Origin of the sequence: Veillonella sp. VA137 (assembly GCF_003992015.1) — a bacterium.
Classification (GTDB): domain Bacteria; phylum Bacillota; class Negativicutes; order Veillonellales; family Veillonellaceae; genus F0422.
Genome location: NZ_RQVK01000014.1, coordinates 1 through 51,323 on the forward strand (window position 1 = coordinate 1; position 51,323 = coordinate 51,323).

General features: G+C 40.7%; 38 protein-coding genes and 5 tRNA genes. 7 read left to right on the plus strand and 36 right to left on the minus strand.

The genetic code is table 11. The features are described 5' to 3' along the window. From EO116_RS06975 to EO116_RS07045, 15 genes are all read right to left on the minus strand, one after another. Positions 1 to 75: transfer RNA gene (locus EO116_RS06975), tRNA-Glu, on the minus strand. A 12-nt stretch (positions 76 to 87) separates the two neighbouring features. Beyond that, positions 88 to 163, minus strand: a tRNA-Lys gene (locus EO116_RS06980). Positions 164 to 168: 5 nt separating this feature from the next. After that, positions 169 to 243, minus strand: a tRNA-Gln gene (locus EO116_RS06985). A 6-nt stretch (positions 244 to 249) separates the two neighbouring features. After that, positions 250 to 325: transfer RNA gene (locus EO116_RS06990), tRNA-His, on the minus strand. A gap of 355 nt (positions 326 to 680) precedes the next feature. Further along, positions 681 to 2,006 (minus strand): FAD-containing oxidoreductase, encoded by a 1,326-nt coding sequence (locus EO116_RS06995; RefSeq protein WP_127161210.1) that lies wholly within the window; start codon positions 2,004 to 2,006, stop codon positions 681 to 683. 340 nt (positions 2,007 to 2,346) lie between these two features. Continuing rightward, a complete protein-coding gene (gene speE / locus EO116_RS07000) occupies positions 2,347 to 3,195 on the minus strand; it encodes a polyamine aminopropyltransferase (RefSeq protein WP_127161211.1) in 849 nt (282 codons plus the stop codon). 3 nt (positions 3,196 to 3,198) lie between these two features. Beyond that, positions 3,199 to 3,843, minus strand: a complete 645-nt coding sequence (locus EO116_RS07005; RefSeq protein WP_127161212.1) for a hypothetical protein — start codon at positions 3,841 to 3,843, stop codon at positions 3,199 to 3,201. Beyond that, a complete protein-coding gene (locus EO116_RS07010; RefSeq protein WP_127161213.1) occupies positions 3,843 to 4,274 on the minus strand; it encodes a peptidylprolyl isomerase in 432 nt (143 codons plus the stop codon). The genes EO116_RS07005 and EO116_RS07010 overlap by 1 nt, the downstream gene beginning before the upstream one ends. Then, positions 4,274 to 5,017, minus strand: a complete 744-nt coding sequence (locus EO116_RS07015; RefSeq protein ID WP_240629146.1) for a ThiF family adenylyltransferase — start codon at positions 5,015 to 5,017, stop codon at positions 4,274 to 4,276. The genes EO116_RS07010 and EO116_RS07015 overlap by 1 nt, the downstream gene beginning before the upstream one ends. Further along, positions 4,977 to 5,351 (minus strand): VOC family protein, encoded by a 375-nt coding sequence (locus EO116_RS07020; protein ID WP_127161214.1) that lies wholly within the window; start codon positions 5,349 to 5,351, stop codon positions 4,977 to 4,979. Before EO116_RS07020 ends, EO116_RS07015 begins: the two co-directional genes overlap by 41 nt. Positions 5,352 to 5,414: 63 nt before the next feature. Then, entirely contained in the window at positions 5,415 to 8,579 is a 3,165-nt protein-coding gene (locus EO116_RS07025) for an AAA family ATPase (RefSeq protein WP_127161215.1), read from the minus strand. Further along, a complete protein-coding gene (locus tag EO116_RS07030) occupies positions 8,576 to 9,934 on the minus strand; it encodes an exonuclease SbcCD subunit D (RefSeq protein WP_127161216.1) in 1,359 nt (452 codons plus the stop codon). Before EO116_RS07030 ends, EO116_RS07025 begins: the two co-directional genes overlap by 4 nt. 2 nt (positions 9,935 to 9,936) lie before the next feature. Then, positions 9,937 to 10,782: a deoxyribonuclease IV gene (locus EO116_RS07035; protein WP_126941317.1), complete on the minus strand. Its 846-nt coding sequence runs from the start codon at positions 10,780 to 10,782 to the stop codon at positions 9,937 to 9,939. Between the two features lie 134 nt (positions 10,783 to 10,916). Beyond that, positions 10,917 to 11,336 carry a Fur family transcriptional regulator gene (locus EO116_RS07040; RefSeq protein WP_127161217.1) on the minus strand — a complete coding sequence of 140 codons (420 nt, stop codon included), beginning with the start codon at positions 11,334 to 11,336 and terminating at the stop codon, positions 10,917 to 10,919. A 133-nt stretch (positions 11,337 to 11,469) separates the two neighbouring features. Then, positions 11,470 to 13,011 (minus strand): DEAD/DEAH box helicase, encoded by a 1,542-nt coding sequence (locus EO116_RS07045; protein ID WP_062401790.1) that lies wholly within the window; start codon positions 13,009 to 13,011, stop codon positions 11,470 to 11,472. A 178-nt stretch (positions 13,012 to 13,189) separates the two neighbouring features. Between EO116_RS07045 and EO116_RS07050 the strand changes: the two genes are divergently transcribed. Next, a tRNA-Arg gene (locus EO116_RS07050) sits at positions 13,190 to 13,264 on the plus strand. Between the two features lie 134 nt (positions 13,265 to 13,398). On the opposite strand, the gene EO116_RS07055 is transcribed toward EO116_RS07050, so the two are convergent. Together EO116_RS07055 and EO116_RS07060 are read right to left on the minus strand one after the other, a co-directional pair. After that, positions 13,399 to 13,863, minus strand: coding sequence for a low molecular weight protein-tyrosine-phosphatase (locus tag EO116_RS07055; RefSeq protein WP_127135966.1), 465 nt, complete (start codon positions 13,861 to 13,863; stop codon positions 13,399 to 13,401). Between the two features lie 67 nt (positions 13,864 to 13,930). Further along, positions 13,931 to 16,186 carry an autotransporter outer membrane beta-barrel domain-containing protein gene (locus EO116_RS07060; protein ID WP_127161218.1) on the minus strand — a complete coding sequence of 752 codons (2,256 nt, stop codon included), beginning with the start codon at positions 16,184 to 16,186 and terminating at the stop codon, positions 13,931 to 13,933. A 560-nt stretch (positions 16,187 to 16,746) separates the two neighbouring features. Between EO116_RS07060 and aroF the strand changes: the two genes are divergently transcribed. The 6 genes from aroF (at position 16,747) to EO116_RS07090 (ending at position 24,381) form a co-directional block, all read left to right on the plus strand. Next, entirely contained in the window at positions 16,747 to 17,754 is a 1,008-nt protein-coding gene (aroF, locus tag EO116_RS07065) for a 3-deoxy-7-phosphoheptulonate synthase (RefSeq protein WP_127161219.1), read from the plus strand. 9 nt (positions 17,755 to 17,763) lie between these two features. Beyond that, a complete protein-coding gene (gene aroB, locus EO116_RS07070) occupies positions 17,764 to 18,819 on the plus strand; it encodes a 3-dehydroquinate synthase (RefSeq protein WP_127161220.1) in 1,056 nt (351 codons plus the stop codon). 165 nt (positions 18,820 to 18,984) lie between these two features. Continuing rightward, entirely contained in the window at positions 18,985 to 20,250 is a 1,266-nt protein-coding gene (aroA, locus tag EO116_RS07075) for a 3-phosphoshikimate 1-carboxyvinyltransferase (RefSeq protein ID WP_127161221.1), read from the plus strand. Between the two features lie 26 nt (positions 20,251 to 20,276). Further along, positions 20,277 to 21,401 carry a chorismate synthase gene (gene aroC / locus EO116_RS07080; RefSeq protein ID WP_127161222.1) on the plus strand — a complete coding sequence of 375 codons (1,125 nt, stop codon included), beginning with the start codon at positions 20,277 to 20,279 and terminating at the stop codon, positions 21,399 to 21,401. Beyond that, positions 21,402 to 22,637 (plus strand): shikimate kinase, encoded by a 1,236-nt coding sequence (locus EO116_RS07085; protein WP_127161223.1) that lies wholly within the window; start codon positions 21,402 to 21,404, stop codon positions 22,635 to 22,637. Between the two features lie 373 nt (positions 22,638 to 23,010). Beyond that, positions 23,011 to 24,381: an amino acid permease gene (locus EO116_RS07090; protein WP_127161224.1), complete on the plus strand. Its 1,371-nt coding sequence runs from the start codon at positions 23,011 to 23,013 to the stop codon at positions 24,379 to 24,381. An 860-nt stretch (positions 24,382 to 25,241) separates the two neighbouring features. On the opposite strand, the gene uvrC is transcribed toward EO116_RS07090, so the two are convergent. The 19 genes from uvrC to EO116_RS07185 form a co-directional block, all read right to left on the minus strand. Then, positions 25,242 to 27,059 (minus strand): excinuclease ABC subunit UvrC, encoded by a 1,818-nt coding sequence (gene uvrC / locus EO116_RS07095; RefSeq protein ID WP_127161240.1) that lies wholly within the window; start codon positions 27,057 to 27,059, stop codon positions 25,242 to 25,244. A 68-nt stretch (positions 27,060 to 27,127) separates the two neighbouring features. Then, entirely contained in the window at positions 27,128 to 29,992 is a 2,865-nt protein-coding gene (gene uvrA / locus EO116_RS07100; RefSeq protein WP_127161225.1) for an excinuclease ABC subunit UvrA, read from the minus strand. A gap of 8 nt (positions 29,993 to 30,000) precedes the next feature. Further along, complete coding sequence (gene uvrB / locus EO116_RS07105; RefSeq protein ID WP_127161226.1) at positions 30,001 to 32,109, minus strand: excinuclease ABC subunit UvrB; 2,109 nt, start codon at positions 32,107 to 32,109, stop codon at positions 30,001 to 30,003. A 396-nt stretch (positions 32,110 to 32,505) separates the two neighbouring features. Next, positions 32,506 to 32,904 carry a hypothetical protein gene (locus EO116_RS07110; RefSeq protein ID WP_127161227.1) on the minus strand — a complete coding sequence of 133 codons (399 nt, stop codon included), beginning with the start codon at positions 32,902 to 32,904 and terminating at the stop codon, positions 32,506 to 32,508. Positions 32,905 to 32,910: 6 nt separating this feature from the next. Then, complete coding sequence (gene ftsY, locus EO116_RS07115; protein ID WP_127161228.1) at positions 32,911 to 33,831, minus strand: signal recognition particle-docking protein FtsY; 921 nt, start codon at positions 33,829 to 33,831, stop codon at positions 32,911 to 32,913. Further along, entirely contained in the window at positions 33,821 to 37,384 is a 3,564-nt protein-coding gene (smc, locus tag EO116_RS07120; RefSeq protein ID WP_127161229.1) for a chromosome segregation protein SMC, read from the minus strand. The genes ftsY and smc overlap by 11 nt, the downstream gene beginning before the upstream one ends. A gap of 162 nt (positions 37,385 to 37,546) precedes the next feature. Further along, positions 37,547 to 38,614 (minus strand): elongator complex protein 3, encoded by a 1,068-nt coding sequence (locus EO116_RS07125; protein ID WP_127161230.1) that lies wholly within the window; start codon positions 38,612 to 38,614, stop codon positions 37,547 to 37,549. Between the two features lie 207 nt (positions 38,615 to 38,821). Continuing rightward, positions 38,822 to 39,559: a ribonuclease III gene (rnc, locus tag EO116_RS07130; protein WP_370447274.1), complete on the minus strand. Its 738-nt coding sequence runs from the start codon at positions 39,557 to 39,559 to the stop codon at positions 38,822 to 38,824. Next, complete coding sequence (gene fabF, locus EO116_RS07135; RefSeq protein WP_127161232.1) at positions 39,556 to 40,800, minus strand: beta-ketoacyl-ACP synthase II; 1,245 nt, start codon at positions 40,798 to 40,800, stop codon at positions 39,556 to 39,558. The genes rnc and fabF overlap by 4 nt, the downstream gene beginning before the upstream one ends. A gap of 24 nt (positions 40,801 to 40,824) precedes the next feature. Continuing rightward, positions 40,825 to 41,781: a nitronate monooxygenase family protein gene (locus EO116_RS07140; RefSeq protein WP_127161233.1), complete on the minus strand. Its 957-nt coding sequence runs from the start codon at positions 41,779 to 41,781 to the stop codon at positions 40,825 to 40,827. A 70-nt stretch (positions 41,782 to 41,851) separates the two neighbouring features. Continuing rightward, positions 41,852 to 42,082, minus strand: a complete 231-nt coding sequence (locus tag EO116_RS07145) for an acyl carrier protein (RefSeq protein WP_009353552.1) — start codon at positions 42,080 to 42,082, stop codon at positions 41,852 to 41,854. Between the two features lie 44 nt (positions 42,083 to 42,126). Continuing rightward, the gene (gene fabG, locus EO116_RS07150) at positions 42,127 to 42,870 is read right to left on the minus strand and encodes a 3-oxoacyl-[acyl-carrier-protein] reductase (protein WP_127161234.1); all 744 of its coding nucleotides are present in this window, start codon (positions 42,868 to 42,870) and stop codon (positions 42,127 to 42,129) included. 1 nt (position 42,871) lies between these two features. Next, a complete protein-coding gene (gene fabD, locus EO116_RS07155; protein WP_127161235.1) occupies positions 42,872 to 43,810 on the minus strand; it encodes an ACP S-malonyltransferase in 939 nt (312 codons plus the stop codon). A gap of 15 nt (positions 43,811 to 43,825) precedes the next feature. Then, a complete protein-coding gene (gene fabK / locus EO116_RS07160) occupies positions 43,826 to 44,770 on the minus strand; it encodes an enoyl-[acyl-carrier-protein] reductase FabK (RefSeq protein ID WP_009353568.1) in 945 nt (314 codons plus the stop codon). A gap of 10 nt (positions 44,771 to 44,780) precedes the next feature. Continuing rightward, positions 44,781 to 45,776, minus strand: a complete 996-nt coding sequence (locus EO116_RS07165; protein ID WP_127161236.1) for a beta-ketoacyl-ACP synthase III — start codon at positions 45,774 to 45,776, stop codon at positions 44,781 to 44,783. Continuing rightward, positions 45,760 to 46,788, minus strand: a complete 1,029-nt coding sequence (plsX, locus tag EO116_RS07170; RefSeq protein ID WP_009353579.1) for a phosphate acyltransferase PlsX — start codon at positions 46,786 to 46,788, stop codon at positions 45,760 to 45,762. Before plsX ends, EO116_RS07165 begins: the two co-directional genes overlap by 17 nt. Before the next feature lie 9 nt (positions 46,789 to 46,797). Continuing rightward, positions 46,798 to 47,352: a transcription factor FapR gene (fapR, locus tag EO116_RS07175; RefSeq protein WP_126939208.1), complete on the minus strand. Its 555-nt coding sequence runs from the start codon at positions 47,350 to 47,352 to the stop codon at positions 46,798 to 46,800. A gap of 103 nt (positions 47,353 to 47,455) precedes the next feature. After that, positions 47,456 to 48,604: a hypothetical protein gene (locus EO116_RS07180; RefSeq protein ID WP_127161237.1), complete on the minus strand. Its 1,149-nt coding sequence runs from the start codon at positions 48,602 to 48,604 to the stop codon at positions 47,456 to 47,458. A 273-nt stretch (positions 48,605 to 48,877) separates the two neighbouring features. Beyond that, a complete protein-coding gene (locus EO116_RS07185; protein ID WP_127161238.1) occupies positions 48,878 to 51,139 on the minus strand; it encodes a TonB-dependent receptor in 2,262 nt (753 codons plus the stop codon). Positions 51,140 to 51,323: the final 184 nt, after the last annotated feature.

A 51,323-nucleotide genomic window follows, 5' to 3' on the forward strand; every position in this document is an offset into this window, starting at 1 on the left:
TGGTGACCCGTGGGGGAATCGAACCCCCGATACCGCCGTGAAAGGGCGGTGTCTTAACCGCTTGACCAACGGGCCATGTTGAGTAAATGGTGACCCACCCGCGACTCGAACGCGGGACACCCTGATTAAAAGTCAGGTGCTCTGCCAACTGAGCTAGTGGGTCAAAAATGGCAGGGGTGGATGGGATCGAACCATCGCATGTCGGAGTCAAAGTCCGATGCCTTACCGCTTGGCTACACCCCTGTGTTGTGGGGTGAGTAATGGGGATCGAACCCATGCATAACGGAGCCACAATCCGCCGTGTTAACCGCTTCACCATACCCACCACAGGATATTTATTCTGTTTAGCACTGTCGTGCCTTACAACGATATTTAGTATATCAGTTAATGTTTTTTGTGTCAACCACTTTTTAAAAAACTTTTTTAACTGCTATCATATCTCATCTTTGATACTAAGCAATAAAATTATTGCTCTATCGCTGATGTTTTTAAAGTATATCAAAAAACTTTTTACATGTAAACCCCTTTTTTCATTTTTCTTTCATTTTATAACTAAATAGAGAAAGTTAAGGGTTTCCTAACTTTCTCTATTCTCTATATTCTTTTAAGGTATCATTATCTCTATTAATAGTTTACATCACATATCAGTTGACCTTATTGTGTATATACTATCTGTCTTCTTAAATTAATTTAGCTAAATCATTTAAATTTTCACCCATTGTAGGATGTGTAAAGATTTGGTCACGTAAGTATGTATACTTAATATCGTTGTCCATGGCCATTTTAATTATATTAATTAACTCTTCAGAGTTTTTACCGAATAAAGTAGCTCCCAGGATTAGACCAGTGTCTTTGTTAACTGTTAATTTAAATACACCACGTGGATCTTGGTTGACTGCATGGCGCGGCATATTATTTACCGGTAATACCACTGTCACTGCATTTGGATATTGTGCTTTCGCTTCTTCTTCATGTAAACCTACATGGGATAAAGCAGGTGTAATGAAAGTAGAATATGGCACGTGTGCACGATTGCCTAACTTATAACTTTCATCACCATGCAATACACGATTCACAATGCGGAAGTCATCTAAAGATACATACGTAAATTGTGGACCACCATTCACATCACCTACGGCAAATACATTAGGAACAGATGTCATCAATGTATCATCCGTTACGATGGAGCCATTAGGGCGTACTTGGATGTCTGTGTGCTCTAATCCAAGACCTTCTGTATTCGCTTTGCGACCTGTAGCATGCAGCAAGGCATCGAAGACAAACTCTTCTCCACTTTCAGTCACCACTACTACAGTATCACCAACGTTTTTAATTTCTTTTGTAACAGCATTAAAGTGGAAATGAACACCATCTTCTTCTAAGTATTGTTGCGCTAACGCAGCTACGTCTGTATCTTCACGTTTTAAGATTCTGTCGCCACTTTCAAAAGCAGTCACCTCAGCACCTAAACGTGCATATAGATTAGCGAACTCAATCCCAATGTTACCGCAGCCGATAATACCTAACCGTTTTGGTAATGTAGGCAAAGCTTGCAGTTCAGTGCTGTTGTACACAAATTTTGATGTAGATAGACCTGGAATTGGAAGCACTACATTCGTAGCCCCTGTGTTGATGATGATAGTTTCAGCTGTCAATGTTTCCACACCTTCTGCTGTTGTTACCTCTACTTCTTTATTGGAAATAAATTTACCATGACCAGTATACACGGTTACATTTGGATTGGATGTTAACATGTTTAAGTTTTTTGCATTTAATTTGCCTACTACTGTATCACGAGTTGCTTTCGCTGCTTCGTATGTTTTGCCTTTATCCGCACCAACAATCATCGTTTTTGTAGGGATACATCCGATGTTGATGCATGTACCACCATACATAGCCGGATCTTGTTCAATTAAAGCTACTTGTTTCCCTTCTTTGCCAAATGTAGCAGCTAATGTTTTACCAGCTTTACCAAAACCGATAACGAGTAAATCATATTGTTTCATAATTGTGTCCCCTTTTGTTAATTCACATGAATAGAAGTCTATTATATATATTTCATTAGTAAATACAATATTGTTCTTATTGTATACCTATTTACTAGGAATTTCAATACTATATATCACTAATATTTTTTTCATAATTCTATAGTTATAAAAAGTTACTGTAAAGTAGCTACACTTAACTACTATATTTTATATATCTATACTCCTCAAAATACCATGGATTTACCTATTATTTTTAAACACCAGATCCTATTCGATTATATAACCCATACGCAAAACTAGCACTTTCACAAGGAAAATGCTAGTTCATCAATTACTATAGCACTCCTTGCTAAAAGGATTATTCTGCAATACGAGCTTGTAAATATTGTTTTACAAAGGTTGGCAATACGAATGCAGATTTTTGGATGCCATAGTTATAGTATTTAGTTGTAAAATCTTGAGCACGGTTTGGATCCCACTCTAATGGATCATGTTTCTTAGATCCCATCGTAAAGCAATGCATACCTGTTGGATATAATGGAATGAATGCTGTATATAGACGAGTCACAGGGAAATGTTTATTCACATAATAGAACACGTCAGATACTAATTGTTGGTGCATCACTGGAGATTCTGTTTGTTGTACAAACAAACCATCTTCCTTCAAGGCACGATAGGTATTTTGGTAGAATTCTTCTGTAAATAAACCTTCGCCAGGGCCAATTGGGTCAGAGCAATCTACGATGATCACATCATAGAAGTTTTCTTTTTCCGCTACATGACCAATACCGTCACCAATGGTTACTGTTAATTTTGGATCTTGACGAATCATAGCGTCAGCAATAGAAGGCAAGTATTGTTTCGCCAATTCCACTACTTTACCATCGATTTCCACCATTGTCACTGTTTCTACACAGCTATGGCGTACACATTCTCTAGCCACACCGCCATCACCGCCACCGATGATCAATACATGCTTAGGGTTTGGGTGCAAGAATAACGGAATGTGGCTCATCATTTCATGATACACAAATTCTTCTCGTTCCGATGTTTGAAACACTCCATCTAACACAAGCATATTACCGTATTCTAAGCTATGAGCGACTTCTATGGTTTGAAAGTCAGATTTTCCAGAATATAAAATTTCATCCACTTCTGCGCATAACGCAAGATGAGGGGATTGCAGTTCTTTAATCCATTGTGTCATATCTTACTCCTCACATTGTGACTGGATGTATAAAAAAGCTCCACCCAGCAAATTATCTCGTAACCAACGGCGTAGGGAAAACGTTCGCTCCATGCCTTCATCATAGACGACACATCGCGTATCATCGTTGTTGACCTGCATAGATACGATAGGAACCCAATGCCATGTAGATAGACCTTCTTCTTGTCCACGATGACGATTTAAAAAGGCAACAGGGCAATTCTGTTCCAATCCTGCACGAATAAAATCCGTCACTTCTTCCACGCTATAAGGGCTTCCTTTCAAAGGGAAAATAGGTAGACGTTGCACCGTATAGGATAGATTGTGATCCTCCATATATTGGTTCACTCCTTGTTCCCACCAAGTACTTTTATAGAGTCCACCTCCATAGCGAGGGCGCACATATTCCCATACTTGGTTCATGCGCACCAAGGCTTGATCACCATCTACAGCAGTCTCAACAGGTAAATATCCATCGCGGAAAAGCACATAGGAAATAACCTGCGTCGCTGTGGTTGGACCACAACCTGCTAAGCGTTTCCACGCATCTTCGTACCATTCTTGGTCATAGCCGTAGGAAAAATTCCCATCCTTTTTTACTTGTAACCATTCTGGGTGCTCTAAGCGATAGCGTTTAATACCTGCCATTACGCTTCTACTACCTCAACAGTTTGCATGCGGTCGCCTTGTTGAATTTTATCCACTACATCCATGCCTTCGATAACTTGTCCGAATACAGTATGAACGCCATCTAAATGAGGTTGTGGTTCATATACGATAAAGAATTGGCTACCACCTGTGTTAGGTCCACGATGTGCCATGGACAAAGCACCACGCACGTGTTTATGTGGGTTACCTTCTGTTTCACAAGGAATTGTATAACCAGGGCCACCTACGCCAGTTCCCATTGGGCAACCACCTTGCGCTACGAAACCAGGGATAACACGATGGAATTTCAAAGTATCGTAGAAACCTTCTTTAATTAATTTTTCAAAGTTAGCAACTGTACCAGGAGCTTCTTTTTCAAATAATTCGATAACAATGTCACCGTATTCCATATGAATAATTGCTTTTTTCATTACTGTACCTCCAAAAAAGTTCTAATCACATAACCCGCTAAATGCAATCCTGCTACAGATGGAACAAATCCACAGGAACCTGGACTTCTTGAATCGTCATCTCGGTTCGGTGTCATAGGCTGCTCCGTAGAGAATAATACAGTTTGCTTTTTAATGCCACGGCGTCTCAATTCTTTTCTCATCACTTTTGCCAATGGACATGTATGGGTCTTACTAATATCAGTAATCTTCAATTGGTCTGGCCACATTTTATTGCCTGTCCCCATAGAAGATATACATGGTATATGACTATTATAACACGTTTCGATGATAGATAGTTTGGCACTTACCATATCGATTGCATCAATCACAAAATCTGGAGCTATATCGGTGATGAAAGTCGGATGACTTTCACCAGTATATACCATATCATAAGCCTCAATGTGCAGATTAGGATTGATGGATAGAGCTCTCTCTTTCGCCACTTCTACCTTGCGTTGACCTACCGTGCTAGGCAAAGCGATAAGCTGACGATTGATATTGCTCACCGTCACTTGGTCACCATCGACGATGATAATGTGCCCCACCCCAGAACGAACTAGCGCTTCTAGGGCGAAGGAACCTACGCCACCACATCCAAAGAGAAGGACTTTCTTGTTTTGCAAGGTTTTAATTTTCTCTTCCCCCACTAGCCATTGTAGGCGCGTCAACATGTGTTCCATCTTAATACGCCCCTGCTGGAATGATTTCTGTCCAGTATCCATCTGGGTCAGCAATGAAATAGATACCCATTGCTTCATTTTCATAAACTACACAATCCATAGCCTTATGTTTTGCCAAAGCACCTTTGTAATCATCTACGTAGAATGCCAAATGGAATTCATTATCCCCTAAATTATAAGGACGATCCCAATCACGTAGCCATGTCAATTCTAATCGATGCGGATTGGTACCATCCCCTAAATAGACGATTTTAAAAGATCCATCTTCTCCATCGATATGACCGACTTCTTCTAACCCTAATGCTTCTTTGTAAAAGGATAAACTCTTATCCAAATCTTTCACATTAATATTATTATGAGCAAAGCTAAATTTCATACTTCCTCCTTAATTCCTAGTAAATAACAGTATTATTCTAACATAGGTACTACGGGAATACAATCATTGCACCTGAAAGTAGGCTCTGCTTCCCTCATCGGTTTTTGTCACCACCAAGTGTGCACCAATTTGTTGTTGTAATTCTGGCACATGGGATATAATGCCTACCAATCGACCTTGGGATTGTAATGCCACCAAAGTTTCCATCGCCACATCTAATGTATCTGGATCTAATGTACCAAATCCTTCATCAATAAACATAGTATCCAAATGAATACCTCCCGCATAGGATTGGATGACATCCGCTAATCCCATAGCAAGCCCTAAGGATGCCAAGAAAGTTTCTCCACCGGACAAAGTGTTCGCAGGCCGACTCGCTCCCGTATATGCATCAAAAACAGAGATGTCCAATCCTCGGGCGCCACGACCACCTTCTTCTACGGACCGTTCCAATCGATAGCGACCACGACTCATATCATGAAGTCGTAAGTTCGCTGCACTCAATACTTCTTCTAGAATAGCGCCTAGTACATAGCGTTCAAAGCTGACACCTTTCATACCTGAATCACCGCCAATGGCTAAATCGGCTAAGCCGAAGATAAAGGCTCGACGATCTGACAATACTTTAGTGGACTCTTCCAACCCAGTAATTTCTTGTATTGCCTTTTCTTTAGCTAGAACTTGAGATTTCAGGGTACCAATAGTTTCCCCCAATTCTTTTAATTCCTGTTCTATTGTTTCCACAGCCCCCTTGGCTATTTCCTCTGGCACTGTAGTATAGTGGGCTAAATCACTTTGCACTTCTTCTAACAGAGAGCTTAGTCGCAATGTTTCGTTGTTATAGACACTAAAGGTTTCTTTCCATGCTGGCAATTTATCAAATGCATGAGATTCCTGTTTAAATGCATCAATGGTAAGAGATTCCGCTGCTAACACTTGCTCGATTTCCTTATCCAAGAATTCTATATCCTGCGCCATGCGATCCTGTTGTTCTTTAATAGTCCCTATTTCTGTGATGAGCGCCACCTTTTGTTCTTGGCTAGCTTGACGCGCGGCTTCTACCTCTTTACGGTCCGCTTCATACCGTTTCAGAGAATCTGCGAGATCTTTCACCTCAGCCGTATACGTTTCCACCGTAAAAGGAGCTATACTCTTTTCAATACGATGCATTTCTGTTGTCATGTGGTGAACATCTTGTTTAATCGTCTCTATCTGACCAGCTAAAGTAGTCAATTCCAGTTGTTTTGTATGAAAGTTAGCTTCTTCTACTTGTATTGCCTTATGTAATGTTTCTAATCTTTCTTCCAATTCTACTTTAGTGGTTTCAGCAACAACTAACTCATTTTGTATCGTTTTAAACGCTTGGTCTATGGTTTCTATATCTGCAGATGCCTTCCACCATTGGAGGCGTTCAGCTACCCTATCTATGTCCTTGACTTGTATAGCCGATTCCAACATATTCCCCAAGTGAATAATAGCTTTTCTTTGCACACCTTCTGTTACATTTGGATAGCTTTCACATAAACGATTCCATTCTTTACTATATCGTTCTACTTCTTCTTCACTGTGGCTTAGCTTGGTTTCTATCGTTGCCACCTGTGTTTGACTAGCTTGGAACTCTCTGCGGAATCTATCTACCGTTTCTCTAACAATGTCTTCCGACGGGGCTTGTGCTAGTTGTGGATGTTCTAAGGAACCACAAACAGGACACGGCGAATCATCTTCCACTTGCAAACTCACTTCATAGGCTTGGTATTGTCGTAATAATTGCTCATTATGATGATATAGACCTTCACGCGTCTTGCAGACCTGTCGTTCTTCCTCCAACTGTTGACTATGAAGATTTCTAGCATCCCAAGCAGTTTGGAGTTTGTTAACAACCCCCTTTAAGGAATCCCACCAACTCCGCAGTTCACTGGTACATAATTTTTCCTCACCTAAGGAAGCATAATTTTGTAACTCTATCTGTATACCTTCTAATGTTTTACGATGCAACTCCAGCTCTGCCTGACTTGTAGTTATCTCCTGTTGTAGAGCCTGTTGTTGCTCCACTTGCTGTGCTTTCGAAGCCTCTATATCAGTCCTTTTTATCACAAGTTCGCCATACCGCTCCACCTCTTGTTGCAAGGCCTGTAATTGGTGGTATTGCTCTTGTTGCTTTGCATACGTTTCCTCTTGAGCTATTAGCTGTTTCCACTTAGACTCTAAGGTTTGTAAACTTCCTTCCACGGACTGCAACGATGTTTTCAAGGCTTCTAATTTTTCTTTGTCCGTTCTGAAAATATCTTGCAATTTCTCATAGTCTTTCATAGACCTCCGAACTTCTTGCAACCGTTCCCAACGGCTAATAGCCTCCCCTAATGCAAGATGCGCCGACTCTCCTTCTTGATGAGTAGCCAAGGCTTGACTGTATTGATCTTTGCGCGATACTAGGTTGGCATAGGTTTCGTACTTAGCATAGGCTGTTTGCAAAACATCGCACTGCTCCTGTTTCTCCTTACGTTCTTTTTCACGAATCCCTAATACAGCACGTTCTTCTTCCGTCAATGCCACTAAGTCCTGTAACGTATCTACTGTGTAAGTATTCAATAAAAACTCAACCTTTTGCAATGTATCTTGAATCCCTACGGTAGATTTAGTCAATTCTTCCTTCAATACATCTTGCATGCGTTTATACACAGAGGTTTTAAAAATCGTATGTAGCAATACTTCCCGTTCTGATGTGGGGGCTACTAACAATTTTCTAAAATCACCTTGCGGTAATAGGACAACTTGCAAAAATTGATCTACACGAAATCCAATGATCTGTTGTACATAGTCACGAATTTCTTGGGCTTTTGTAGCGAGTAATTTCCATTCTTCATCAATCCATTCACTGATAGAAGCAGTTGCTAATACCGTTCTTGTACCAGTGCCTCGTTTTTTCTGTAATTCTTGTTTTGGAGTTCGCTCCATCCTATATCGATGATCACCTACTTGAAACTCAAACACCACTGATGTAGGTGTAGTAGCATCTGCATAATCGCTACGCATATCTGAACCATCACGAAGGCCACCACTGGTTTGACCATATAGGGCATATACAATGGCATCTAATATACTTGTTTTTCCTGCCCCTGTAGGACCTGTAATCAAAAACATGGATTGATTTGCCAATACGGCAAAATCAAGGATTACTTTCTTAGGATACGGGCCAAAGGCAGTCATTTCTAATCGTAAGGGTCTCATGTTTCTTCCTCCCTTAATACACGATGCCACAAACCTTCCATATACTCTAATTCTTTCTGTGAAAGTTCTTCATTACGAGCTTCCTTAGCAAATTGGGCAAATAAATCTTTCTCATTTAATTCCTTGAATCGTTTAGCACCTGTTGTATCTCGCACCACTTCCATACGACCTACTAATTCTAATCGCATACAATATGGAAATACCTTTCGCAAGCGGCGCATTCCGTCCACTACAGGTGCCGTATCTAACAATCGTACTTCCACATAATCATTATGATGCCGTGTATGAAGACTTTCATCTGCTAGCAAATCGTCAAAATATCCCGTCAGGCTCACAAATTGGCGGCGTCCTACAATAGGAATCTCACTGATTGTTGTAGCTCCTTTGCCGTCTATATCAACAATAGTGAAACTTTTACTATACCCTACCTCGTCAAAGGAATAGGTCAACAAAGATCCACTGTAGCGAATATGGTCCACCCCAATCCGTTGTGGTCTATGCAAGTGACCTAAGGCAGTATATGTAAAATCTTTGAATACCGTTGTTGGAACTTGCCCAGAACCTCCTACTAACAGAGGCCGTTCCGACTCACTTTCAGCACCACCTGCCACAAAAGCATGAGCCATACAAAGACTGCGGTGTCCTTTAGAGCAACGCTTCGCATAATATGACCAATGTTCATAGGCATCTGCGATAGTCCAATTATATTTATTTGTATCAACACCTAACGCACATTCCGCAGTACCGACAACAGAAATCTCATCATTACCTTTATACGAAGAGTTGTCTAAATTTACAATATCTTCATTACTTAAAGAGGCAAATAAATCTGCCGATTCGCATTGCGTTCTATGTTTTTTAGATGCCTTAACAGATTCGATATGCTCTGTTATTTCTATCTTTTCATTTCCAACACCTTGCCGATTCAGAGCACTTTGCATATCACGCACCTCTCCGTAGGGCAATGCCCATACATCGAGTTGACCATACGCATCTTGGAAAGAGATGGGATTTATCCCTTGGTGAGCATGGCCTAACAAATGGATACCATGAGTTTCCCAAGCACTGTGACCCATCGCTAAGCGTGGTCCACTATCGTGATTACCTGAAATGGCCACCAAAGGAATATTCTCGCTAAAAGCCAATCGATGGAGCACGGAATCCCATAATTCAATGGCCTCAATAGGTGGCACTGAGCGATCAAAGACGTCCCCACTGAGGAGCACCAGATCAATCTGTTCTTCTTTCAGTAAAGGGAAAAATTGATGATCCAATACATAGGCTTGGTCCGTTGTTAAATGTTCGTTATAAAATAGTCGTCCTAAATGCCAGTCTGCTGTATGTAGTATGCGCATACTTACACCTCGTTTGCGTAAATCTCCCGTAAGATAGAAATTTCTTTCGCATATCCATCTAGTTCATTTGGCGTTTCTAGATAAAATGGTAAATGACGTAATTTTGGATGGGTAATGAAATTAGCAATGGCCTCAATGCCAATATGGCCTTCCCCAATTTTTTCATGCCGATCTTTATGGGCTCCCCTAGGATTTTTGGAATCGTTCAAATGCACCGCATGGATTCTGTCTATGCCTACAAAATGGTCAAACTCCTCCAAAACGCCATCTAAATTTTCAATGATGTCGTAACCACCTTCGTGGATATGGCACGTATCTACACAAACTCCGATATATTCTTTATATTTCACGCCGTCAATGATGCGCGCTAGTTCTTCAAAATTACGACCTACTTCTGTTCCTTTTCCCGCCATAGCTTCTAATAAAACTGTCGTCTTCATACCTGGAAAAATCACTTCATTCAACATATCTACGATGTATTCGATGCCTTGGTCTACGCCTTGTTTCACATGGCTACCAGGGTGAAAGTTATATAAATGGCCTGGTAAATATTCCAGTCGCTCCAAATCTTCTCTCATAGAGTTTTTCGCAAACTCACGCAAGCCTGGATCCGCTGCACATGCATTCAATGTATACGGTGCATGGCCTAGCAATTTGCCAAATTGATGTTCTTTCAGGAACACATCTAAGGCTTTCATATCTGCTTCATCAAAGGCACGTGCCTTGCCGCCACGTGGATTTCTCGTAAAATATTGAAATGTATTGGCACCAATGGATAATGCTTCCTTTCCCATATGTAAATAGCCTTTGCTGATGGATAAATGACATCCGATTGTTAATTGACTCATATATAACTCCTTCTCTTGATGATTCACTATCTTACTTGTAAGTATATCATGTTATGACTATCTCTTTACAGGCATAAAAATAGAGGACAATTGTTTATATAAGCAATTATCCTCTATTTCTTTTACATGACTAATTAATGTGAGCTTTTACGCAAACATTCTGGACAAATGCCTTCAAAAGACACATGAAGTCCTGTAATTTCATATTCACTGTGGCGCGCCACTTCTTCTCTTAGACAGTTTACTTGTACATCATGTAAATCATTAATACGATTACACATTGTACAGCGTACATGCGGATGATTTCTTATATCCCAGTCATAACGGCTACAATCATCGCCCAAGTCTAAGACGCGAACTAAACCAATGCGTTCAAAAATCTCCATCGTTTTATATACAGTCGCCAAGCTCATACTTGGATGGTCTTCCCGCAAACTTTGGTAGATCATTTCCGCAGTGGGATGGTTGTTTTCTGCGTAAAGAACATTATAAATGGCAATACGCTGTGGTGTCACTTTATAACCTTCTTCTCGCAATTTTTGTGCAATATCCATAAAGCACATCCTTTCCACTTGGAAGCTTAACTGTGAGATTAAAATACTATTACTCTATCTATATTATATCAGAAAGTTCATTCCCAAACAATAATCAGAATTGTTTAATTTTAAATATCGTTACTTAACGAAATTATTCTTTAAAATACGGCTTGAAACCGCTACCTTGATGCTTTTGTTGTTTTTGTCCATCACGAGAACGGCGCTCTCCACTATTGGAACGTTGACTACGATCGCGAGAGGAACGTCTTCTATCTCCGTCACGACGATCATCACGACGGCGACCATCTCTACGACGATCATCACGGCGACGGCCATCTCGACGTCCACTGTCACGGCGACGACGTATGCGAAGTGGCGCTTCTTCTGTAATGCTAACAGGAGTTGTATCTGGCTCTTTTGTCAACAATTTCAAAGCAGCTGCTAATAATGTAACAGAATCGATATCATTCAATAATTCTTCTGCACTAGAACGATAGCTTGCTAATTCTTCACGATTATCTGCTAAAGCAATCAATTTCTCTACGGCAATTTTTTGTTGTCCTTCTAATACTTCTCCCAAAGATGGAGCTTTACGACGAGCAATCTTGCGTTTTGTCAAACGTTCAATGGCATGTAAATGCTCAATTTCACGTGGAATAACGAATGTCATTGCCACGCCCGCTTTACCAGCACGACCTGTACGACCGACACGGTGTACATAGCTTTCAGGATCTTGTGGCAAATCGTAATTATACACATGCGTAACGCCACTAATATCTAAACCACGAGCCGCTACGTCTGTAGCTACTAAGATATCGATAGTACCTTCACGGAATTGACGAATCACAGAGTCACGTTTTTGTTGAGACAAGTCACCATGAATACCTTCTGCCATGTAACCACGTTTTTTCAATGCTTCTGTTACTTCGTCTACACGACGTTTTGTACGACCGAACACGATAGCCAATTCTGGCGCTTGGATATCTAGTAAACGGCACAATACATCAAATTTTTGACGATCTTGTACTTCGATATAATATTGTTCGATTAAATCCATTGTTACTTGTGTTGGTTTCATACGGATTAATGTTGGCTCTGTTAAGTATGTTTCTGCCAACTCTTGGATTGCTTTTGGCATTGTAGCAGAGAACAATAATGTTTGACGCTCTTTTGGAACAGCTGTCAAAATTTTATTGATATCATCTACGAAGCCCATGTTTAACATTTCATCCGCTTCATCCAAAATGACAACTTTTACATGGTCAAAAGAAATAGATTTTCTCTCCATGTGATCCATTAAACGACCAGGTGTCGCTACAATCACTTGTGGATGTTTTTTCAACATACGGAATTGACGTCCAATATCTTGTCCACCATAGATTGGTAAGGCTTGAATGTTAGTATGTTGCGCCATTTTATTTAACTCTTCCGCCACTTGAATTGCTAATTCGCGTGTGGGTGAAAGAATCAATACTTGTGGATCTTGGATTGTTGGATCCACTTGCTCTAACGCTGGGATACCGAAGGCAGCTGTTTTACCAGTACCAGTTTGTGCTTGACCAATCATGTCTTGACCGGACTTCGCCGCTGGAATGGCTTCACGTTGAATCGGTGTTGGTTCTTCAAATCCCATGTCATTTAAAGCTCGTAAAATGGGTTCGCTAATTTGTAAATCTTCAAATTTAATTTGCATATATGAAAGGGTCCTCCTTTAAAATCTTGTTATGTATTATGCGAATTAATATATTATATCACACTGGGCATCGGTTTGTATATCAAAGTATGATAGAGCACTATATGTTTCAATCCTTCACCATGAGGTTCCCTATTGTACTGACCATTATTTCATGGTATACTTTAACGGTATACACGCGCCTATAGCTCAGGGGATAGAGCACCGGTCTCCGGAACCGGGTGCGCAGGTTCGATTCCTGCTAGGCGCACCATTGATATAACTGGATTCTCACCGTTTTTGAGAATCCAGTTTTTGCATTTGAGCCCAATTTAAGTTTCCATAAAAAGTACCGCCCCCATGTTATATCTACTTCAGATAACACTGGGGGCTTATTACATTATACTTTTACTTAAATAATTGTTCTTTGATCAACTCTAATAGGGCATCACAGCTACGACTTATATCGTCATAGGTTTCGTCAAAATTTCCCGTATACCAAGGGTCTTTTACATCTCGACTTTCCCCAACAAACATCATAGCCTTATACACCTTATGGTCAACGTCATCATCAATAATGAGGCGCAAGTTTCTTGCATTATTTTCATCCATGATGATGAGGTAATCAAAGTTACGGTAATCATACATCGTTACTTGGCGGGCCTTGCGACGAGTATAAGGAATATCCATTTCATCTAATTTTTGTTTAGTTCCATAATGGGTATCATTTCCTATCTCCTCACGAGATGTAGCTGCGGACTCAATATAAATAGAATCAGTTAAACCCGCCTTGTTAACGATATGCTTCATATAAAACTCTGCCATCGTAGAGCGACAAATGTTACCGTGACAGATGAATAAGACTTTTACCATACTATCCTCCTTAAATACTAATAGTCCTTACAGCATACGCTATAAGGACTATTAGTACAAGATTTAATTAGAAGTTATACCGTACTCCCGCATCAATACGCCATGTAGTGTCTATAGTAGCACCAAAGTTTTTAGTGAATGTACCATATACATATGTACTTGGACGAACGCTCCAGGAGCCTCCAATTTCAGCATCAAGCCATGTATCTTTCAAATCAAGTTCTGTATGTACTGTTGGATTACCTGGCGCGGAATATGTCGTATTGACCTTACTAGAGAATTCATGAGCCAATGCGAGTTTTGCAAAGATGTTGGATGTTTCTGTTTCTCTACCAATGCCAAGACCCAATCGACCTACAGCAGAGTTAACAGCGTCAGCTTTCACATGCATAGAGCCACCACCAACAAGATTAGCATCATAGGATACGCCATTCAAACGACCTATAATAAATTCTACACTAGGATCCATGTAGAAACCATTTTGTTGTTTAATACGTTTACCGTATTCAGCACTTAAAGAGGTACCAAATGTATGATACTCCCCATTCAATTGATGTCCCCCTAGTGAATGAAGTTTGTAAGTATTGGATAAGCGGTTTCCACGAGCGATGATATCTAAGTAACGTCCATCATCATGTTGTTTTGTACCATATAACCCAATACCAACGGTTTTGCTGTCTCCGTTGCCAACGGCATAGGAATTACTAGACGTACTGTAATCTAGAGCGCCACCAAAAATCCAACCATTGGATACCTTATGATCATAACCAACTTGTACACCATTATATGTCATATGAGCATCAGCACCATTTGTCATGTTAGATTTGCCACCAATGTATTTAGCCCATACACCTTGGTTTGTATTAGTCAAACGAAGGTCCCCTAAACGACGTTGTAAATCGTTCGTAGTATTATGCCAAGCTATCGCTGTAGATGTGAGAGCAGATTTCGCACCACTTACCAAGGAAGATTCACTAGCATGTGTTACCGTCGCGGTATCAGTAACGACAAGATTACCTTGTGCATCAAATGCATTTGTACCAAGTTCCGTCATAGCAGCCGGTCTTGTAATACCTTCATTAACTTGAACAGCAGCAGCTAGTTTCTTATCATTCCCAGTATATTGTAATTTAGTGGCTAACGATTTCATTTCTGCACGATAACTTGCATCATCAGTCAAATTCTTAGCACTATCACCTTGTACAGTGATGTGGCTATGATCAGCGGCATGTTGAATTATGATTTGTCCATTGCCAGCTTCGCTCGCTAGCGCACCTGTTTTATAATCAGCATTTACAAAACCACTATAGTTTTGAATCGTAATAGGACGAGCATCGATAGGATGGATAATACCTGCTGAGGTTAGATTTACACCACCTACAAGATTACGAACTTTACTGCCTTTATATAAGTAGGCTGCATCATCTCCTGATGGACGTGGTTTTTTTGGTGTAGGTCGTTCCATACCAATCCATTCATTATTCCAAGTAGCACCATTTTGTAAATAGATATCGGCACCAGAATTATGCGGATTTTTATTACTTTCAGCATATTCATTTAACACAGCACCAGTAAGCTTAGAGTTAGAGGTTGTAAAAGCTAGTCCTATATTTGCTGGCGCTTCATTAGGATTTGGATTATCACCATAATCTTTATTAATTAACCCTACATTACCAATAGCCACTAAATCTTTCGTACCTGGGTGTTTACCATCGGTACCTGCATTCACATATACATCGCCCTCTTCTGCCACAACAGAATAGATATCTGACGTTGTAACAGGATGCGTTATAATACGACCACCGCCATCAACGATAATATGGCCTCGGTGATTAGCTTGTAATCCTACTCCCACAGCGTCAATATCTACATTGCCTTTCACATGAATATTGCTATCACCATAGTCTCTGTTAGGATTATCATTATGATGTGGCACCTTACCACCAAGACCAGAATAGACAGCACTCATATAATAATGTCCCAATTCACGCTTAGATGCTGGCGCATCATTTTTTAATCGTACAATGAGATCTTTATCTATGGTCAATTGAGATCCGTATCCAATAAAAATCCCTGCTACATTTTTACTTTTACTTTTACCGTTCTCCATTTCCATCAAGCTTTTACCATGTACATTGACGGTCAACGTGTCTTCTATATGCTTAACGTCAGGTTCCGTTTGCTTTTGAGAGCCCATCGATAAACCAATTAAGTTTTCTGCTTTATCACTATACATAGTAATATCTGTAGCCATTACGGAATAAGACATTCCTGTTACTACTAATGCAGCCATCACTGCTGATACATGACGTGTAATTTTCATAAAAGCCTCCACAATCAATAATAGATATCAATAAACTACTGTCATTATACATTGTTATTTATACTTCGTACATACTTATATACCTATAAATATGCTATTATGCATACTTTATATAGTAAAGTATTATTATAACAATTAGTTATAATTGATAAAATTATCATATATCTTTTATGCAGATATTATAAGAATATTTAATTCTCACTGCTGTTGATAATCCTTTTTTGCATTTGATCCTAATTTTGATCCCAATTTGAATTTTTTTCTTGCCAAACTTAAATGAATGGAGTATACTAAACGCAATTATTGAAAGAAAGGAGTCACTACAATGATGAAGCAAGCCAATTTAGCTACAACAAATGCAAATACATTTTTTTGGTTCTTTATCCAAACTACGGGTAAAGAACTATTTGAGCTACGCTAATTTAGGTATCATCACTGAGTGGCTTTAAATAGTGGTAAGGGCTACCCGTACTAGGTATAGGCGGGTAGCCCTTTTTATATATCTTCCTATACCACCACTCACAAATGCCTATACATATTAAGATTTTTAGGAGGATCTTATGATTATTCGATTACACACTACAGCAACAGAAGCACAAATTGCAGAACTACGTCAACAATTAGAAGCCACTGGCGTTACATTACATCCAGTACATGGAGAACAACAAGATATCATCGGTTTGATCGGCGATACATCCCGTGTCGATTTACGCACCATTGAATCCCTTCCATACGTTGAAAAGGTTATGCGTATCCAAGAGCCTTTCAAAAAAGCAAATCGTAAATTCCATCCTCAAGATACGGTGGTTACTATAGGTAATGCAAAAATCGGTGGCGGTCACTTTGCTATCATCGCAGGCCCTTGCTCTGTAGAAACACCAGAACAAGTCATCGAAGTAGCGAAGGCTGTAAAAGCTGCTGGTGCTGACATTCTTCGTGGCGGCGCTTTCAAACCTCGTACTTCTCCATACTCTTTCCAAGGTATGGGCCCAAGTGGTTTATCCTTATTAGAAGAAGCTAAAAAAGAAACTGGTCTACCTATTGTGTCAGAAGTCATGGATATTTCTCAATTAGAATATTTCGACAATGTAGATATGTTGCAAATCGGTGCTCGCAATATGCAAAACTTCAACCTTTTAAAAGAAGTCGGTAAATTAAGAAAACCAATCTTATTAAAACGTGGGCTATGTGCTACATACGAAGAATGGTTAATGGCTGCAGAATACATCATGAGCGAAGGTAACGAACAAATCGTTCTTTGCGAACGTGGTATTCGTACATTCGAAACACGCACTCGTAACACATTGGATGTCACTGCCATTCCAATGATGCACGAGTTATCCCACTTGCCAATCATTATGGATCCAAGCCATGCAGCGGGTATGAGCCGTGTGGTTCCATCCTTGTCTTTAGCCTCCGTTGGTGGCGGTGCTGATGGTTTAATGATTGAAGTTCACAACAATCCAGAAAAAGCATTATGCGATGGTCCGCAATCCTTACGCCCAGAGCAATTCGCTACTTTGGCAAACCAAGTATTCACACTTCGTGACGCATTAGGTCATAAATAGGTCACTCCTATGGATACAATTCATATTCAAGCATCCACTTCTTACGATGTGATTATCGAGCGGAATAGCTTGCCTCGCATTGGTAAGTACTTACACGCTATCAAGCCTCCTTGTTCCGTCATGATTGTTACTGATGACAATGTGGGCCCCCTCTATGCTTCCACTGTTTCAGATGCCCTACAACAGGCAGGTTACACCGTTCACACCTACACGTTTCCTCATGGTGAAAGTGAAAAGAATGGCCATCGTCTCATGGACCTAGTAGAAACATTAGGAAATGCAAAATTGGCTCGGAAAGACCTCATTATTGCTTTAGGTGGTGGCGTCGTCGGCGACCTAGCTGGATTCGCTGCTGCTACCTACTTACGGGGTATCGATTATGTACAATTACCTACGTCACTGTTGGCTGCTGTCGATTCCTCTGTAGGCGGTAAAACAGCTGTTAACCTAGAGTGTGGTAAGAATTTATGGGGTGCTTTTAAACAACCTATCCTCGTTCTCTGTGATCCAGAAACACTTTCTACCTTACCTAAAGAGGAATGGATTAATGGATGTGGGGAAATCATCAAATATGGTTTCTTAGACCATCCAGAGTTACTAGATCAACTTCGAGAACGACCACTCTTACAACATCTAGAAGATGTAGATACTGTCATCGCTCAATGTGTGCGCATCAAAGCCCATGTGGTGGAAGTAGATGAAAAGGAAAGCGGCCTTCGTGCGACGTTGAACTTAGGTCATACCTTTGGACATGGTATCGAGCACGGTAGTGCTTTTACCATCCCTCACGGCAATGCCGTTGCTTTGGGGCTCCTCATCATGGCAAAAGGTGCTGTAGCCAACGAAGAGCTAGACCCTACCATCATTTCTAGTATTGAACAGTTGCTAATGGCCCATGAACTACCCACCACAACGACGATTTCAAAAGATGTAATTTTAGAAGAAGCCAGTCATGATAAAAAAGCCTCTGGCTCTTCCATTACCATCGTAGTTCCTACGGATTATGGCGCATCAGTACTAAAGGAAGTGACCTTCCAAGAACTTGCTACCTACTGTCATATATAACTCAATGTGTTATAGTTAGTATACTTAACTAATTATGATATACACCCATTCTAGAGTTACTATGTATGATATACTAAACAAATTACATTTTATGTTTTACCTTTTATAGTTATACTTGTAATTATCACTTATAGTGGTATGGCAACAATAACAGAAAGGATTCCTATGCAACATGTTTCTAATATGCCCTTATGTGGCACAATCCCAGCCATACCGGCTAAGGCCCATGCTCATCGGGCACTTATCTCAGCGGCCCTTGCCACGAGTCCTAGCTCAATTTTAATTTCCCACTCTTCCAAGGACATTGATGCTACCATGGATTCCTTGCGAGCCCTTGGTGCAACGATTACCCATGAAAATGGTGTGGCTCATATTACTCCTGGCCCTTCCCCTTCTATAGGACAGGTATTACCCCACGAATCAGGTACAACCTTACGCTTACTCTTACCTGTGTCCACCTCGATTTGTGACACTGTGAAAGTAGATGCCAAAGGACGTCTACCAGAACGACCACTAGAACCATTGTTGAGCGAAATGAAAGACCACGGCGTATCCTTTTCACAAGATGCACCGCCTTTCACTATGACAGGTCGTCTACAAGGTGGTACCTTCACCATGACAGGTTCCGTCAGTTCCCAGTTTTTCTCTGGACTGTTATTAGCTGCACCACAGCTAGGACGAACAACTGTGAACTGCACAAGTCCACTGCAATCGAAAGACTATGTGACATTAACCATAGAAACGATGAAAGACTTTGGTGTACACGTAACAGAAGCTTCCACGGAGGAAGGATATCCAAGTTTTACTATCGAAGAGAACCAACACTTCCACGGCAATGAACAATATCCAATTGAGGGAGATTGGTCTAATGGTGCCATTTGGCTAGTAGTAGCTGCTATGACAGGGCAATCTATTTCTGTCACAGGTTTACGTCCTAATTCTGTACAAGCAGATAAACGGATTCTTTCCATTTTAGAAAGCGCTGGTGTCACTTGTACGTGGAATGGATCTACTATCACGGTCACTGGCAAAGCACATCAACCAATCCATGTAAATTTAGAACAAATGCCAGATTTATTGCCGATTCTATCTAGCTTAGCTTGCTCCATAGAAGGTGAATCTTCTTTCATCAATGGCACCCGCCTGCGCTTAAAAGAATCAGATCGTTTAGAAGCAGTAGCACAACTTGTTCGTGATTCTGGCGGCATTATTCGCATAGAAGGAGATAATCTATATATCATGGGAACAGGCACTCTTACGGGTGGCACTGTAGACTGTGTGAATGACCATCGTCTCGTCATGGCTGGTGCCTTAAACGCACTCATCGGCACTTCTCCTATGATTTTGAAGGACAGCGAAGCCATCAGTAAGTCGTATCCTCACTTTTTTGAAGATTGGAAACGATTAGGTGGGCAGACATATACTATATAAATGTATTTAACAAGTAAGGAGTAATTATGGCATCCTATTTCGGTCGCACTGTGAAAGTCTCCACCTTTGGATCCTCTCACGGTCAAGCTATTGGCGGAGTTGTAGATGGGCTTCCTTGTGGGTTTCCAGTCAATCTAGAAACCTTGCAAGCCTTCCTAAAACGACGAGCTCCAGGGCAACATCAATTACAAACACAACGAAAAGAAGCAGATATCCCTGAGTTTCAATCAGGCATCGTACAAGGAAGACTGAGCGGTTCTCCTTTGGCTTTCACTATTCAAAATACATCACAACGAAGTGGGGATTACGATAACCTACGAGATGTACCACGCCCATCTCATGCAGATTACACCGCTTGCATGCGCTATGGTGAGTATGTGGATATGCGTGGGGGCGGTCATTTCTCTGCTCGCCTAACAGCCCCTGTTTGCGTAGCTGGTGGCATTGCTATACAACTATTAGAATCCATCGGCATTCATGTGCGTGCACACTTAGCACAAGTTGGCACTGTCCCAGATACATCTATCGATTATACTAACCCACCTATGGACAAGCTCGCTAGTATCAGCACTGAAGCGATTCCTATGTTAGACCCTGTGCAACGTCATACAGCAGAGCAATTTGTATTGGAGTTAAAAACATCTGGCGATTCCACTGGAGGCATCGTAGAGATATTTGCCACAGGCTTACCTGTTGGCATGGGGAATCCCAATTATGATGGTATTGAAAATCGCTTAGGCGCTACGCTGTTCGGTATGCCTGCAGTGAAAGGTATTTCCTTTGGGTCTGGTTTCCCTGGCTGTGCGTCCCGTGGAAGTGAGCAAAACGATCCTTTCATCATCACTGATGAAGGTGTTCGTACCAAGAACAATAACAGCGGTGGCATCCAAGGTGGTATTACCAACGGTATGCCCCTTGTGATGCAAGTAGGGATTAAGCCCACACCGTCCATTTATCATGAGCAAAACTCAGTATCCCTCAGTAACCATAGTGCTGAAGTATTACAAATTCAAGGTCGCCATGACCCTTGCGTAGCGCTACGTGCCGTTCCTGTAGTAGAAGCTCTAACGGCTCTTGTCCTCTTAGATTTTGTACTAGAACATGATCCACATGTATTCCGTCATTTCAGTCATCCCGCCTTGGAGGTGTAAATGTTTGGATTATTAGGTCGCACCTTGGGCCACACCTACTCCCCTATGATTCATCAAGCCTTAGGAAATACATCCTATGACATATTTGAAATGGAACCAGACCAACTACAAGATTTTTTTAATCGTTCTGACTTGCAAGGCTTAAATATTACCATTCCCTATAAAATCAATGCTTTACAGGCTTGTCATCGCATCAGTGATATCGCAGAAGCAATTGGTTGTGTCAACACTATGGTGCGCCAAGCAGATGGTTCTTGGTATGGAACCAATACGGACTATGATGGCTTCCTAGCCACCTTAGATTGGTCTGGTATAGAAGTAATACATAAGCATTGTTTAATTTTAGGTGATGGAGCCTCGTCCAATACAGTGCATGTGGCATTGAAAAGATTAGGCGCCGCCTCTATTACCCATATCAGCCGCCATCACTTTCCTACATATGAACACATTGCACAATTTTATGAACGAGCACAGGTAATTATCAACTGTACTCCAGTTGGTATGTATCCTCATTGTCCTGACCAAAGCATTCGATTAGCCCCTTTCACTCACTTAGAAGGTGTTATCGATTTAGTGTACAATCCACATCGTACTGCCATTCTAATAGAAGCGGAATCCTTAAATATACCCCATGTGAATGGCCTTGTATTTCTATTAGCCCAAGCCATTGCGGCGAGTGCTTTATTTTTACATCGTACCTATGATGAAAGTATCCTTTCAGACCTATATAAACAATTCCGGCGAAACCAAGAAAATATCATTTTAGTTGGTATGCCTGGGTCTGGTAAAAGTACCATTGGTGAATCTTTAGCAAAGTTAACGGGACGAACACTTGTGGACATAGACCATCTCATTACCGAGGAAGTCGGTTCCATTAGTGATTATATATTAACCCACGGTGAACCTGCATTCCGCGCCATAGAGTCTAGGATTATCACCGATGTGGGTAAACAGACAGGTTTGATCATCTCTACCGGTGGCGGTGCTATCATCATACCGGAAAACTATGTCCCACTTCGTCAAAATGGACGTATCTATGAAATCTATCGTCCCTTAGAAGAACTCGATACAACAGGACGTGTTCTCTCCTCTGGTGGTCTAGAACGATTGCAACAATTGTATGCAGAACGGTCACTACTTTACGCGCGATTCCGTCAAGTACAAGTTTTAAATACTAGTACTCCTGAAAGCGTGGCTCAACACATCCTAGAGGACTTCCATAGCAACCTAAAATAAACTACTAGTAAGATACATCCGTGTTAGTCCTTGTTTTTCTATAAGCTCTCATCAATGGATGCACTCAAAATTGTATACTATTAAATAATTTTTTAGCTTAATACATACTATTACATCAGATGTATGCTATTTGTCTCTAATCTTAAAGAACAACATATGACATTATGAGAATTAAAGAATAGTATATAATTTTAAGCACACTTTAAATTATTAAATATATATAAATTGGCTTTCATAGGTGTTTTTTAGAATCCTGTGAAAGCCTTTTTTACTGTCTAACTATAGTCTTTTACTAGCAATAATTGACATTCTATAGAAAATAGTTTAGTATTATCAAATATAAAAGTTTATATTGTATTAAGGAGGTTTTACTATGACGGACTCGCAACAAGAGTTAAAGCGTGGTCTTAAAAATCGCCACGTTCAATTATTGGCCATCGGTGGTGCTATCGGTACAGGTTTATTCCTTGGCTCTGGGCGATCTATTAGTTTAGCGGGCCCCTCTATCCTCCTCACGTATCTAATTACAGGTATTATCTGTTTCTTCATGATGCGTGCTTTAGGAGAGTTATTGCTTTCCAATTTGAATCACCATTCTTTCATTGACTTTGTAGAAGAATATTTAGGTGACCGAGCGGCCTTCATTACTGGTTGGACCTATTGGTTCTGTTGGCTTTCACTGGCCATGGCGGATTTAACTGCGGTCGGCTTGTACATGCAGTACTGGATACCGTGGATGCCACAATGGATACCGGCCCTCATCGTACTAGGCATATTACTAGTTATGAATTTGACAGCGGTCAAACACTTTGGTGAAATGGAGTTTTGGTTCGCTTTAATAAAAGTAATCGCCATCGTATCACTCATCATTATCGGGCTTATCATGATTCTTACAGGATTCACTACCAATGCTGGAGCGGCTGCCTTTGATAACCTATGGAATTACGGCGGTTGGTTTCCAAATGGAACCATGGGCTTTATCTTATCTTTCCAAATGGTAGTATTTGCTTTCACAGGCATTGAACTAGTAGGCCTCACAGCTGGGGAAACGGAAAATCCAAAAAAAGTTATCCCTATGGCTATCAATAACATTCCATTGCGAATTATTCTTTTCTATATTGGTTCCCTTGCAATCATCATGAGTATTTACCCATGGATTGCAGTAGATCCAAATTCTAGTCCCTTCGTGGCTGTGTTTAATGCAGTGGGCATACTGGCTGCTGCGAGCATCGTAAACTTCGTTGTTCTAACATCAGCAGCCTCTGCTACTAACTCTGGTATCTTCTCCACGAGCCGTATGATCTACGCCTTATCCAAACGTGGACATGCGCCGAGTCGAATGAAACGATTGACGAACCATGCTGTACCCTATCAGGCAACACTATTCTCCGCTGCGGCCTTACTATTTACCGTAGTCTTAAACTATGTCATGCCTGAAAGCGTATTCATCATGATTACGTCCATCTCCACATTCTGCTTCATCTATATTTGGGCCATCATCGTCGTATGCCATCTCAAATATCGCAAGCAAAGACCAGAATTGGCGAAGCAATCTACTTTTAAAATGCCACTGTACCCATTTATGAACTACCTAATTCTAGCGTTCTTCTTATTCATCTTGGTAGTACTAGCATTACAAAGCGACACTCGCATCGCCCTCATGTTTACACCATTCTGGTTCATCTTACTATGGGCCTTCTACTCCATGTTGGCACCTAGCGATGATGACGAAACAACAAAATAAAACAAAAAAGGTGTGACCATCAGTCACACCTTTATCTTTTCCACAAAATGTGGTATACTATACGTAACAAAAAGAAGGGCCACCAACGTGTCGATGGCGTTAGGCTCATCTCTAAAGCTTTTAGAAATGGATAAGCCTAACGTGTTAAGGTGTACAAGACCTTATCCGTTAGGCTTTTTCCTTACTTAAACAGTAAGTCGATAAATGCTATGATAAGCATACAAATTTGTATCAATAAAGATGCAATTGCTAACTTTTTCATAGTACCACCACCTCCTATAGTTAGGAAGAGATGAGCCCAACTCACGTCGGTGATCCTTCTGTATTTTCATTATAGCATAAAATATGCAAATCGTTATCTTTTAAGCGATATTTTTATAGAAATTAGACAATCTATCCATAAAGAACGCCGCACTAGCGTAGAACATCTTGTGGCGATTTCATTGACTAAATCAAACAACACCAAAAACGAGCAACATGTTCCGGAGCAAACCTAACCACTGTATCAGTTTGTGGAGGAATATGTTGCTCGTTTCCTTTGCTATATAAACACGCGCCACAAGATTTCATAACAAAACAAGTGACGCCCCACCTGTGGATGAGTTCTTTCCGTGAGGCAATCTAAATTAAACTAAACAAGATCCGGGCAACCTCTAATATAGATATGCTATTACGGATAGAGGCCTTGTGGCGTTTCTTTATTACCTAAATACAATAAACATAAGAAGAGCACGACATGTTCCGAAGCAAACCTAACCACTGTATCAGTTTGCGTAGGAATATGTCGTGCTCTTCCCTTTATCCTATTCACATAAGAACGCCACAAGGCATAAACCACAAGTAGTACTTGCTCGTTTCCCTTAACGTTGATTCCGCCGAAAGAACTCATACACAGCAAGCGCCGCTTTTTTGTTCATTCCCTCAACGCTCTCCAATTCTTCCAACTCCGCCACTCGCATGGCATCTAAATTACCAAAGTGTTTATACAGCGCTTTTCTTCGTTTTGGTCCTATGCCCTCTACATGATCTAGAACAGATTCTAAGTTCCGCTTTCCACGCAATCTACGATGATAGGTAATAGCAAAGCGATGGGCTTCGTCACGAATTTGCTGTAGTAGTTGTAATTCTGGCGTATGGTGTTCTAGAATAATACTTTCCGATTCTCCTTCTACGAATACTTCTTCGATTCGTTTTGCCAAGGATATGACGGGCACATCGGTAACACCCATAGCACGGATGACTGGTAATGCTGCATTTAACTGACCTTTACCACCATCGATGATAATCAAATCTGGCATAGGCCAATCTTTTTCATTGCCGTAGCGTCGTTCCATAATCTCCGCCATAGATGCAAAGTCGTCAGGCTTCCCTTGAACTGTTTTCAACTTGAATCGACGATACTCTCGTTTCGCCGGCTTTCCACCTTCAAAGACCACCATGGATGCCACTGTTTCTGCCCCTTGCATATGAGAAATATCGTAACATTCCATACGCTCTGGCAATCTTGGCAAGTCAAGTACTTCTGCTAATTTTTTCACGGCCCCACCGGACTTATCTATTGTGTATTGCCACTGACGACGACGCTCTGCCAAGAAGTTCTGAGCATTTTCCTCCGCCATCTTGATAAGGTCTTTTTTATAGCCCCGTTGAGGTACAGATACGTCCACTTGTTGCCCTTTCATAGAGGAGAACCATTCACTAAACAGTTCACGGTCCACACTATCCATAGGCAATAGCAATTCTTTAGGTATGAACGTAGATCCTCCATAATACTGTTTAATGAACTCCGTCATCACTAGCTCTGGACTATCCCCTTCATGTTGGACAAAGTAATTTTCTCGTCCCAACAGCCTACCACTGCGAATGAAAAACAGTTGAATACATGCCATAGGACCATCGATAGCCATGCCTAGTACGTCCATATCGCCTCTCTGTGTGACCATGCGTTGCTTTTCTTGTACCTTTTGGATGCTCAAGAGGTCATCTCGATACTTAGCAGCTAGTTCAAACTCTAGGTCCTCCGAGGCTTGTTCCATCTTGGATGTAATCTCTTGAATCACTTGGACTTGTTTCCCTTCAAAAAGAGCTACAATATCATCGATGTATTTGCGATAGGATTCTACCGTCACATAGTTCATGCAAGGACCTTCGCAATAATGCATATGATATTGCAAACAAGGTCGTTCTACTTTCATACTTTTACAAGTACGCAATGGATAATAGGAACGCAAGATACGCAGTACATGATGTACTGCTGTGACGTCCGTGAAAGGTCCAAAATACTTGGCTCCGTCACGTTCTAAGCGACGAGTCATAAAGAGGCGTGGAAAGTCCTCTTGCACAGTGATCTTTACATAAGGATATGTCTTATCATCACGAAGCATAATATTATATTTCGGATGATGCTCCTTAATTAAGGTTGCCTCTAGGATAAGAGCTTCCATTTCTGTTTTCGTTTGAATCGTTTCCACATCCCAAGCACGGCGCATCATGGCAGTCACTTTCACAGAGCGATTCACATCTTGCTGCACATAGGACCGCACACGATTGCGCAAGTTGATGGCCTTTCCCACATAGATGATGCGCTGGTACTTATCACGCCATAAGTAAACCCCTGGCGTAGTGGGTAGATGACTGACCTTTTCCAGTATATACGCTTGCTGTTCCGTATCACCCATCATCATATCTTGTTGACGAGATGGCTGAAAGTCTACTTCTTCTGCTTGCAACTGTCTGTCGATAGGATTCATAGTGTGCCCTCAACAGTTAACGGATGTTGTTCCATATAGTTCCTAGTTTTCTCTAACACAGGACCTAAGAATTTGCCCGTGTAGCTTTCAGGTAAAGCAGCAATCTCCTCAGGTGTACCGGTGCCCACAATGGTACCGCCTCGGAAACCGCCTTCTGGACCTAAGTCAATAATATGATCCGCCGTTTTAATGACATCTAAATTATGCTCGATAACCACCACAGTATCACCACCATCTGTGAGCTTTTGCAATACCTCTAAAAGCTTGCGGATATCTTCTACATGCAATCCAGTAGTCGGCTCATCCAGGATATATAAGGTTTTCCCTGTACTGCGCCGAGCCAGTTCAGTGGCTAATTTTACACGTTGTGCTTCCCCTCCTGATAAGGTAGTTGCCGCCTGACCTAAGCGAATATATCCTAAGCCCACTTCTTGTAGAGTTACCAATTTACGGTGAATTTTGGGAATAGCGCTAAAGAAATCTACTGCTTCATCGACGACCATATCCAATACATCGGCAATACTTTTACCTTTGTACTTCACTTCCATCGTCTCTCGATTGTATCGTGCTCCTTTACATACCTCACACGGTACATACACATCTGGCAAGAAATGCATTTCAATTTTGATGATACCATCTCCACGACACGCTTCACAGCGACCGCCTTTAACGTTAAAACTAAATCGCCCTGCTTTATAGCCACGAATCTTCGCTTCATTGGTTTGACTGTATAACTCACGGATGGCATCGAACACACCTGTATAGGTGGCTGGATTCGAACGTGGTGTTCGGCCGATTGGACTTTGGTCAATATTGATGATTTTATCTACGTACTCTAAACCACGAATCTCCTTATGAGCACCTACCTTGTGGTGACTTCTGTAGAGTGCATTGGCTACGCCTTTATATAAAATTTCGTTGATCAATGTCGATTTACCGGATCCGCTGACACCTGTTACAACTGTGAATAAACCAATAGGGAACTTTACGTTTACTTGCTTCAAGTTGTTCTCTTTAGCACCACGGATTTCTAAGCAGGCTTTCGTAGGCTTTCTACGTTCTTTTGGTAATGGAATATATTTTTGGCCACTTAAATATTGACCTGTAATGGATTCTTTCACAGCCATTACCTCTGGTACTGTACCTTGTGCCACGATTTGACCACCATGTTCACCGGCCGCAGGTCCAATATCTACCAAATAATCCGCTGCTAGCATCGTATCTTCATCGTGCTCTACCACTAACAAGGTGTTCCCTAAATCTCGCAAACCTTTCAGTGTTTCAATTAATCGATCATTGTCTCGTTGATGCAAGCCAATGGATGGTTCATCTAGAATGTATAAAACCCCAACGAGTCCCGAACCAATTTGTGTGGCCAAACGAATGCGCTGTGCTTCCCCACCAGATAAAGTGCCGGCACTGCGGTTCATGGTCAAATAATCTAAGCCCACATTATTTAGGAATCCTAAGCGAGCATTGATTTCTTTCAAAATTTGAGCCCCGATGAAAGCCTCTCGTTCCGTCAACTGTAGATTGCCAAAATAGTCCACCGCTTCACTGATCGTGAGTTGTGTCACTTCATCTATATTTTTTTCCCCTACACGGATGGCAAGGGATTCTGGTTTCAAACGAGCACCCTTACAAGCTGTACATGGTTTAATAGACATATAGGATTCAAACTCTTCCCGCATGCTATCCGTAGTAGCCTCTGCATGACGGCGTTTCACCATTGGCAAAATACCTTCATATTCAGTGTGGAATGTTTTCACCTCTCCACGCATATTTTCGTAGTCAAAGGTCACTTTCTCAGTACTACCATACATGACTTCTTTTTGTAAGGCTGTAGGCAGTTCTGAAAAACTTGCTTCTAATGTATATCCATGCGCTTTCAACAAGCCTTCTAATTGACGCATGAACCACGCATTAGGGTTCGAACTCAATGGGGCTACTCCCCCATCTATAAAGGACACCGTTGTATCCGGAATCACTCTGTCCTCATCTACTTCCATCGTGCTACCTAAGCCCAAACAGGATGGGCAAGCCCCAAAGGGACTGTTGAAAGAAAACATACGAGGTTCAATTTCTGGCAATGAAATATGACCATTAGGACAGGTAAAATGCACACTAAATTGATGAGCTGGGCCATCTACCTCTTGAATAATAACAAAGCCTTCTCCATGAGGAATGGCAGTTTCTAAGGAGTCCGTCAAGCGGCTTTCTAAACCTTCCTTGATAACAAGACGGTCTACCACAATTTCAATATTGTGTTTCTTATTTTTATCTAAGTTGATTTCGTCCTCAAAGGTATGTATCTCCCCATTGATGCGAACGCGAGCAAAGCCATTTTTACGGATTTGTTCCAACACTTTTTCATGGCGACCTTTTTTACCCCGTACCACGGGAGCCATCACCATAATCTTAGTACGTTCTGGTAATTTCATGACTAAGTCTGTTATTTGCTCAATCGTCTGTTGGGCAATCTCTTCTCCACAAGTAGGGCAATAGGCACGACCGATACGAGCAAATAATAAGCGCAAATAGTCATAAATTTCTGTCACTGTTCCCACCGTAGACCGAGGGTTACGGCTCGTTGTCTTTTGATCAATGGAGATAGCTGGTGAAAGCCCCTCAATGTAATCTACATCAGGTTTATCCATTTGCCCCAAAAACTGGCGAGCATAGGCAGATAAGGACTCCACATATCTGCGCTGGCCTTCTGCATAAATCGTATCAAAGGCTAGGGATGACTTACCAGATCCACTTAATCCTGTTAATACGATGAATTGATTTCTTGGTAAAGCCACGTCAATATTCTTCAAATTATGTTGACGGGCTCCTTTTATAATTAATTGATCTTTCAAAATAACTCCTATTCTTCATTCATGTCTGACCAAATTTGGCGCAATCTGCCCAATTCATCACGCAACTCTGCAGCTCGTTCAAATTCTAATTGTTTCGCCGCTGCCTTCATGAGGCGTGTGGTCTCTTCAATGGCATTGAACACATCTTCTTTCGTTTCGTATTGTGACTTCGTTGAAAGTGACTGCACCGTTTCTGCCACCATCTCTGTCGGCGCTGTACTATCATACACCACAGAACTATCTACTTTTGGTTTGCGACCTTTTTTAGAAGAAGCAACTTCCCCTTCGACTTTGGTCAACTCAATTAAATCTTTCACTTCCTTGCGCACTGTCCGTGGTGTAATACCATGCTCTGTATTATAAGACTCTTGCAAGGCACGACGACGTTCTGTTTCATCCATGGCGCGTTGCATAGAGCCTGTAATACGGTCAGCATACATAATAACGTTCCCTTTTTCATTACGAGCCGCACGACCTATGGTCTGAATCAAGGACGTATCACTGCGCAAGAAACCTTCCTTATCTGCATCTAGGATAGCCACCAAGGACACTTCTGGCATATCTAAGCCTTCCCGTAGTAAGTTAATTCCCACGAGAACATCAAAAACACCGGCCCGTAAATCACGGATAATATCGGCACGCTCAATGGTAGCAATGTCGGAGTGTAAATAGCGCACTCGAATGCCCATCTCTTTTAGGTAATTTGTTAAATCCTCTGCCATTTTCTTGGTTAACGTCGTTACCAACACTCGTTCATCTGACTTCGCACGGTCTTTAATTTCTCCTAAAAGATCATCCATCTGTCCTTTAATAGGTCGGATTTCGATAATAGGATCTAGCAAACCTGTTGGACGAATGATTTGTTCTGCTACATTCGTCTGTACTTCCATTTCATAGGGCCCTGGTGTAGCAGATACATAGACAATTTGGTTGATTCTCTCTACAAACTCTTCAAATTTTAACGGTCGATTATCCGCCGCTGATGGCAAGCGGAATCCGTAGTCGATCAAATTATGTTTCCGAGCTTGGTCACCATTATACATGGCACGAATTTGTGGCAAGGTCACATGGGATTCATCAATGATGATAAGGAAATCATCTGTAAAATAGTCGATAAGGGTCATTGGCGCTTCTCCTGGTTGACGGTTAGACAACAGACGGGAGTAGTTTTCAATCCCCGAGCAATAGCCCATTTCCTGCATCATTTCAATGTCATATCGTGTTCGTTGCTCCAATCGTTGCGCTTCTAAGAGACGGCCATTTTCATTAAAGTATGCCAAACGTTCAGCCAATTCTGTCTCGATGCGCCCAATGGCAAGGTCTAACTTTTCCTTTGTCGTTACATAGTGAGAAGCTGGATAGATAGCCACGTGTTTACGCTCTACAATCACATCACCTGTAAGCACATCAATTTCCACTAAACGATCGATTTCATCGCCAAACATTTCTACACGAATGGCTCTTTCACTGGTACCAGCTGGGAAAATTTCCAACGTATCCCCTTGTACTCGGAAAGTACCTCGCACAAAATTCATATCATTACGAGTGTATTGAATAGATACCAATTTACGAAGTATATCATCACGGCTATATTCTTGACCTTGTCGCAAGGATACACAAAGCGTGCTATAGTCCTCTGGGTCCCCTAAGCCGTAAATGCAGCTGACGGATGCGACGATGATTACATCTTTCCGCTCAAATAAATTCATTGTCGCCGAGTGGCGCAACTTGTCGATTTCTTCATTGATGGACGCATCTTTTTCAATGTATGTATCTGTAGAGGCAATATACGCCTCTGGTTGGTAATAATCGTAATAGGATACGAAGTATTCCACTGCATTCTTAGGGAAAAAACTTTTAAACTCACTAGCCAATTGAGCTGCTAATGTTTTATTGTGTGCAATGATCAAAGTCGGCTTTTGTACGGCCTCGATGAGTTTCGCCATAGTATATGTTTTTCCCGTACCTGTAGCACCTAGTAATACCTGTGCCCATTCCCCTCCTTCGATGCCCTCTGCCAAGGACTGGATGGCCTTTGGTTGGTCACCCATCGGTGAATAAGGGGCCTCTACTTGAAAAGGAATCCCTTCCTCAGGAAAATGATGCAATCCGCTCATAGTCACTCCTTATATTCTCTATCTGTAAACAAGTAACATTCACTTGTATCTATATCTAGTAACTTCTATATTATACCATGAAAGTCCATTTTATTGTACTGTATGTTCGATACAAATACTATATATACCAACCACCTATGCTTATTAGAAAGCAGCCGTTTTGATTTTCTACTATCTGTTAGATTGTTTATATAATCATACGTATTCTTACTATAATTTTCTGAACTTTAACTAATACGAATATCGAGTATACAAAAAGAAAAGCTGAATCTAAGATCCAACTTTTCTCTCACTGTCTACTATATGATTGTAATAATATGTATATCCGTGCCCTATAGTACTTTTACTACAGACTAAGCGCTATTAGCATTAGTCCTATCAATAGGCGCCAGATATCTACCCTTTGCCACGAATACGGCGCAATTCTTCTTCTGTAATTGGCGTATCTCCTTGCAAGGTTTGTGTGGCTGTGTCATCACCTTCTAACATTTCAATGAAGATGGCAATACCACAATCAGATAAATGATGACTTTCATCACCATGATCATGTTCTAGAGAGTCCTTCATGTTCTCAGCAATACGATGGACAAAATTCCATTGCTCATCCGTATAACTTTCAATACGGTTAGCAATTTCTTTCCAATTGCTCAAGAGTAAGCGTGTAAGAGGACGATATAAATCACCGCCAACAAATTCCATAATATCTACAGCACATTCAATACTGTCCCCATCAATATCATAGCCATTCATTTCATTTTGGTCCACCACATAGTCATATAATTGTTTTCTAGTCATGGTCCACTATTCTCCCTTGTCAAAGAGAGCATTAGCAAATTCTTTTGCATTGAATGGACGCAAATCATCCATTTGCTCACCCACTCCAATCCAACGCACAGGAACACCCAACTCTTCTTTGATAGAGATAACTACACCACCTTTTGCAGTACCATCTAATTTGGTCACCACAATCCCTGTCACAGGTACTGCTTCACCGAATAGTTTTGCTTGGCTTACTGCATTTTGACCTGTTGTACCATCCAGTACTAATAAGGTTTGATGCGGTGCCCCTGGAATTTGTTTGTCTGCCACACGGCCGATTTTCTTCAATTCTTCCATAAGGTTGACTTTGGTATGCAAACGGCCTGCTGTATCTACGATGACTAAATCTGCTTCTTTAGCAACTGCTGAGGCACAGGCATCGAAGACGACCGCTGCTGGGTCTGCCCCTTCCTTATGTTTCACAATAGATACGCCCACGCGATCGGCCCAAATGGATAATTGTTCAGAGGCAGCAGCCCGGAATGTATCCCCTGCTGCAATGATGACTTTTTTACCTTGCTCTGCATAGTAATGAGCTAATTTTGCAATCGTTGTCGTTTTACCAACACCATTGACACCCACCACCAAAATCACTTCTGGTTTGTGGAGTTCCAACACTTCTTCTTGAGCCCCTAGCATTTCTGTAATGCGTTCTTCCATAAAAGGCATCACTTCGCTAGTATTGTTGATAATCCCTTCCGTAACACCACGGCGGATTTCTTTCATTAAATAGGCCGTTGTTTTAGGGCCTAAATCACCAGTCAACATGGTAGCTTCTAAATCATCTAAAAAATCATCATCAATTTCTGCATAACCGATAACGATGGTTTCTACTTTTTTTACAAAATTATTTTTTGTCTTTTCTAAGCCCGCTTTCACACGGTCAAAAAAACTAAATGCCATAATCGCTGTTCTCCTTTACTTCGTCAAAGGCTACTGTTAATAGACGTGACACCCCTCGTTCCACCATAGTCACCCCTTGCAAGACATGGGCTGATTCCATGGTCCGTTTGCGATGGGTCACCACGATAAATTGTGTGGCATCCCCTAAATTATGCAAATATTGGCTAAATCGTTCCACATTGGCATCATCTAAAGCAGCGTCTACTTCGTCAAGTACACAGAATGGAGCAGGTCGATAATCTAGCAGTGCAAAGAGCAAAGCTATAACCGTCAATGCTCGTTCCCCACCAGATAATAAGCTCAATTGTTGGCGCTTCTTTCCTGGCGGTTGGATATAAAAATCAATGCCACTTTCTAAAATTGATTCTGGGTTCGATGCCACGATTTGTGCAGTGCCGCCGCCAAACAGTTGAGCGAATACATGTTGGAATTTCTCACGAATATCACTTAAAACACCTTGCAACTGTTCAGACATAGCCCCATCAATTTCAGCGATAACACCTTCGAGTTGCTCTTTAGCTGTCACCAAATCTTCTTTTTGTGCATGATAGAATGCTAGCTTTTCTTCCGCTTCTTCATACTCTGCAATCGCATTAGGGTTGATAGCCCCTAAGTTTTCAATCTGCCTTGCCAAGTTCGACTGTTGTTGTTTCCACTCATGTACAGAGCCACCTAACTGTATATTCTGTGCCTCTTGTTTAGTATACCCTAAAGCGCCCAATTGTTCCAATGCTTGTTCGCCTTGTAGTTGATATTTTGTTAACCCTTCTTGTAAGTCTACTAGTTTTTTCTGCACAATTCGTTGCCGCTGCTCATGTTGATTTCGTTCTTCTTGCAATTGACTTAATTGCAACTCCCAGGTACGTACTTTTTCTTGTCCACCTTTACGAGCTTCTCCAATGGCTGCTATCCGTTTTTCTATCGCTTGTTTCTCTGCTTCTAATTCTAAAGCAGGTTCACCACCTAAGCGTATAACGTCCTCACCTAATTGGCTTAATCGTCTATCTAAGCTTGCAATATTCACTTCCTTATCTTTGATATGTTGTTCTAATTGAGCTAATTCTTTTTTGCTTTGTTCTAACAACAATCTAGATTGTTCCCATCCTAAGCGTACTCCTTGCAATTCTTCATTTTGCTCACGTTCTCGGTCTTGTAACGTTTGCTCTTGAGCAACTAAGGTAGCAACTTGCTCTTGATGTCCTTCTCTGTCCTCCAACTGTGAAAGTTCTTCTGCTAGCCTTTTAATGTTCTCCCCTAAGGTAGTTTGCTTTTCTTGAACCTTTTGTACTTCCTCATGATAGGTCTGCACCATTCCACTTAAGTTAACTTGTTCTCCTTGGGAGCGTTGTTGCTCTTGCTGTAAGCTACGTAATTGCAATTCTTCTTGTTCATAGGTTTGACGTAATCCCTTACCAGATTGTGTCAAAGCTTCTATTTCTTTGTCTAGTCCTTGTAAATTCTGTTGTAACACCTGTGCTGTATTTCGTAATGCATGTATATCTTGCTGCAATGTATCTTGCTCTTCTTTACGGGACAAGATAGACACTTTTTTCCGTTTTGTAGCACCACCTGTTAACGCACCACCTGGTTGCAATTGCTCTCCTGTTAAGGTAACAATCCGCAATTGTTGATGATATTCTTTTTGCAATGCTAATCCATGGTCCAAGGTATCTACAATCAAAGTACGCCCTAATAGCTGATTAAATACGCCTGTATATTGTGTATCAAATTGAATGCAGTCTACACCTAATCCCAATACATATGGCGATGTTAAGGCTTTATGATCCAGACGTTTTCCTCGTACCATATCCATCGGTAAAAACGTAACTCGACCACCTTGTGTGCGTTTTAAGTATTGTACTGCTTCAGAAGCAATCTTTGCTGTGTCTGTGATAACTTGATGAATAGCACCACCCAAAGCAGTTTCAATGGCCACTAAGAATTTTTCTTCCACAGTGAATACATCACCAATAGCTCCACGAATATGAGAAGACCAAGTTTCTTTCGCTTGTAATACATGTTTTGTGCCTTCCAAATAACCTTCATGCAGCTCTTCCCAGCTATGTAACAGTTCTAAGCGCCCTTCTTTAGCTTGCAGTGTTCTTTGTACTTCTACTAATTCCTGATTTTTTTGTCGACGTGTATCCTCTAGCTGTTGTAATGATTGACGTGCTGTCGTCAATGCTTGCTGTGCTTCACTAACAACTTTTTGTTGCGCCTCTAATTGTGCTTGTACTTCTTCTACAGATTGTTCTATATCTTGTAAAGTAGCCTTCAAACGTTGTGCATCATCTTTCTTTTGTGTTTCTAACTCTTCCGCTCTTGCTAATTGATGGCGAGCTTCTTCCAATTCACGAACCACACGAATATGATGCTCATGAGCATGTTGCTCCGCAACACGCATACCATCTAAATTGGCCTTCACTTGACTAAGAGAGTCTCGAGTATTTTTCAAATTAGATTCAGCCTGTTTCACATCTTTGCCAATGACTTCTAAAGTATTTTCTTCCTCTTTCAAGGATGCTAAATCACGGTCATACTGTTCCTCTTTTTCTTTCAGTTCTTCCTTCCAAGTTCTTAACTGTTCTTCTCCATCTTGTAACTCTTCTACCATATTGGCTTCTTTTAAGCGAGCTACTTCAATTTGTCCAGTCAGTTCCCCTAATTTACCTTGTAAAGTGGCATATTCATCTTCCATACTTTGGTTGGTTTCACGAAATGATTGAAGCTCATTTTGTGTAGTCTTATAGGTCTCTTGGATTGTATCTAAACTAGTTTCTAATTCTTCTTGCTCACGTAGGTAGGATAAGTTTTCATTTTCTTGGCGTGTAAATAAACGATCCGCAGTTTTATATTCATGAAAAGCTATAGCCCCATCATAGCTACGCTTATCCTGTGATAATGTATTGTACTCACGTGTTACATTAGCTTTCGCCTCTAATTCTACTAATTGATCTCCTAGCGTACTCATCACATCATCTAATCGTTCCATATTACGATCTGTACTATTGATACGCCGAATAGCATCTTCTTTATTCATTTTAAAGCGAGAGATACCTGCCACATCTTCAAATATTAAGCGACGTTCTTCTGGTTTACTATTCAAAATAGCATCGATACGATTCTGCCCGATGATGGCCATAGAATCTTTACCTAAGCCCGTATCAGCTAATAATAGATGAATATCTTTTAACCGGCAATTTCTCTTATTGATTTGGAATTCACTTTCACCATTGCGATACATACGGCGTGTGATAACAACTTCTGCTAATTCTTTGCCCAAAGTGCCATCACTGTTATCAAAAATTAAGTTTACCTCTGCCGTATTGTGAGGGCGACGAGCTTCTGTGCCAGAAAAAATAATATCTTCTGCTTTTTGTCCACGTAAATGGCGTACATTCGATTCCCCTAAAACCCAACGAATCGCGTCAGTAATATTACTTTTACCACTACCATTAGGGCCTACAATCCCAGTCATGCCTGGAGAAAAAGACACTACTGTTTTATCAGCAAAGGACTTGAATCCTTTCATTTCTAGTCGCAATAATTGCATGACTGCTTCCTTTCTATGTATACATAGGTATGTTTCAAATTTACACAATATAACATATTGTTCATACTATATCCTAACCTGATACCTATTTCCAACCTATCATCACATACTCTCTCTACAGAATATTAGTTAATCCATTGTTGTATAACCATAACCCACTATTTAAAGAGGCAAGCTATATAGTATATGATCTATCATGACATGCAATACTCCAGTATTATTATTTTCCTGTTTTTCTTGCCAAGTCCATTCTATCTGCTTATATTCCTGTCCAAAATACTCTATATTTCTGTTCTTCAATCCACGTATCTTTGATGTGAAAGGTCTTGGATATTCTACAATGACCTTATGAATCACACCAAATACTTCTAGGTGTTCTTCTATGGTTTGCTGGATAGCTTGAAGCCATTCATAATTGACTACCAATTCTCCAAAGGCAGGAGCATAGGGTCCTCCTACAATACCACGACCAGCATCAAAATCTTCTGTACTTTGTAATCCTACACGTATGATCTGTGTACCTTTGCCTTCTAAATAAGATTTTAAAAAAGAACTATAGGCTACCGCTTGTTCTATTGTTAATGGTACATAACTACCTTCACGGACACGATCAGCTAGTTCGGTATCTTCAATAACAATCACAGGATAAATGCGACATAAGTCAGCCTGCAATTGACCGGCTTTCACCGCCGTTTTTACTAAAGTAGTCCAGGTTTCGCCAGGTAAGCCTGGGAGTAATTGTATACCCAAGGTTATCCCTTGTTCACGTATCATCTTACACGCCTGTTCCACATCTTCTACCGTATGCCCTCGTTTAGCATCTACAAGCATATCCTCATCTAATGTTTGTACCCCTAATTCAATGGTTCTTACACCACTAGTATGGAGCTCTTTCAATCGACCTTCTCTGATGGCATCAGGTCGAGTAGACAAGCGGATTCCTTGAATTAATCCCTGTTGAAATGCTTCTGTAACAGGCTCCAATAATGTATTTTGCACTTCTTGTGGGATAGCCGTAAAGCTACCGCCAAAGTATGCCACTTCCCATTGTCCTTTGTGACCTTGTTCAGATATTGTCTCACGAATGGACCTACGGATAGTATCCACCGATACCATTTCTTGTTGTCCAGAAATACGTGGCTGATTACAAAATACACAAATATAAGGGCACCCAATATGAGGTATAAAAAATGGAAGTAATCTGGTTTTCTCTTTTTTTACTTTCCTCATAGGATCCCCCTTAACTATAGGTATTTCGTGTATGTAAACAATTCTTTATAAACTACATCATACAAGATGATATATGACAATCCTATCAACACTTAATAGGTACTCATCTATTGTATCATGATAGTCAGTTTCATGGTATCACAACCATATAATCCATTTTACTCTTATCAAAGAAAAAGGGAGTGGTTCCCCACCCCTCAATCCTTACTATTGTATAAGCTTTTCATAAGCTTCTTTTGCAGCTGCTTGAGCTGCTACTTTTTTATTTCGTCCAGAACCTACCCCTGATGGAATTCCATCAACGACCACTTCCATAGTAAAAAATTTATTATGATCCGGTCCTTCCTCATTAATGACATGATACCGTATCACAGATTCTCCTTTTTGTTGTACCAACTCTTGGAGCAATGTTTTAAAATCTTTTCCTACTTTTCCTGAAAGTGCCATTTGGAGATATCCATGCAAATGACTCAAAACAAACTGTTTTCCCACTTCGTAACCACACTCTAAATAGATAGCTCCTAAGACAGCCTCAAAAGTATCTGCTAAAATAGAGTTTCGCTCTGCTCCACCACAATGACGTTCCCCTCTACCTAGTCGTAAGTAGGTACCTAATTCCAACGTACGGCTACATGCAGCTAAAGAACCTTCACATACAGTACAAGCTTTTAAACGAGTTAGTTCACCCTCAGTCATTTCTGGATATGTAATAAATAAATATTCTCCTATAATAAGGTCTAACACAGCATCCCCTAAGAACTCTAAACGCTCATTATGATGTTCATGAGATAATTTATGTTCATTCGCATAGGAAGAATGTGTCAAGGCACGATTCAAAGTACCTATATTTTGTAATGGCAATTGTAAATTCGCAATAAGCTCGTGAAGTGATTCTTCACGAGCCTTGCTAGTTACTTTGCTACTTTTAGGCGCACTCACAATTATGCCTCGTAACGACGAACAACGATAGTACCGTTGTGTCCACCGAAACCAAAAGAATTGGAAAGAGCTACATCAACTTTCATGTCACGAGCTCCGTCAGATACATAATCTAAATCCAATTCTGGATCTGGATTATCAAGGTTAATTGTTGGATGCACTTTGCCAGTCTCAATAGCCATTGCCATAACAATTGCTTCAATAGCACCAGCAGCACCTAATAAGTGACCTGTCATAGATTTTGTGGAGTTTACTGCTAATTTACTAGCATGATCTCCAAATAATTGTTTGATTGCCAATGTTTCATTTGCATCATTGATGGATGTAGATGTACCATGAGCATTAATATAATCAACTTCTTCAGGTTTGATACCTGCATCATTTAATGCTAATTCCATACATTTACGAGCTTGTGTGCCGCCTGGTGCAGGAGAAGAAATATGATATGCATCACCATTGGTACCATATCCCACTACTTCTGCGTAGATATGCGCACCACGTGCTTTTGCATGTTCTAATTCTTCCAATACGATCATACCAGAGCCTTCACCCATTACGAATCCATCGCGGTCAGCTGCAAACGGACGAGATGCTTTTGTAGGTTCATCATTACGTGTAGACATAGCTTTCATTGATGCGAAACCAGCTACTGCTGCTGGAGAAACTGCCGCTTCTGTACCACCTGCGAACATAACATCTGCTTGGCCATGTGCAATCATGCGGAATGCTTCACCAATTGCATTAGTACCAGAAGTACAAGCTGTAACAACAGTTTCTACTGGTCCTTTCAATCCTAATTGGATAGATACACGACCAGATACCATGTTAGCAATCATCATAGGTACTGCAAATGGACTTACACGACCTGGACCTTTTTCAAATAGAGTCACATATACATCGTGGATAGAATCAATACCGCCGATACCAGTACCAACTACAGTACCACAACGATCTGCTTCTTCTTTATCTAAATCTAAATCAGCATCTTTTTGTGCAAGCACTGCCGCTGCAATAGCAAATGCTGCAGAGCGGTCCATACGGCGCGCTTCTTTTTTATCAATTCCAAATTGTGTTGGATCAAAATCTTTAATTTCTCCTGCAATACGAGTTGCATAATCACTTGCATCAAATCGAGTAATTGGACCGATACCAGATTCGCCACGTAGCAATGCATTGTAAAAGTCATCTTTACCGATTCCCACTGGTGTCACAGCACCTAAACCAGTAATAACAACACGTCTTTCCATTATTCCACCTCTTTATAATCTCATTTAATCAATGGCTGCTGCCTCTGAAACTAGGCGAGCAAAAATCTCATGCACAGGTAATATGGAATCTACTTTTCGCATATTATTACCTGAGAACACTAATCCCGTTTCCACATCCCCTTGTTGAGCACGTGAAAGGGCTTTAATAATACAGAACTTGTGAGAACAATGCTTCAAGCATCGATGACACTCTGTAGGTGGCGGTACTGTACCGTCTAATACTGTTTCTGCAAACTTATTACGCAACGCTTGTCCTGGAAGTCCTACTGGACTTTGAATCAAGACAATATCTTCTGGAGCATCTGCACGAACGTACATTTTTTTCAATTCATCAGAGGCATTACACTCCACACTAGCAGCAAAACGGCTTCCCATTTGTACACCACTAGCACCAAGTTTAATCATCTCTACAATATCTGCTCCATCAAGAACCCCACCAGCACCAATGACTGGAATGTTTTTTACAGCTGCTACTACTTCTGGTACTAACTCACGAGAGGAGCAGTCTGTACCTAAGTGACCACCTGCTTCACAACCTTCCACAATGACTGCGGAGGCTCCTAATCCTTCAGAAATACGAGCTAATTTAGGCGTGGATACGATAGGTACGATAGGTGTACCAGATTCACGTCCTAAAGCAAACATATCTCTGGAAAATCCAGCGCCAGCTACAACAAGGTCAATGCCCTCTTCAATGGCCGTTTTTACAAGGCCTAAAAATTCTGTAGCGGCTACCATTGCATTTATACCGATAATGCCCGTAGGCGATAATTTTCTTGCTAATTGTATTTCGTATCGTAATTCATCAAAAGGCATGCCAGATGCTGCAATCAGGCCGATACCACCTTCATTTGCAACTGCTGCAGCCAACCGAGCTGTAGACAATCGGATTGCCATTCCACCTTGAATTACCGGTACTTTGGCTACCAATTTCCCTATTCGAAGTTCAGGGAGTTTCACTATTATTCCTCCTATGTGCACATCCACTCAGGGGGCTTAGCCCCCTTTCGTGGTGCATAAGTGCTAAGACTTATTTTGTAGAATCGATGTAATCAACTGTGTCTTTTACAGTTTTGATTTTTTCAGCAACATCATCAGGGATTTCAATATTGAATTCCTCTTCAAATGCCATGATCAATTCAACGATGTCAAGAGAGTCAGCGCCCAAATCATCGATGAAAGTGGAATCGATAGCCACTTCAGATTCGTCAACGCCCAATTGTTCAACAACAATAGCTTTTACTTTGTCAAATGTGCTCATTACATACACCTCCTTTCACATAGTCTATGTATAGGATCTTGCGTTTACATCACCATTCCGCCGTCTACATTGAGAACTTGGCCAGTAATATAACTTGCAAACTCAGACGCTAAAAACGTTACTACACTAGCAATTTCTTCCGGTTGACCCATACGACCAAACGGAACTGTAGCTGCAATACCTTCTTTAATTTTTTCAGGTAATACATCTGTCATTGCTGTTTCAATAAATCCTGGTGCTACTGCATTCACAGTAATACCACGAGTGGCTAATTCTTTAGCACAAGTTTTAGTAAAGCCAATTACCCCTGCTTTAGCAGCGGCATAATTGGCCTGACCCACATTACCTGTAACACCAGATACAGATGTCATGTTGATAATGCGACCAGCACGTTGTTTTACCATAAGCTTAGCAACTGCTTTTGTCACTAGGTATACACCTTTTAAGTTGATATTCAATACATCATCCCAGTCGGAATCTTTCATACGAATCAATAATCCGTCACGAGTGATGCCTGCATTGTTTACAAGAATGTCAATATGACCAAATGCAGCTACTGCTTCATCCACCATAGCCTGTACATCCTCAGCATTACCCACATCAGCTTTAATTTTAATTGCTTTACGACCTAATGCTTCAATGGCTGCTACAGTTTCTTGTGCAACTTCTTCATTACCAATAAAGTTTACTACTATATCTGCTCCAGCTTTTGCTAAATCGATAGCAGTGGCTTGACCGATACCACGGGATGCACCAGTAACTAATGCTACTTTACCTGTTAAATTCATGTTATTCTCCTTGTAAGAATGCAATCGCTGCTGCTAAGGATGGTTCATCTTCAACATTGGCTAATTCCATTGCTTTGTTAATTTTTTTAGTAAAACCTGTTAATACTTTTCCTGGACCTACTTCTACAAATCGAGTAGCTCCGAAGTCTACCATAGTAGCCACGCAATCTTCCCAAAGTACTGGTGCTGCTGCTTGTTTTACTAAGGCCGCTTTAATAGTAGCTCCATCTTTTAAGATTTCCCCAGTAATATTGGCTACAACAGGAATTTGAGCATCTTTTACTTCGATTTTATCTAATTCTTCTTGTAAGCGTTTCGCTGCTGGTTCCATTAAACGACTATGGAAAGGCGCACTAACTGGTAACATAACAGCACGCTTGGCACCAGCTTCTTTCATTTTTTCAGCTGCCACTTCTACGGCTTTTGTAGCACCAGCAATTACAATTTGTCCTGGGCAGTTAAAGTTAACTGCTTGTACAGATCCTACAGTATTATTCACTTCTCCGCAGATACGAACTACTTCTTCACGTGGTAATGCTAAGATAGCCGCCATAGCACCTTCGCCCAATGGTACAGCTTCTTGCATATATTCGCCACGTTTATGCACTACGTAAACAGCATCTTTAAAATCAAGAACACCTGCTGCTACCAAGGCACTATATTCACCAAGGCTATGACCACCTACGATATCAGGTGTAAAGCCTTTTTCTTTTAAAATTTCATAGCATGCCACACTAGCTGTTAAAATCGCAGGTTGTGTGTTTGCTGTTTTTACTAATTCCGTATCTGGACCTTCAAAACATAATTGTGAAATAGAATATCCCAATGCTTCATCTGCTTGTGCAAAACGCTCTCTTACGATAGGATACGCTTCGTACAAGTCTTTCAACATACCCACTTTTTGAGACCCTTGACCAGGGAATACAAATGCTGTTTTCATAAGGTTTCCTCCTGCTTATCGGATAACAGATTTTAAGTTCAACATTACTTCTTCTGCTTCACGAACAATATCTTGAATGATTGTTGCGCAAGGTTTAATATCAGTCAACATACCTGCAATTTGTCCAATCATAACGGAACCGTTTTTAGTTTCCCCTTCAATGGCAGCTTTTCTAAGTGTACCAGCACCTAGATTTTCAAGAGCTTCTTTTGGTGCGCCACTGAACTCAAGGGATTGATATTTACGAGCTAATAAATTCTCAATGATACGAACTGGATGACCTGTTGTCAAGCCTGTCATCACTGTGGAACGATCTTTTGCTTTCAATACAGCTTCTTTATAGTTTTCATGGGCAATACATTCTTCAGATACTACGAAACGAGAACCCATTTGAACTGCACTAGCGCCCAATGCTAAGGCTGCTGCCATACCGCGACCATCTGCAATACCACCAGCTGCAATAACAGGTACGTCCACAGCATCTACGATTTGAGGGATTAAGCACATAGTTGTAATATCTCCTACGTGACCGCCAGACTCAGTACCTTCTGCAATGACTGCATCGATACCGCCACGAAGTAAACGTTTCGCTAATAATACAGAAGCTACTACAGGAATTACTTTTGTACCGATTTCTTTGAAAGCTGGTACCCATGCGGATGGATTACCTGCTCCAGTTGTGATGACTGGTACGCGTTCTTCTAAAGCAACTTCCATAACTTCATTCACAAATGGAGACATTAACATAATGTTACAACCATATGGCTTGCTTGTGCGTTCTTTTAATTTATGAATTTCTGCACGGAATACATCAGGAGGCATATGTCCTGCACCAATAATTCCCAAACCACCTGCTTCAGATACAGCAGCTGCTAATTCAGCTGTACCTAACCAAGCCATACCACCTTGAAGAACGGGATACTCTATCCCTAACAAATCACAAATATCAGTCTTAATCATCTTTTCCTCCTTAGCACCATTTCATTACTAGACTTGCCCAAGTTAATCCTGCACCAAATCCAGCAACGGCAAGATTATCACCTTTTTGCAATTTTCCTGCACGCACTGCTTCATCTAAAGCAATCGCAATGGATGCTGCTGATGTGTTTCCATACTTAGGTAAATTAATAAATACTTTATCTTCTGTCAGATGCAAACGATCTGCTGCAGATTTGATAATGCGAGTATTCGCTTGATGTGGAATGAAGAAATCTAATTCTTCCAGTTCCATATTTGCCATTTCTAGAGCTTTCAATACAGTTTTACCCATCGTTTTTACAGCAAATTTATATACTTCTTGTCCATTCATATGAATGAAAGTAAGCCCCTCTTCACGACGCTCTGTGGTTGGTGGCAATGCCGTACCTCCAGATGGAATACATAGATGCATTCCGCCACTTCCGTCAGCCCCCATATCCATACCGAGCATACCATAGCCTTCTTCTACTGAAGATACTACAGCGGCTCCAGCACCGTCACCGAAAAGAACACATGTATTGCGATCTTCCCAGTTTACTACACGAGATAATACTTCAACACCTACTACAAGCACATTTTTAAACAATCCAGCATTGATATAAGAACTAGCTGTAATCAGAGAGTATACATATCCTGAGCAAGCTGCAGATAAATCAAAGGCTGCTGCTTTTGTAGCGCCTAAATTAGCTTGGACTAAGCATGCTGTAGATGGAATTGCCATATCGCCTGTTAATGTGGCAACAATGATACAATCGATATCTTCTACTGTTAACTTAGCAGCTTCTAAGGCTTTTTTTGCCGCTTCTGTAGCCATATCTGAAGCATTTACACCTTCTGGTGCAATTCTACGTTCTTTAATACCTGTTCTTTCTTGAATCCAAGCATCGCTAGTATCTACCATTTTTTCTAAGTCTGCATTTGTAAGAACTTTTTCTGGCACATAGCTACCGGTACCAATAATTCCGACTGGCTTATTCAGCATTGTCATATGTTAGGGTCCCTTCTTCTTCAATACTTGAGGAAATATGTTCAATCAATTTCCGTTCTACTAGATCTCCAGCAATTTTAATTGCTGTCATAATTTCCTTAGATTTGGAGCTACCATGGCAAATAATAAATACACCATTTACCCCTAATAGAGGTGCTCCGCCATTTTCTGTGTGATCTAGTCGTTTTTTTATTTTCTTAAACACAGGAACAATCAATAAGGCTCCTAGTTTAGAGATAATGCTACTTTGTTTGATGCCTTCTTTTAGAATATCTTGTACCACAGATACAAGACCTTCCGCAAATTTAAGCACCACATTACCTACAAATCCATCACATACTACTACATCTACCGTTCCTTTTGGAATATCACGGCCTTCCACATTTCCTTTAAAAGGGATTGTTTTCAGTTTTTGTAGTAACGGATAGGTTTCTAAGACAACTTCATTTCCTTTAGTGGATTCTTCACCAATATTTAACAAGCCCACAGTTGGGTTAGGTTTACCAAGTAATAACTGCGCATAGTTATATCCCATGATAGCCCCTTGCACTAGATGTTTTGGCTTACTATTCGCATTAGCACCAGAATCTAGCATAATTGTCACGCCATTCGCTGTTGGTAATGGTGTAGCAATACAAGGGCGCTCAATCCCTTTGATTCTTCCCAAACCTAATAGAGCCGATGCTACAGCTGCTCCAGTACTACCTGGTGCAATCACCGCATCACATACCTTTTCACGAACTAAACGTGTAGCCACTGCAATGGACGCATCTTTCTTCTTGCGCAAGGCAATACTAGGATGCTCATGCATTTCTATGACTTCACTAGCATGATGAATGGAAATTCTTGGATTCTCCAGTTCACCTTCTGCTTCTAAAATTTCTTTTATTTTACTTTCATCACCGACAAGCACGATATCCATAGTATCGTATTCGTGCACAGCGGCAATAGAGCCTAAGACTATTTCGAGGGGAGCAAAATCGCCACCCATAGCATCTACTGCAATCTTCATAGTTCACCTTTATTCTATCACAGATTCCATAATGAATTTAGCGCGAAACACTTCTTTTATGTTATCTTTGATTGTTACTTTTATAAAGAATTTTTCTCCTCGTTGTCGCACTAACTCTGCTTTCGCTGCCAAATTGACGTCACTCTTAACAAGGCTTTTATACTTAATGTTTCCAACTCCAGCAATCATCGTAGGTACTCCTACAATGGCTCTCGCCAACGAGTTCGCTTGAGCATATAAATATTGTGCCTCTACGTAACCAGAGCGATCCAGCATATCTTTTGTAGTGCGAAGAACACTGATGCCGTATTGTCCTACTGCTAAATCAATGACATCTCCTACCACATCTGCCCGATCTATATGCTGTCGGTCATCAGAATGCTCCTGTGCCATTGCCTTAATCCGTTCACGTAATTCAGGAATGCCTAGAGCCAACCGATCCAATCGAATGGTAGGAACACTGACACCAAAATATGTGGCCAATTCCTCATCTGTCGTGAAGGGACTTATATTCAGTTTTTCGCGCAATAACTGTTGTCGTTCTTCCTTCTTTATACGACTCATATAACCACCTTTTATGACCAAGTAATAATACTTCCATACAATTATACTCTAAAATGATAATAGCATGCAAGCTTTTCTTTATTACTATGCAAAATATGCATAGCTATTTGAGAATGGTCAAGATCCCTTCATTAGTGTTTACATGGATTGGCGCGCTTCCCTCCGATGCATTAGGTCTATGGTCTACCACTTTAATATACCCGTTTAATACATTTACTACGATAGGATATACATCTTCTTGGTATATGATACCTGCCGTTTCTGGAGTATCCCCACCAACGATATTTTGAATGTGGCTTCCTGTGAAAGCATATCCTTTTCCTGTGCCCAATAGCAATTCTTCATGACCCGTACGATGTCGCTTGGCACCAATCCATTGGTTATGCCATGTGGCATTGTTTTTTAATACTAAGGTGATTCCTGATTGATGAGGATTATCTCCACTTTCAGCAAATTCATTTAATGCTGCCCCAGTCCACACGGAGTCCTTCGTTCCTAAATTCATCATAATATACGAACCATGACGTCCTGGATTAGGGTTCAACCCATAATTTTTGTTAAGCACACCAAGATTACCCATCACTTGTACTGTCGGATACTGATCAACCTGCTCCACAGAAGAAATCGTTGTGCTTGTATAGGTATCAGCTAATCGGTTAGTGCCAATGCCAATGCTACCTTCTTCTACAATAGCACCATACACATCTGCTTGTTGGAACGGCATTGTTTCTATTTTCACAGGACCATCCAACGTAATATAACTATCTTTATTAGCCTGCACGCCATTACCAACAGCACGAATCACCGTCGGACCATGAACCACAACTTTCGTATCGTACTTAGGATCATTAATCTGTTTTCGTCCAAAGCCTGCATACATACCACTCATGTAGTAATGGGCCATTTCATCAGGTTGATCATAAGGAGTAGAGTTTTGCATAGCCACTGTTAACCCTTTATGAATCGTCAATCGAGTACCGTCATGGACATATATCCCCGATACATTGTGATGTTTTTTTAGTGCTGCATCGTAGCCTACACCACTCACCTCTATATGCAAGCCTTCAGGATAGTCTAACACCTCATGATATTTACGCATTCCAACAGCCCGACCAGTAGTTTGTACAGTAATATGCTCTGGCTGTGTTACATTGGCTTCATACACCATATCAGCTGAGGCTCCATACACCATAGGCACTAAACTTAAACACCCTAGTATCGTTCCTATAGCAAGCTTCTGTTTATATTTCATATATACCCCCTTTAGCACGCCCATCATCATCGATGATTATCTTCTTTAGTATACCATTGGTCGATATAGTAATAAAATCTACGTCTATGAATATTAGTTATACCATAACTTGAGCGCCACTCCTATTGTATAGTCTCACTCCGAAAGCTCCCTATCCTTGCATATCACCTCTAACTATTTGCATGCAAATTACTTCCCCACCTAAAAAAAGAGATGCCTCTATATAGAATCATCTCTTTCCTTATAATATGTAATTATTCTTACATTTAGATTTTAGAATTTAAACTTCATCCCCACAGAGTAGGTACGGCCTGGAGCTAGTTCTTTTGTATAGAATTGACGATCAAATAGGTTTTGTATACCTACTTGAACTGTAGCTTCTTTAGATACTTTATAATTCACATATGTATTTGTTATAAAGTAACTATCTTCTGCTCCATATTCACCCAAGGATCTATCTTTACCTTGACGTGCACTCACATATTGCATATCCCAAATCGCATTCCACTTGCCGCTGTTATATTCAAAACCACCATGGAATAGATGTTTCGGAATCTCAAAGTTTTGTTGTCTTTCATCTTTTACATCTGTATTAGCTAATGCTTGGTTATGAAGTTCTCCCATTTGCCATGTATAATTACCAAATACAGACCATTTTGATGACAACCTATGACGTAGTTCCAGTTCTACACCACGACGTGTTTCAGATCCTACATTAACATAGGTTTTATAATCATCTTTACCATCTTGCTTTTTATATGTCACATATTGAATTTTATCTTTAGTTTTCACATAAAAAGCTGCTACATTTAGCTTTGTATTTTCATTCCAAGATTTTTTCAACCCCAATTCAAATGTATCAGAATGTTCTGGATCTAGATTTGGATTGGCTTTAATTTCACTTTTCGATGTTTTTCCATATCGATACACTTGGTATAACGTTGGTGGTGCAAAGGAATGACCATACGAAGCGTACACATTGGTTGTATCATTCATATATCGTTCTACCGATATCTTAGGACTGATTTCTGTGTAGGAACCTTCTTTATGATGTATAATATCATAGGTTTTTGTCTTCTGATTGTATTCCCCATGAGACCCATCATATTTTTTAAAATGATCGAAACGAAGGCCTGCATAGATAGCCCAACTATCATTTGGACGATAGGTATCTTGTACAAAACCGGCAATGTTGCGACTAGCCCCACTGTTTGTTTCACTGATACCATTTGGATATACGTTTGTATCCACAGCCCCTTTATCGCGCCAATGGGAAAGCATGATTTTATTTTGGTCAAATCGTTCTTGTTTCCAGTTCAAACCACTTACGATTTCATGTTTTCCTTGGCTATTCCAAGCTTTTTGCACATCAAGATTATAGGCTTTGCCTGGATAAAAAGAGTGCGTCCCTGGACCTTCATAATCTCCTGAATTTGCTTTTGTTGGCATAGAGTATCCATCTTTCTTTTTATCTAATAGACTCAAAGAAATTTGCAGTTTATTTACATCATTTTTGTATTGCAAGCTATGACTTTGATACTCACGCTCTGCATCATGCCCTAGGAATCCATCGCCTTTCACTTCTACGTACTTTGTATCATCGATTTTGATATTTCCAGTGAAAGTGGGCTTTCCATTCACTATTACTACACTTGTTGGATTATGATACGAGTATTTATGATTTGCATAGGTATACCTATAGGTTAAAGATTCTTTTTTACCTAAGTGCATCGTTATATATGCTGACAAATTTTTATTATGTAAAGATTTATCACCACGATTACCCAATACATAATTACCATTTTTTAATTGTTCTAATGGTACATCTGGCGCTACAGCTTTGACCTTATCTGTCACTTTTTTGCTACTTTCAGTGATAAAGAAGCCTGGGAAGCCTTTTGTACGGCGTTCCTCTGCAGACACACCAATCGTAATTCGATTAGAAACAGATGCATCAAAACCTAAGGCATTATTCCATGTTCCATAGGTTCCCCCATTTATTTTGCCATGCCAACGAATCTCCTTGCGGTCTGCTTTCGGAGCTACTTGCTTCGTTTTGATGCTGACAACGCCTGCTACACCTTTTCCACCATACAAGGAGGAACTAGCACCTCGAACTAACTCAATTCGCTCAATAGAATGAACAGGAATCACTTCCCAATCCACCTTATTATTGAATGAGTTATTCATAGGCACACCATCAACGAATACGGATATATTTTTAGAATCAAACCCACGAATTTGAAGTTCTCCTGCAGAAGCTGCACTTTTATAGACTCCCGGCAACAGTTGTAGCGCATCTGCTACTGTATCTGCTTTACGGTTTTCAATATCTTTTGCCGTCACTACCGATACAGAGCTAGGTGTTTTCGCAATATCTTGTATTGTTCTAGTCGCTGTTACTGTTACATCAGGTAATATAACTGTATCCTCTGCCACTTGTGTATCTGCCGCATATCCATGTTGCCCACTCATAGCTAATACTACCATGGATAACAACATCGCCCGAGTTGTCTTTTGTTTCACTTGTTTCATTCGTACTTCCCTTCTTACTATAAAACAAACATTAAGTTTCCTATTAGTATACCATTCATTTTCAATATTGCAAATCATTTTGTGAAAATATCTTCATATATAACAAAAAAGGCTCTATAATAAATGTTGGGGCTACTCATATAAGAGTAGTCGCCAACATTCTTTTTTTGCAATAAAATAGACA

Coding starts and splice junctions, on each gene's coding strand:
- EO116_RS06995 (WP_127161210.1), bottom strand. CDS start 2,006: ATGAAACAATATGATTTACTCGTTATCGGTTTTGGTAAAGCTGGTAAA.
- speE (WP_127161211.1), bottom strand. CDS start 3,195: ATGACACAATGGATTAAAGAACTGCAATCCCCTCATCTTGCGTTATGC.
- EO116_RS07005 (WP_127161212.1), bottom strand. CDS start 3,843: ATGGCAGGTATTAAACGCTATCGCTTAGAGCACCCAGAATGGTTACAA.
- EO116_RS07010 (WP_127161213.1), bottom strand. CDS start 4,274: ATGAAAAAAGCAATTATTCATATGGAATACGGTGACATTGTTATCGAA.
- EO116_RS07015 (WP_240629146.1), bottom strand. CDS start 5,017: ATGGATACTGGACAGAAATCATTCCAGCAGGGGCGTATTAAGATGGAA.
- EO116_RS07020 (WP_127161214.1), bottom strand. CDS start 5,351: ATGAAATTTAGCTTTGCTCATAATAATATTAATGTGAAAGATTTGGAT.
- EO116_RS07025 (WP_127161215.1), bottom strand. CDS start 8,579: ATGAGACCCTTACGATTAGAAATGACTGCCTTTGGCCCGTATCCTAAG.
- EO116_RS07030 (WP_127161216.1), bottom strand. CDS start 9,934: ATGCGCATACTACATACAGCAGACTGGCATTTAGGACGACTATTTTAT.
- EO116_RS07035 (WP_126941317.1), bottom strand. CDS start 10,782: ATGAGTCAATTAACAATCGGATGTCATTTATCCATCAGCAAAGGCTAT.
- EO116_RS07040 (WP_127161217.1), bottom strand. CDS start 11,336: ATGGATATTGCACAAAAATTGCGAGAAGAAGGTTATAAAGTGACACCA.
- EO116_RS07045 (WP_062401790.1), bottom strand. CDS start 13,011: ATGCAAATTAAATTTGAAGATTTACAAATTAGCGAACCCATTTTACGA.
- EO116_RS07055 (WP_127135966.1), bottom strand. CDS start 13,863: ATGGTAAAAGTCTTATTCATCTGTCACGGTAACATTTGTCGCTCTACG.
- EO116_RS07060 (WP_127161218.1), bottom strand. CDS start 16,186: ATGAAAATTACACGTCATGTATCAGCAGTGATGGCTGCATTAGTAGTA.
- aroF (WP_127161219.1), top strand. CDS start 16,747: ATGATTATTCGATTACACACTACAGCAACAGAAGCACAAATTGCAGAA.
- aroB (WP_127161220.1), top strand. CDS start 17,764: ATGGATACAATTCATATTCAAGCATCCACTTCTTACGATGTGATTATC.
- aroA (WP_127161221.1), top strand. CDS start 18,985: ATGCAACATGTTTCTAATATGCCCTTATGTGGCACAATCCCAGCCATA.
- aroC (WP_127161222.1), top strand. CDS start 20,277: ATGGCATCCTATTTCGGTCGCACTGTGAAAGTCTCCACCTTTGGATCC.
- EO116_RS07085 (WP_127161223.1), top strand. CDS start 21,402: ATGTTTGGATTATTAGGTCGCACCTTGGGCCACACCTACTCCCCTATG.
- EO116_RS07090 (WP_127161224.1), top strand. CDS start 23,011: ATGACGGACTCGCAACAAGAGTTAAAGCGTGGTCTTAAAAATCGCCAC.
- uvrC (WP_127161240.1), bottom strand. CDS start 27,059: ATGGGTGATACGGAACAGCAAGCGTATATACTGGAAAAGGTCAGTCAT.
- uvrB (WP_127161226.1), bottom strand. CDS start 32,109: ATGAGCGGATTGCATCATTTTCCTGAGGAAGGGATTCCTTTTCAAGTA.
- EO116_RS07110 (WP_127161227.1), bottom strand. CDS start 32,904: ATGACTAGAAAACAATTATATGACTATGTGGTGGACCAAAATGAAATG.
- ftsY (WP_127161228.1), bottom strand. CDS start 33,831: ATGGCATTTAGTTTTTTTGACCGTGTGAAAGCGGGCTTAGAAAAGACA.
- smc (WP_127161229.1), bottom strand. CDS start 37,384: ATGCAATTATTGCGACTAGAAATGAAAGGATTCAAGTCCTTTGCTGAT.
- EO116_RS07125 (WP_127161230.1), bottom strand. CDS start 38,614: ATGAGGAAAGTAAAAAAAGAGAAAACCAGATTACTTCCATTTTTTATA.
- fabF (WP_127161232.1), bottom strand. CDS start 40,800: ATGGAAAGACGTGTTGTTATTACTGGTTTAGGTGCTGTGACACCAGTG.
- EO116_RS07145 (WP_009353552.1), bottom strand. CDS start 42,082: ATGAGCACATTTGACAAAGTAAAAGCTATTGTTGTTGAACAATTGGGC.
- fabG (WP_127161234.1), bottom strand. CDS start 42,870: ATGAATTTAACAGGTAAAGTAGCATTAGTTACTGGTGCATCCCGTGGT.
- fabD (WP_127161235.1), bottom strand. CDS start 43,810: ATGAAAACAGCATTTGTATTCCCTGGTCAAGGGTCTCAAAAAGTGGGT.
- fabK (WP_009353568.1), bottom strand. CDS start 44,770: ATGATTAAGACTGATATTTGTGATTTGTTAGGGATAGAGTATCCCGTT.
- EO116_RS07165 (WP_127161236.1), bottom strand. CDS start 45,776: ATGACAATGCTGAATAAGCCAGTCGGAATTATTGGTACCGGTAGCTAT.
- plsX (WP_009353579.1), bottom strand. CDS start 46,788: ATGAAGATTGCAGTAGATGCTATGGGTGGCGATTTTGCTCCCCTCGAA.
- fapR (WP_126939208.1), bottom strand. CDS start 47,352: ATGAGTCGTATAAAGAAGGAAGAACGACAACAGTTATTGCGCGAAAAA.
- EO116_RS07180 (WP_127161237.1), bottom strand. CDS start 48,604: ATGAAATATAAACAGAAGCTTGCTATAGGAACGATACTAGGGTGTTTA.
- EO116_RS07185 (WP_127161238.1), bottom strand. CDS start 51,139: ATGAAACAAGTGAAACAAAAGACAACTCGGGCGATGTTGTTATCCATG.